The organism is Verruconatronum alginivorum (assembly GCF_056590205.1).
On record NZ_JBWPVQ010000001.1, the window covers coordinates 3,631,662 to 3,688,446 of the forward strand.

51 protein-coding genes and 1 pseudogene (1 of these 52 running past the window's edge) are annotated in these 56,785 nt (G+C 58.8%); 30 read left to right on the forward strand and 22 right to left on the reverse strand.

The window, feature by feature from the left end; translation table 11 throughout:
• The first annotated feature begins 274 nt into the window (after positions 1-274).
• From ACWUI2_RS12865 to ACWUI2_RS12880, 4 genes are all read left to right on the forward strand, one after another.
• A complete protein-coding gene (locus ACWUI2_RS12865) occupies positions 275-1,441 on the forward strand; it encodes a DegT/DnrJ/EryC1/StrS family aminotransferase (protein ID WP_486983255.1) in 1,167 nt (388 codons plus the stop codon).
• 29 nt (positions 1,442-1,470) lie between these two features.
• Positions 1,471-2,673, forward strand: a complete 1,203-nt coding sequence (locus ACWUI2_RS12870) for an RtcB family protein (protein ID WP_486983256.1) — start codon at positions 1,471-1,473, stop codon at positions 2,671-2,673.
• A 118-nt stretch (positions 2,674-2,791) separates the two neighbouring features.
• On the forward strand, positions 2,792-3,427 hold the full coding sequence (locus ACWUI2_RS12875; protein ID WP_486983257.1) for a SatD family protein: 636 nt from the start codon (positions 2,792-2,794) through the stop codon (positions 3,425-3,427).
• Positions 3,428-3,437: 10 nt separating this feature from the next.
• On the forward strand, positions 3,438-3,848 hold the full coding sequence (locus tag ACWUI2_RS12880) for a hypothetical protein (protein ID WP_486983258.1): 411 nt from the start codon (positions 3,438-3,440) through the stop codon (positions 3,846-3,848).
• Positions 3,849-4,265: 417 nt separating this feature from the next.
• Here ACWUI2_RS12880 and ACWUI2_RS12885 read toward each other — a convergent pair whose 3' ends face one another.
• From ACWUI2_RS12885 to ACWUI2_RS12925, 9 genes are all read right to left on the reverse strand, one after another.
• Complete coding sequence (locus ACWUI2_RS12885) at positions 4,266-4,940, reverse strand: hypothetical protein (protein WP_486983259.1); 675 nt, start codon at positions 4,938-4,940, stop codon at positions 4,266-4,268.
• 58 nt (positions 4,941-4,998) lie between these two features.
• Entirely contained in the window at positions 4,999-5,385 is a 387-nt protein-coding gene (locus ACWUI2_RS12890) for a hypothetical protein (RefSeq protein ID WP_486983260.1), read from the reverse strand.
• A 54-nt stretch (positions 5,386-5,439) separates the two neighbouring features.
• Positions 5,440-6,018 (reverse strand): hypothetical protein, encoded by a 579-nt coding sequence (locus ACWUI2_RS12895; protein ID WP_486983261.1) that lies wholly within the window; start codon positions 6,016-6,018, stop codon positions 5,440-5,442.
• A gap of 26 nt (positions 6,019-6,044) precedes the next feature.
• Entirely contained in the window at positions 6,045-7,100 is a 1,056-nt protein-coding gene (locus ACWUI2_RS12900; RefSeq protein WP_486983262.1) for an RHS repeat-associated core domain-containing protein, read from the reverse strand.
• Complete coding sequence (locus tag ACWUI2_RS12905) at positions 7,097-7,741, reverse strand: hypothetical protein (protein WP_486983263.1); 645 nt, start codon at positions 7,739-7,741, stop codon at positions 7,097-7,099. The genes ACWUI2_RS12900 and ACWUI2_RS12905 overlap by 4 nt, the downstream gene beginning before the upstream one ends.
• Entirely contained in the window at positions 7,662-12,374 is a 4,713-nt protein-coding gene (locus tag ACWUI2_RS12910; RefSeq protein ID WP_486983264.1) for an RHS repeat-associated core domain-containing protein, read from the reverse strand. Before ACWUI2_RS12910 ends, ACWUI2_RS12905 begins: the two co-directional genes overlap by 80 nt.
• Positions 12,375-12,398: 24 nt before the next feature.
• Complete coding sequence (locus tag ACWUI2_RS12915; RefSeq protein WP_486983265.1) at positions 12,399-14,111, reverse strand: hypothetical protein; 1,713 nt, start codon at positions 14,109-14,111, stop codon at positions 12,399-12,401.
• 371 nt (positions 14,112-14,482) lie between these two features.
• Complete coding sequence (locus ACWUI2_RS12920) at positions 14,483-15,034, reverse strand: hypothetical protein (RefSeq protein ID WP_486983266.1); 552 nt, start codon at positions 15,032-15,034, stop codon at positions 14,483-14,485.
• 18 nt (positions 15,035-15,052) lie between these two features.
• Entirely contained in the window at positions 15,053-15,529 is a 477-nt protein-coding gene (locus ACWUI2_RS12925) for a hypothetical protein (RefSeq protein WP_486983267.1), read from the reverse strand.
• 501 nt (positions 15,530-16,030) lie between these two features.
• Between ACWUI2_RS12925 and ACWUI2_RS12930 the strand changes: the two genes are divergently transcribed.
• The 6 genes from ACWUI2_RS12930 to ACWUI2_RS12955 all read left to right on the forward strand — a co-directional run bounded on the left by ACWUI2_RS12930 (position 16,031) and on the right by ACWUI2_RS12955 (position 19,796).
• The gene (locus ACWUI2_RS12930) at positions 16,031-16,318 is read left to right on the forward strand and encodes a helix-turn-helix domain-containing protein (protein WP_486983268.1); all 288 of its coding nucleotides are present in this window, start codon (positions 16,031-16,033) and stop codon (positions 16,316-16,318) included.
• A gap of 138 nt (positions 16,319-16,456) precedes the next feature.
• Positions 16,457-16,966, forward strand: a complete 510-nt coding sequence (locus ACWUI2_RS12935; protein WP_486983269.1) for a GbsR/MarR family transcriptional regulator — start codon at positions 16,457-16,459, stop codon at positions 16,964-16,966.
• Positions 16,967-17,054: 88 nt separating this feature from the next.
• On the forward strand, positions 17,055-17,450 hold the full coding sequence (locus tag ACWUI2_RS12940; RefSeq protein ID WP_486983270.1) for a hypothetical protein: 396 nt from the start codon (positions 17,055-17,057) through the stop codon (positions 17,448-17,450).
• A 23-nt stretch (positions 17,451-17,473) separates the two neighbouring features.
• The gene (locus ACWUI2_RS12945) at positions 17,474-17,926 is read left to right on the forward strand and encodes a thiol-disulfide oxidoreductase DCC family protein (RefSeq protein ID WP_486983271.1); all 453 of its coding nucleotides are present in this window, start codon (positions 17,474-17,476) and stop codon (positions 17,924-17,926) included.
• Positions 17,919-18,851: a TIGR01777 family oxidoreductase gene (locus tag ACWUI2_RS12950; RefSeq protein WP_486983272.1), complete on the forward strand. Its 933-nt coding sequence runs from the start codon at positions 17,919-17,921 to the stop codon at positions 18,849-18,851. Before ACWUI2_RS12945 ends, ACWUI2_RS12950 begins: the two co-directional genes overlap by 8 nt.
• Positions 18,852-18,920: 69 nt before the next feature.
• Positions 18,921-19,796, forward strand: coding sequence for an SDR family oxidoreductase (locus ACWUI2_RS12955; RefSeq protein WP_486983273.1), 876 nt, complete (start codon positions 18,921-18,923; stop codon positions 19,794-19,796).
• 81 nt (positions 19,797-19,877) lie between these two features.
• On the opposite strand, the gene ACWUI2_RS12960 is transcribed toward ACWUI2_RS12955, so the two are convergent.
• The 3 genes from ACWUI2_RS12960 to ACWUI2_RS12970 form a co-directional block, all read right to left on the reverse strand.
• Positions 19,878-20,258 (reverse strand): hypothetical protein, encoded by a 381-nt coding sequence (locus tag ACWUI2_RS12960; RefSeq protein WP_486983274.1) that lies wholly within the window; start codon positions 20,256-20,258, stop codon positions 19,878-19,880.
• On the reverse strand, positions 20,258-22,291 hold the full coding sequence (locus ACWUI2_RS12965) for an alpha-ketoacid dehydrogenase subunit alpha/beta (protein WP_486983275.1): 2,034 nt from the start codon (positions 22,289-22,291) through the stop codon (positions 20,258-20,260). Before ACWUI2_RS12965 ends, ACWUI2_RS12960 begins: the two co-directional genes overlap by 1 nt.
• Positions 22,292-22,454: 163 nt before the next feature.
• The gene (locus ACWUI2_RS12970; protein ID WP_486983276.1) at positions 22,455-23,138 is read right to left on the reverse strand and encodes a metal-dependent hydrolase; all 684 of its coding nucleotides are present in this window, start codon (positions 23,136-23,138) and stop codon (positions 22,455-22,457) included.
• A gap of 126 nt (positions 23,139-23,264) precedes the next feature.
• Here ACWUI2_RS12970 and ACWUI2_RS12975 point away from each other — a divergent pair, with 126 nt between their 5' ends.
• The 3 genes from ACWUI2_RS12975 to ACWUI2_RS12985 are packed head-to-tail and all read left to right on the forward strand — an operon-like array spanning position 23,265 to position 25,271.
• Positions 23,265-23,690 carry a hypothetical protein gene (locus ACWUI2_RS12975; protein ID WP_486983277.1) on the forward strand — a complete coding sequence of 142 codons (426 nt, stop codon included), beginning with the start codon at positions 23,265-23,267 and terminating at the stop codon, positions 23,688-23,690.
• A gap of 23 nt (positions 23,691-23,713) precedes the next feature.
• Entirely contained in the window at positions 23,714-24,181 is a 468-nt protein-coding gene (locus tag ACWUI2_RS12980; protein ID WP_486983278.1) for a hypothetical protein, read from the forward strand.
• A gap of 28 nt (positions 24,182-24,209) precedes the next feature.
• Positions 24,210-25,271: a hypothetical protein gene (locus ACWUI2_RS12985; protein ID WP_486983279.1), complete on the forward strand. Its 1,062-nt coding sequence runs from the start codon at positions 24,210-24,212 to the stop codon at positions 25,269-25,271.
• Between the two features lie 67 nt (positions 25,272-25,338).
• Here the strand turns inward: ACWUI2_RS12985 and ACWUI2_RS12990 are convergent, their stop codons facing one another.
• Together ACWUI2_RS12990 and ACWUI2_RS12995 are read right to left on the reverse strand one after the other, a co-directional pair.
• On the reverse strand, positions 25,339-26,007 hold the full coding sequence (locus tag ACWUI2_RS12990; RefSeq protein WP_486983280.1) for a Fic family protein: 669 nt from the start codon (positions 26,005-26,007) through the stop codon (positions 25,339-25,341).
• A 496-nt stretch (positions 26,008-26,503) separates the two neighbouring features.
• Positions 26,504-27,034: pseudogene (locus ACWUI2_RS12995) on the reverse strand (AlbA family DNA-binding domain-containing protein); the annotation flags it as partial.
• Between ACWUI2_RS12995 and ACWUI2_RS13000 the strand changes: the two are divergent.
• Both ACWUI2_RS13000 and ruvC read left to right on the forward strand, forming a co-directional pair.
• Positions 27,003-27,815, forward strand: a complete 813-nt coding sequence (locus tag ACWUI2_RS13000) for a sulfite exporter TauE/SafE family protein (protein WP_486983281.1) — start codon at positions 27,003-27,005, stop codon at positions 27,813-27,815. The pseudogene ACWUI2_RS12995 and the gene ACWUI2_RS13000 sit on opposite strands and share 32 nt — an antisense overlap.
• A gap of 49 nt (positions 27,816-27,864) precedes the next feature.
• Complete coding sequence (gene ruvC / locus ACWUI2_RS13005; RefSeq protein WP_486983282.1) at positions 27,865-28,446, forward strand: crossover junction endodeoxyribonuclease RuvC; 582 nt, start codon at positions 27,865-27,867, stop codon at positions 28,444-28,446.
• Between the two features lie 300 nt (positions 28,447-28,746).
• On the opposite strand, the gene ACWUI2_RS13010 is transcribed toward ruvC, so the two are convergent.
• Positions 28,747-29,535, reverse strand: coding sequence for a helix-turn-helix domain-containing protein (locus tag ACWUI2_RS13010; protein ID WP_486983283.1), 789 nt, complete (start codon positions 29,533-29,535; stop codon positions 28,747-28,749).
• A gap of 120 nt (positions 29,536-29,655) precedes the next feature.
• Positions 29,656-32,211 (reverse strand): DNA translocase FtsK, encoded by a 2,556-nt coding sequence (locus ACWUI2_RS13015; RefSeq protein WP_486983284.1) that lies wholly within the window; start codon positions 32,209-32,211, stop codon positions 29,656-29,658.
• A gap of 69 nt (positions 32,212-32,280) precedes the next feature.
• On the opposite strand from ACWUI2_RS13015, the gene ACWUI2_RS13020 reads away from it, so the two are divergent.
• From ACWUI2_RS13020 to ACWUI2_RS13035, 4 genes are all read left to right on the forward strand, one after another.
• Positions 32,281-33,240, forward strand: a complete 960-nt coding sequence (locus tag ACWUI2_RS13020; RefSeq protein WP_486983285.1) for a type I phosphomannose isomerase catalytic subunit — start codon at positions 32,281-32,283, stop codon at positions 33,238-33,240.
• A 20-nt stretch (positions 33,241-33,260) separates the two neighbouring features.
• A complete protein-coding gene (locus ACWUI2_RS13025; RefSeq protein ID WP_486983286.1) occupies positions 33,261-33,794 on the forward strand; it encodes an NADPH-dependent FMN reductase in 534 nt (177 codons plus the stop codon).
• A 110-nt stretch (positions 33,795-33,904) separates the two neighbouring features.
• On the forward strand, positions 33,905-34,597 hold the full coding sequence (locus ACWUI2_RS13030; protein ID WP_486983287.1) for a hypothetical protein: 693 nt from the start codon (positions 33,905-33,907) through the stop codon (positions 34,595-34,597).
• A gap of 43 nt (positions 34,598-34,640) precedes the next feature.
• Positions 34,641-36,734, forward strand: a complete 2,094-nt coding sequence (locus ACWUI2_RS13035; protein ID WP_486983288.1) for a hypothetical protein — start codon at positions 34,641-34,643, stop codon at positions 36,732-36,734.
• 80 nt (positions 36,735-36,814) lie between these two features.
• Here ACWUI2_RS13035 and nusG read toward each other — a convergent pair whose 3' ends face one another.
• The 5 genes from nusG to ACWUI2_RS13060 all read right to left on the reverse strand — a co-directional run bounded on the left by nusG (position 36,815) and on the right by ACWUI2_RS13060 (position 40,972).
• Positions 36,815-37,321 carry a transcription termination/antitermination protein NusG gene (gene nusG / locus ACWUI2_RS13040; RefSeq protein WP_486983289.1) on the reverse strand — a complete coding sequence of 169 codons (507 nt, stop codon included), beginning with the start codon at positions 37,319-37,321 and terminating at the stop codon, positions 36,815-36,817.
• 5 nt (positions 37,322-37,326) lie between these two features.
• Positions 37,327-37,758, reverse strand: coding sequence for a type II 3-dehydroquinate dehydratase (gene aroQ, locus ACWUI2_RS13045; RefSeq protein WP_486983290.1), 432 nt, complete (start codon positions 37,756-37,758; stop codon positions 37,327-37,329).
• 592 nt (positions 37,759-38,350) lie between these two features.
• The gene (locus ACWUI2_RS13050) at positions 38,351-39,571 is read right to left on the reverse strand and encodes a sialidase family protein (RefSeq protein ID WP_486983291.1); all 1,221 of its coding nucleotides are present in this window, start codon (positions 39,569-39,571) and stop codon (positions 38,351-38,353) included.
• Positions 39,571-40,287, reverse strand: a complete 717-nt coding sequence (locus tag ACWUI2_RS13055) for a type II secretion system protein (RefSeq protein WP_486983292.1) — start codon at positions 40,285-40,287, stop codon at positions 39,571-39,573. The genes ACWUI2_RS13050 and ACWUI2_RS13055 overlap by 1 nt, the downstream gene beginning before the upstream one ends.
• Positions 40,288-40,477: 190 nt before the next feature.
• Positions 40,478-40,972: a hypothetical protein gene (locus tag ACWUI2_RS13060; protein ID WP_486983293.1), complete on the reverse strand. Its 495-nt coding sequence runs from the start codon at positions 40,970-40,972 to the stop codon at positions 40,478-40,480.
• Positions 40,973-41,298: 326 nt separating this feature from the next.
• Here ACWUI2_RS13060 and lnt point away from each other — a divergent pair, with 326 nt between their 5' ends.
• From lnt to prmC, 3 genes are all read left to right on the forward strand, one after another.
• Entirely contained in the window at positions 41,299-42,972 is a 1,674-nt protein-coding gene (gene lnt, locus ACWUI2_RS13065) for an apolipoprotein N-acyltransferase (RefSeq protein ID WP_486983294.1), read from the forward strand.
• Positions 42,973-43,258: 286 nt separating this feature from the next.
• Entirely contained in the window at positions 43,259-44,344 is a 1,086-nt protein-coding gene (gene prfA, locus ACWUI2_RS13070; RefSeq protein ID WP_486983295.1) for a peptide chain release factor 1, read from the forward strand.
• 17 nt (positions 44,345-44,361) lie between these two features.
• Entirely contained in the window at positions 44,362-45,213 is an 852-nt protein-coding gene (prmC, locus tag ACWUI2_RS13075) for a peptide chain release factor N(5)-glutamine methyltransferase (protein WP_486983296.1), read from the forward strand.
• A 942-nt stretch (positions 45,214-46,155) separates the two neighbouring features.
• On the opposite strand, the gene ACWUI2_RS13080 is transcribed toward prmC, so the two are convergent.
• Positions 46,156-49,278: a hypothetical protein gene (locus ACWUI2_RS13080; RefSeq protein WP_486983297.1), complete on the reverse strand. Its 3,123-nt coding sequence runs from the start codon at positions 49,276-49,278 to the stop codon at positions 46,156-46,158.
• 644 nt (positions 49,279-49,922) lie between these two features.
• Between ACWUI2_RS13080 and ACWUI2_RS13085 the strand changes: the two genes are divergently transcribed.
• The 8 genes from ACWUI2_RS13085 to ACWUI2_RS13120 form a co-directional block, all read left to right on the forward strand.
• Complete coding sequence (locus tag ACWUI2_RS13085) at positions 49,923-50,669, forward strand: helix-turn-helix transcriptional regulator (protein ID WP_486983298.1); 747 nt, start codon at positions 49,923-49,925, stop codon at positions 50,667-50,669.
• Between the two features lie 161 nt (positions 50,670-50,830).
• Positions 50,831-51,454 carry a hypothetical protein gene (locus ACWUI2_RS13090; protein ID WP_486983299.1) on the forward strand — a complete coding sequence of 208 codons (624 nt, stop codon included), beginning with the start codon at positions 50,831-50,833 and terminating at the stop codon, positions 51,452-51,454.
• On the forward strand, positions 51,451-52,080 hold the full coding sequence (locus ACWUI2_RS13095) for a penicillin-binding protein activator LpoB (protein ID WP_486983300.1): 630 nt from the start codon (positions 51,451-51,453) through the stop codon (positions 52,078-52,080). The genes ACWUI2_RS13090 and ACWUI2_RS13095 overlap by 4 nt, the downstream gene beginning before the upstream one ends.
• The gene (locus tag ACWUI2_RS13100; RefSeq protein ID WP_486983301.1) at positions 52,043-53,272 is read left to right on the forward strand and encodes a COG3014 family protein; all 1,230 of its coding nucleotides are present in this window, start codon (positions 52,043-52,045) and stop codon (positions 53,270-53,272) included. The genes ACWUI2_RS13095 and ACWUI2_RS13100 overlap by 38 nt, the downstream gene beginning before the upstream one ends.
• Before the next feature lie 14 nt (positions 53,273-53,286).
• Positions 53,287-53,745, forward strand: a complete 459-nt coding sequence (locus tag ACWUI2_RS13105; protein ID WP_486983302.1) for a putative periplasmic lipoprotein — start codon at positions 53,287-53,289, stop codon at positions 53,743-53,745.
• On the forward strand, positions 53,742-54,707 hold the full coding sequence (locus ACWUI2_RS13110; protein ID WP_486983303.1) for a hypothetical protein: 966 nt from the start codon (positions 53,742-53,744) through the stop codon (positions 54,705-54,707). Before ACWUI2_RS13105 ends, ACWUI2_RS13110 begins: the two co-directional genes overlap by 4 nt.
• A gap of 141 nt (positions 54,708-54,848) precedes the next feature.
• Positions 54,849-56,186, forward strand: a complete 1,338-nt coding sequence (locus tag ACWUI2_RS13115) for a glutamate--tRNA ligase (protein ID WP_486983304.1) — start codon at positions 54,849-54,851, stop codon at positions 56,184-56,186.
• A 110-nt stretch (positions 56,187-56,296) separates the two neighbouring features.
• Positions 56,297-56,785: the 5' end (the start) of a hypothetical protein gene (locus ACWUI2_RS13120; protein WP_486983305.1), read on the forward strand. The gene runs 1,263 nt beyond the window's last position; 489 of the gene's 1,752 nt are visible here — the first part of the coding sequence; it begins with the start codon at positions 56,297-56,299; its stop codon lies beyond the right edge, outside the window.

The window sequence follows — 56,785 nt, forward strand, 5'->3', positions numbered from 1 at the left end:
GTTCGGGCTATTTCATCGGGCCGATCTGTTGGAGTCCCGCCTTTAGGCGGTCTCTACTTTAACTCAAATTCCGGTTAAAGCCGGGACTCCAACAGGGCAAATGTCCCACTGCGGGGGAAGGTTGCCGCCAGATAATATAGCCCTGCCCCCCGGGTCGGGGTTCGGCTTGTTTCCTTTTGACTCATTTTAATCCGATTGCCGGGAGCTGGCAAATCGGTGGAGCGGGCTGAATCTGTCCTTGTCACTTGGCGGGCTCCGGCAAAGATGGAGGGCGATGAGTGTTCCATTACTTGATCTGAAGGGGCAAAACGGGGCGTTGGATGCTGAATTGAAGGCGGCTTCTGAGCGGGTGTTGTATTCCGGGCATTATATCCTGGGGCCCGAGGTCGACCAATTGGAGCGGGAATTGATGCCATTGACCGGGACCCGCCACGTTCTGGGGGTTTCTTCCGGCACCGACGCGATCCTCCTGGCTTTGATGGCCTTGGATATCGGGCCGGGGGATGAGGTCATCTGCCCGTCGTTCACCTTTTTCGCCACGGCTGGATGCATTTCGCGGACCGGGGCCAAGCCGGTCTTCGCCGATTCGGTTGAAAACGGATTTTTCCTCGACGCGGAGGATGTCGCCCGTCGGGTCACTCCGAAAACGAAGGCGATTATCCCGGTTCATTTGTTCGGGGAAATGATGGACCTCGAACCGTTGATGGCGGTGGCGGACAAACATGGTTTGGCGGTGATCGAGGATGCCGCCCAAGCTCTCGGCGCCTCCCGAAAGGGACGTCAGGCCGGCGGTGTCGGAACGTTCGGGACTTATAGCTTTTTTCCGTCGAAGAATCTCGGGTGCCTCGGAGACGCCGGGGCGTTGGCCACCAATGACGATCGGCTCGCCGAACGAGCCAGGATCCTGCGGGTCCATGGCATGGAACCGAAATATTTTCACAAATTCATCGGCGGAAACTTCCGGATCGATCCATTGCAGGCGGCGTTTTTGCGGGTCAAACTGTCACGCTACGATGAATACAATCGTAACCGCCAGCGCAACGCCGCTTTTTATCAGGAGCGACTCGGCGCGCTGGATGGCGTGAGTATTGGTCCATCGGATACGGATGGAAACGTCGTTATGCTTCCGGAGTCCACCGAAAATGCGGTGCATATCTGGAACCAGTTCACCCTGCGGGTGCGCGGTGCCGACGGGACTTCCGCCCGGCGCGACGCCCTCCGCTCCTTCCTGACCGCCCGGGGAATCGGTTGCGAGATTTACTACCCGAAGCCGCTCCACACCCAGGATTGCTTCGCTTATACCGGGCAGGGGAGTGAGCGCCTTCCCTGGGCCGAACGTTTGGCCGACGAATGTCTCAGCATTCCGATTTTCCCGGAGTTGACCGACGCGCAAAAGCAGGAAGTCGTCGACGCGATCGCGATGTTTCTGCAAAGCGCGTGAGTTTTCGTTAACCCGGCCGACGCATCGCCATGGATTCGAGCCGATCGTTTCGCCCGCGGGAGAGCCCTGCACCGTGGCGCCAGTGGGGGACTGATCTGGAGGAGTCGTCGGTCCAGCAATTGCGCAACGCCTGTGAATTGCCGGTAGCGGTCGCCGGAGCGTTGATGCCGGACGCGCACGTCGGGTACGGGTTGCCGATCGGGGGCGTGCTCGCTACCGAGAACGCGGTCATTCCCTACGCCGTCGGGGTCGATATCGCCTGCCGGGTCAAAATGACCGTCCTTGATTTGCCGATACGCGAACTCCACGACGACCGCGGGGTGGTTCGGTTGCGGCAGGCGATCGAGCGGGAAACGCGGTTCGGCATTGGGGCGTCTTTCAAGGCACGCCGCCAACATGAGGTGATGGACGCCGATTGGAACGTTTCGCCGGTGACCCGGACCAACAAGGACAAGGCGTGGAGTCAGCTCGGCACCAGCGGCAGCGGCAATCATTTCGTCGAGTTCGGCGTGTTTACCCTCGGAGAACGGCAGTTCGATCTTGAGCCCGGGTTTTATTTGGCATTGCTCAGTCACAGTGGAAGCCGCGGGACCGGGGCGCTCATTGCGGATCATTACAGCAAACGGGCGATGGCCCGGCACCCGGAGTTGCCCCGGGAGTTGAAGCACCTCGCCTGGCTCGAACTCGACTCGGAAGAGGGAATCGAATACTGGAACGCCATGGAGTTGATGGGGCGTTACGCGGCCGCCAATCACGCCTGCATCCACCGCCACATCTCGGAGCATCTCGGCGCGGAGATATTGCTCGATCTGGAAAACCATCACAATTTCGCCTGGAAGGAACGCCATTTTGGACGCGATGTGGTGGTTCATCGGAAAGGGGCGACTCCGGCCGGGAAAGGTGATCTCGGGATCATTCCCGGTTCGATGGCGAGTCCCGCTTTCGTGGTTCGGGGCAAAGGCAATGCCGATTCGCTCCATTCCGCCTCCCACGGCGCGGGACGGGTCATGTCCCGGAAACGGGCCAGGGAAACTCTCGATTGGAAGACCGCCCAAGCCCGCTTGAGCGCTCAAGGGGTCACCCTGATCTCCGCCGGTTTGGATGAGGTTCCGATGGTCTACAAGAACATCGAGGAGGTGATGGCCGCCCAAGCCGATTTGGTCGAGACCGTCGCCCGGTTCGATCCGAAACTGGTGAAAATGGCCCCCGCCGGGGAACGCCCGGAAGATTGATTAACCAAATCGGTTAATTTTAGGAAAAATAACTGGTTTGGTTAATTTTTGTATAAAATAACCGAATCGGTTAATTTTGGGGTTGATTAACCGCATCGGTTATTCAAAGATGGCCCCTATGCCGGACAAAGTGCTAGTGGTGATCGGGGATCTGGTCGCCTCCCGAGCCGCCCTTAAGCGCGGGAAGCTCCAGACCGACTTGAAAAAGGCGCTGGTCGCAGCCAGTCGGCGCAACAAGGAGGGGCTTCTTTCGCCCTATACTTTGACACTCGGCGACGAATTCCAAGCGGTTTACGGCGATCCCGCCGGACTTTTCCGGGACTTGCTGGGAATATCCGCGGCGATTTATCCGCATGCGGTCCGTTATTCGGTCGCGGTCGGATCATTGGTCACGCCGATCAACCGCGTGCGGGCGCTCGAGATGGATGGACCCGCCTTCCACGATGCCCGGGATGAAATGGAACGCTTAAAAACGTCGACCCGGAGCCTGGCTTTCGCCGGGGAGCTTGGACCGTGGCGGGAGCTTCTCAACGGCGCCTTGGGCCTTGCCACCCATGGCATGGCGGCGTGGCGGAAGAACCGTTACCTGATTCTCCTCCATTTGCTGGAAAACCGGAGCCGGCGGGAAATCGCGGAAGCGACCGGGATCAGCGAAGTCGCGGTCCATAAGAACATTCACGCCGCCGCTCTCCACGAAATGGTGACCTTCTTCAGTGAAACCGAAGGCCTGCTGAAAACACTTTTGAAAACGTAGCGATTTTTTTATGACGGCTTACTTCACTGCTTTCTTTATCCTCCTCGCATCCCGATTGCTTTTCTTGAGCGACCGGCGTTTTTCTCCGGCGCGCGCGATTTGGAAGTCGTTCCTGGAGGGGGTTGCCATCCTGTTTTTATTTGAGTGGAGCCCAGGCGTCGTCTTCCTGGTGGTGATGTTCTGGCTGTCCAACGGATTCCTGGCGGAAGCTGAACGGCGGGTGGGGGAAGGGCCGTTGGAGGCGGTTCGCCTGCTTCTTTTGCCGGTCGGCGTCCTGGCGGTTCTTGTCTCGTCCTCCCCGATGTTTAGTCTGTCGCTCGCCCATCGGGTTGCGATTCTCGGTGACCTGATTCGCAGCCTCGTGTTCGTCCCTGTTCCACTGTCGGGACCACTTCGCCCACCATGGAGAAGACCTCTATGACGAACTCAAACACATCCGAAACGCCCTCTACGGTCTCAACATTCAAATAAATATCCAACAACCCGTGCGCGAACACGAAAAAGAAATCGACGCCCTTGCACGCACCCACCGATTCCTCACCCTGAAAGCCCAGGCCCGGAGAAAAACACCAATATCATCCGGAAAACAGCTCGAACTGTTTTAAAAGACAGCGATCACCCGCCTGCCGTTTTTGCAATCATGTAAATGCTACGACAATACCCGCCAACTTTTCGGATCAGACCGTGGAAATCACGCCCAAAACTCTACGACCGCAATCCGACCAAGATACGACGAGAATTTGAGCGGCAACACTTATCAATAACTTGCGGAATAGTGAACGGAAAAGCAGCAAAATTCTTCCTTTTTGGCAAATAAATGACAAATATCTGGCGACCTCTATTCCGATTCACGACTCATCGGGCGTTTCAGGCGTAAGGCTGAAATCAACGCCGTGACCCCCATCAGAAGGGTAATTGTACGTGGTTCGGGGATTTGGCCCGGGATTTCGCCCGCATATATTGGCGCACCTGCTGTTCCGTTCCAAGCCCAGTCATGCACTGTGAAGGTTGCTTGGTCTGCGCTATGTTCCATCCGGATCCAACCGTAATAGGCGTCCAAGCTGTCCATCGAAAACATCCGAATGCCCAGAAATCCGTCGGTGTCAAAGAAACCTCCTTCCTCCCTAATGTAATCGACTAAAGTAATTCCCGCCCGAGGTGAGTTCAGGTCCAGCCAATTTAACGAACCGTCAATTAAAGCGCCACAACCGAGATTCTCAGCCCATGGAAATCCGCCAATCGCTACTTCATAGTAAACTTGAGGGTGGTGGGTGAACTGCTTAACCTTCCACGTCCCGGAGTGTGGCGGCATGCCGCTGCTAAGTTCATCCCACAGGGTGAATTCTGTTTCAATCCCCCCGAGTTGCATGGTTATCGAGGCTTGTGAACCGTCGGATAGCACAAAGCTTTGGTCCGAAACAAGAACGATCCCATGGAGCGAGGCTGTTGTAAGGAGCGTTAGCGATCCGACCAGCAGGAATTGCCTAAGGCTTTCTCTTGAAGTTGAATTCATTTCTTTGAGTGTGGTTTGTCACTGAACAGACTGATTCTACGAGTGGGTGGTGTCTGCGTCAAGGGCTGTCCATTGGCTCCAAAACCAATGAATAGCGATATATGCCATCTTCCCAGCGGATATTCCAATCATCCATCGTGACGCTTCGAACATACGGCACTGGCTCCTGGAAGATGCGACGGGCTCTATACAACGTAATAGAAACTCCGGGTTGGCCTTCGAATTCAATGATCGACGTGCCCGTAACGAAAAACGGAAATCCCACGCTTTCAGTAACAATTTTCCGAGTGAGGCTTCCGTGCTCGAAACGCAACTCTTCGCGCTCATTTTCCTCGTAAAAGTACCCGGAACGAAAGTGCTGGTAGCCTCGTCCACTGATATGCCCTATAATCAGGGCAGCCAGAATGGTAAGTGTGAAATGTAGTTTCTTTGATCCTTTAAGCATATTATTTCACCCTCTAAGGAAATGGTATAGAATACCGTCTACGTTACATGTCCCTCACCTGGGGTTCGGACTAATCTTTGCACCACTAAATAGTCGATCCCCCTGTTGCCAGGAAACTTTAAAAGATTGTGCTCCGTAAACGAGATATTCTCGCGCCATGCCGTGACGGTGATGTAGAGCCATTTCACCATCAGTAACCAATCCTCCACGCGTGTTGCTTCCATAGTCCCAACCATAGAAGTCAGAAACGTGATAGGTAAAGGTCGTAGAGAAACTATTTCTCCAGCATCCAACGTCTTTAATGTCGCCGGCGAACCGGTATCCACCAACAGCAAATCCCCAATCACCGGTAGCTTGAGCATTTGTACACCAATTTTCGGAAACAGCCATTTTATGGGTCGATAATCGTATTGCCGCAAACTGCGTCTTTACGAATGCCATTGCCGAATCAATCTCCTGTCTAAAAAAGATTTCGAAATTTGGACTGTGTTCTCCAAGGAACCCCATCATGTCCAGGGATTTTTTCGCTCCTGAGTTTTCCAGAAAATGAAGCTTAAATTCTGCCGCCCTGACGAATCCGGCAAGGGGTCCGCCCATGACATTGTACCAGGCCCTCTGATAGATTTTTCCCATTTCCCACCGATTGCCCTTTGTACGTATTATAGGTAGAGTAGCCCCGTCTCGGTATCCTGATACTTTGTGCTGAAGCCAAAAGGCATTTCTTTAGCCACACCGGTTTGGACCAGGGGCTCCCCAAACGGCGAGTAGTCCGCCCGGCCCGCGACGGCCAAAGTGGCGGTGTTGATCCAAGCAACCACGTTTCCATTGGCATCACTGCTTGCCGCAAAGGCCTGCTGCGGTCCCTCGGTCCAAAGCAAGCCGCCGCCGCCACCGGCTCCTTGCATTGAACCGCTGAGGTCCGGCCCCCAGACATGCCTGCGAGTAACAGCGTTGCCGTTGAGAGCATCCCGCTCCTCGATCAGCAGCCAGTCATCGTAAACGAAGCGGAGGTCTTTAACGGACTCCCAGTCATTTGCCCCAACATCCCAGTTCTTCACGACCTTCTGGATACGACGCCCCTGGAAATCATAGGCGAACTCCAAGCGTTGTTTCAGACCCGGGAAGGCGCTTGCGACAGTTGCAATCGTTTCTATCGCACTGAGGCGATTTTCCGCGTCCCATTCATATGTCCAGCGGCCGTCATGAGAAAGATTCCCACCGGCATCGTGAACGAGAACCTCAGGGGTCTTCGGGACGAACGCGTAGCGGGTTTCGTCCACAATTTGGCTATCGAACTCGGCTTCCACTTCGACGTTATTGTAAACCGAGCCGCCAGAATTCGCGACCGCGATTTCCCTGTGGAAGTCCCGGCCAGTGCGCTGGGTCGGCTGTCCGCCCACGGTGACAGTCGCCGTGGCGTGAGCCTCGCCGAGTACGTCAAGGTACCCGGGAACTATTCGCTCCTCGTACTGGTTGAGCAGATTTGGCGTGTAGGTTGCCGTCCGGTTATTGCGCGTGGCCGTCTTCCGGTTACCAATGTCGTCGAATTGATAGTCGATGCTGTAGCCAGGGAGGATGGCGGATTGCGGGTCGGCGGAGAGGCGTTTCGCGGCGGATTCCACCTGGCCGAGCGAGTCATAGCCATAATGCCAGGCGCGACCGTCTTCGTGTGCGACGATGGTGCGCTGATTGGCGGCGTTGTGCGTGTAGTTCATCGAGCCCGAGTCCCGTGATTGTCAAATAGTCGGCTGAAGATTAGACCATTCCTCTTAAGCCTGACCCAATCAGAGGGATGAAGTTCAAATTCACCCTCTGTGGAAATCCCCCGAAAGATGTCATCACCCGCGCCATACTCGTTCTTTCCATTTTCCCCAGCAGACCAGACAGCAAATACGAAACGTTCGCTAAGCCGCTCCAAACCTTTTTCAAGCGCTTGGTTGGTATCCTGATCAAAATGGTAAATGTGCAAAGGGGTGCCATGAGAATCTAAAACACCGCGCTCCGGATCTAGAATAAGCGCAGTAAACGAATCTTCATACAGACTGGATGATCTGGATGGCCAGACATCCAGAAGCGACGGACCGTTAAGCTGCGTATTTACCGGTAATTCGTCCTTCTTTAATGTTCGGTATACATCCATGACTAAGCTTACCTCATAAGCCTCAATTGAATTAAAACTGTGCCAGTACTGACGGCAGTAAGTTTCCCATATAAACAGGATGGCAAGCACAGAAAAGCTGACAATAGTAAGAATTCGGAATCCAGATCTCATTTTCTTAGGGGGCTCCAAGTACTCTTCCGTCTCTTCTCCAAATGCGGTCGCAGTCTCGAAGGTCTCGGTTGATTCGCGTTCCATTGAAACTTTCAATTAAGAGCCTCAATGCGTTACTTTGCCGCAGCATCAGCTCATATAATTCGGCGTCCTCATGCCAACCGCGGCTTGGAAGCTCAGCTACGTTATCCCATGTTCTATTAATAACGTGGGTAATTTCATGGAAAAATACCGCTCCTGGCATCCTCCCCGTCAACCCAAAGAAGTAACTTGTTACATAGACGTTCCCCAGATCGGTTACAAGTGCATTCCCTGGGCCAAACGCCTTGCCAACTCTCAATGGAGATGAGCTATGTAATCCTGCAATCGAACGTCTCATCGTTTCTTCCATGTATTGAACCTGACTGACGAGGATGTTCCGACCTCTAGTGGAGCAATAAAGCTCATCGATTTCGACTTGGTATTGTTGGATTTCAATCCATCTTCCAAGTCCTAGGAGCAGTGCTTGATCATGGGCATTCTGAACAAACTGCGTCTGCCACCTAAGCCAAGGCGACGGTTTGGGTGCGTATCCGGAGATCGCCATTTGAAAGGCATCAAAGAGGCCCCCTTGATCATAACGAGGGTGTCCGAATAAAAGTGAATATAAACCAAGCATATCCACCCTATTCACAGGATCATTCTCGACTAAGACATACAGATTGAGAGACCCTTGCTCCTCAATTGGATCTCGCGAGAGCCAATGCCCGGTGCTGGGATCGAGGTAGCGATAACCATAATACAACAATCCGGTCTCGGCGTCTTCGTACTTGCTACTGAAGCCAAACGGCATCTCCTTCGCCACACCGGTTTGAACGACCGGTTCGCCGAAGGGGGTGTAATCCGCCCTTCCGGCGAGCGCCAGAGTTGCCGTGTTAACCCACGCGACGACATTTCCGTTCGCGTCCGCCGATGCAGCAAAGGTTTGTTGCTGTCCCTCGGTCCAAAGTAAGCCGCCAACGCCACCGGCTCCTTGCATTGAACCGCTGAGGTCAGGTCCCCAGACATGTCTGCGGATAACCGCGTTGCCGTTGAGAGCATCCCGCTCCTCAATGAGTAGCCAGTCATCGTAAACGAGCCGGAGATCTTTAACGAGCTGCCAGTCATTTGCCCCTGCATCCCATTCCTTCACTACTTTCTGGATGCGGCGTCCTTGGAAGTCGTAAGCGAATTCAAGGCGTTGCTTGAGATCGGGGAAGGCAGTCGCGACATTTGAACGCGTTACCATGGCGCGGAGCCTATTCTCGCCGTCCCAGAAGTAATCCCAGCGGCCGTCGGATTCGAGGTTGCCATCGGCATCGTGAACGAAAACCTCAGGGTTTTTCGGGACGAACGCGTGGCGGGTTTCATCCACGATTTGGCTTTCGAACTCAGCTTCCACTTCGACGCTATTGTAAACCGGACCGCCAGAATTCGCGACCGCGATCTCTCGGCGGAAGTCACGTCCAGTGCGATCGGTTCCCTGACCGTCCACCGTCACGGTCGCCGAAGCGTGAGCCTCGCCGAGCACCTCCACGTAACCCGGAACCGTGCGCTCGTCATACTGGTTCAGCAGATTGGGCGTGTAGGTAGCTGTGCGGCTGTTGTGGGTGGCGGTTTCGCGGTTTCCGATCTCATCGAAGGTGTAGCCGAAACTGTAGCCGGGGAGGCTACTGGATTGCGGATCACCGGAGAGACGCTTGTGAGCCGCGGTGACCTGCCCGAGCGAGTCATACCCATAATGCCAGGCGCGGCCGTCTTCGTGTTCGACGATGGTGCGCTGGTTGGCGACGTTGTACGTGTAGTCGCGTCGGACCACCGTCGCGCCATCCACGATGGTTTTCATCCACTCGACGCGGCCGAGTCTGTCAGTGGAGCGTTCGTGGCGGAGGCGTGGTGTGCCGACGCGGCGGATGGTGACACTGTCGAGGATCTCCGTGCCGGTCTCGTAGCCGAGATCGGCCCGGTGATGGCTTTCCGCGATCTGGCTGAGCCGTCCGGCAGAATCGAACAAGTAGGTCGCACCGTAGCCGGCTTCAGTGGCAAGGTGGCGGAGGCGGTGTTGCGAGTCGTATCCTCGGTCCACGCTGACGCCGGAGAGGAGGCCGGTCCCGGTGTAATCTTCATACTCCAGCGCACCGGCGGGGGTGTAGCCGCGAGTGAGCAATCCGGCGGCGTCGGTTGTGGTTTTTAGCCGTCCGAGCCGGTTATAAGTGTGCGTGACTGAGGGAGTGCCGTCGCTGTAGACAGTCGTCCAGAGGTCGCCTGCCTCATTGTAGGTGTAGGTCGTGACGAGGTCCTGACCGTTCACCTGTCGTGCCCACGTGCGGGTTTTGAGGCGGCCTGAGGGCCAGTAGGTGTAATTCGGGCCGGTATTGTCGTGGTAGCGCTTGTTCTCCAGCCAACCACGCTGGACATGGTAATTCCAAGTGGTGACGGCCGCTTGGGAGGTGTGATCCCTCCAGGTTGTCATCGTCTTTTTGCGCCCCTGCAAATCGTAGGTGTAGCCCACGCGATAGGTGCGGTCGCCCCAGGTTGTCTTGAGCTGACCGTTCGGCCAATATTCGAAATGCGTCTCGGCGGTGTCCGGGTGAACGACTTTGTTTTGGCGTCCCATTTCGTCGTAGCTGTATTCGGTTGTCTGTGACGATCGTCCATCAGCCGGGGGCGGAGTTGTCACTTTCCAGAGGCGGCTGGCCCCATCGTATTGAAACGTGGTTCGTCCATTTCTCAGGTCGTCCGCGAACTCCAGCCGTCGGTGGGCATCATAGGTAAGAATGTTCTCGTGAAGGAGGGTATCGTCCGCCCCGTAGCGGGCTTCGCGTGCAAGCTCACCATCCACATACCTCGTTATCGAATATCCACCGTCGGGCTGGGTGCTCCGGACTTCGCGGATGGGAATGGAGCCGGAGAAGTCGTTATCCACCACGGTGCTGCTGGTGGCGCCGTCGCGAATCTCCCAGCTGCGCAGGCCGCTGGTTGTGACTTCGTGGCGGGAGAGGACTTCGGCGGCATCGACATTGTTTTGCGTCCACGCCTCCTCGATTGTCACGACGATGTCTTCGCCGCGAGTGTTTTGCGGATGGCCAGCCGAGAGGACGCGCCGGATCGTGCGGCGAATCCGGTCCTCTCCACCGAAGGCAATGGCGGTGGTCCCATCGATGGTTACGGCCGTGATTTCCTGTTCGCCGAGGCTATTGTAGGCGAAACGCCGGGTGACACCGTCGGGATCATGATGGGCGACCAGTTGGCCGAGGCTGTTGTATTCCCAGGTTTCCTCCTCGGAGTCGGCGTATTCGCGGCGGACCGTGCGGCCCAGCATGTCTGTATAAGATTTTACCCATTCGTCGGTCGCGGTTGGACCGTCGCGAAGGAGGATTTCCTTCGTCCATCGTTCGCCGGTCGCGGTGGTTCCATATTCGTATTGGCGGTGCGCGACGGCGGAGCCTTCCACTTTGAAGAGCGTTCCGTCCGGATACGTGAGATCGGTGCGTTTTCCCTCGTCTGGAAACTCGACCTCGCGTTTCCAGAGGCCGTTGTCGGCTTCTTCAGTATAGGTCGTGATTTCTCCGGCGACGTCTTGCGACCACGAAAGTTCACCCGTCAGGTCGAAGTCATTTTCCTGGAGCAGAACGGTGCTCTGGTCAGTGCCGATGCGGGTCACGGTGCGGCGGCGACCATTGCCATCGAGGCTGTATTCCTCGGTGATGCCGTTGCCGGTGGTTCGGTAAATGCGGCCCAGAGCGTCGGGAGTGTTAGACGTCACTGTGCCGTCGCGAGCGGTGTGCGAGGAGATTTCGCCGAAGTCTCCGTAAACAAAGGTTTCAGTTGTGCCGTCAAGCGGATAGGAAACGGTGAGTGGGCGGCCGAAGTCGTCCGCGCTTTGCACCATGCGCTTGCTGATCGTGACACCGGCATCGATCTCGTCGATGCCGACAATCGGTTTTACCGCTGCGATGATAGCGCGCTGCTGGGCGAGCGTGAGGGTCGGTTCGTTCCAGAGACCACCGAGTTGGTCTTTCAGGTCGTCAATGGCGTCGGCCTGGTCGGACAAGTTCGCTTCGGTTTCGTCGACAATTACTTGGCCATCGCGTCCGAAGATGCGGAACTCCAGTTGGCCGAGATCGTCGCGCCCGACATAGACGGTATTCGCGCCGGAAGAGGGCATCGTGACCGGCTCTCCAGGAATGAGACCGCCGCCTCCGCCGGGGCTGAGGGTGATCAGGCCGGCGCCGGTCTCTTCAAGGGATTTCTCGGTTTCGGAAATCACGTTGCCGGCATCGTCGATGACGGTGATGGTCACCCGCCCGGAGTGAATCGCGTCCACTTCTGCATCACCGTTAACCGGCTCGCCATTATACTGGCGAAAAGTGAGATTGGCGCCGTCGAGCGAGTAATCGTAAAGCGTCACCGTGCCGTTCGGGTGCAGCACGCGGCGCGGTCTTCCTTCCCACAGGCCGCTGGTGTAGGTGTGGGTCATGGAGGTGAGATTCGCGGGATCATCCGGATCGGGATCTCCTCCGACCATTCCGATCCGGATGTTGGATACGCTCTTGAGGCGCAGGGGTGGCAGGTAAGGGTCGCCGGGTGACCACTCGGGGTTGGGTTCTTCGAGCCCTTGTCCCCATTCCACACGGTAGCGGCGGGATACTTCCTGTCCCTCGATTTCTTCGATCGTTCGCTGGACCTCTTCGCGCAAGCCATCGCTGTTGAGGTCTTCTTCTCAGTAAGCGACCCGCTGGACGCGATGGAGCGATTCGTTGGCGACATTTGCAAGAGAGGAGCCTTTCCAGGAGGAGATCGTTTTGGTTACCCTGCCGAGTGGATCGTAATCGTAAAACTCCCAGTGCCCCGTGGGATCGAGGCGGGATTTGAGCTTTCCGTAGCGCCAGCCGTCATCCGTGTCATCGGCGTAGAAATCCCAAACGGTCGTCAGGGCGCGTCCATCTGGATCACGGATTTCCTCGATGCGTTCCTCGCCCCAGGAATAAGTGCGGAAGGTCTCGACGGTCTTCATAACATCGCCATATACCGGGTCGCTGACAATGGTGGTGCGAACGCGGTCGGTCCCGGACACCGCCGATTCCCGCGAGAGGGTGCGCAAGCCGTTGCCAGTCTCGTGAGACCATTTGTTGTTGGAGGCATCGTAGGAGAAAAGGCGGGTCGGTCCATTGCTTCCGACCATTTGCCGCATGCGCAGCTTCGTCATATTGGCCGGTTCTGGATTGTCCACCCGCCAGATGGAAAACGCATCGGCATTGGATTTCAGCGTGTAAAGTCCTGATGGCTGATCGAAGCCGTCGACATCGGCCGGGTGATAAAAGCTGATCTCATAGTAATTTGAAGCGGTCACGATATCCGCCAAGGCTTGCGGGGCGAAGACTTGACGGAGATTGCCGCTAGAATCGAAAATGGCGTCGATCTCCGGTTGCCCACCCATGTTGTAAGAAAGCACGGCAGGGGTATATGTGGCGGCGGTCAGGCTTTCCGAGTAAAGCCGAATGGCTCCGGCGGAACGGCCATTATCATAGGCTCCCATGAAAACGGACCAGCTGATACTGTTGGGATTCCCGCCGTCGTCATCCCCGACCTTGCCAGAGTGCTCCAGGCGGGCGACCGCTTTGATCGGAGTCTGGAACTGGTTCGAATCGACTTGACTTTTTGGCCGCTCCCGAACGAAGGTGACCGGCTTGGACACATCAGAGATCTTGACGATCTCCGGCTCGCTTTCCGTCACCGTATTGTCGATGTCGCGATAGGTGAAGATGAGTTCATAGGTTCCGGCCGGGCAAAGATCGAAAGTAGCGCTAAAAGCATTATCGACGATCTGCTTGGTTCCGTTCTCATCCGGCTCCATGAGATTGTAAACCGGAGAGTCCACAGGTCCGGGACCTTCTCCCTGATAGACATAAGTCCTCTCGGTGTCCTCAGGGTCTTTTTCCGGGTCATCCGGATAAAATCGCTCAATCCACATCAGCGTGGTTGTTCCGCTTGGGTCAGGTTCGAATGACCACTTATACTTTGCCCGTTGCAGACCGTAACTTGTTTCGTTGGAAGCAAGATTCCGGAAGGAGGAAGCGGAGTCTCCTTGGCCCGTTTCGGTGTTTGGATTTCCGAAGCCGGCGAACGGCGGGAGTTGGCCAACCGTAACCCCGATAAGCCGCTTCGTGGTGTATTCGTCTTTGAGCGTCTCGGTGCCGCTGCCCGACGTGTGATTGGTTCCGGAACAGCCTGTCCCTGTTATCGTCTTAACGGTTTTCGTGTAACTTACACTCCAGAGAGGTTCCTGCTCCGGCAGGTTGCAGATATCAATGGTGTCCTCGTAGTCGCCACCGCCGCACCCGTCATCGTTGATATACCAGTCATAGAACCCATCTCCGACATATACGACGTATCCATCTTCGTTGATCTCATGTTCGCAGGCGCCTTGGTCCACGTATCGACTGGACGTGGCATCTCCACCACATTCGTCCTCCGAGTACCGGCAATGGGTGAGATCGCTTGAGAGTTCTTTTCTCAGATAATAACGCGGGGGATCGCTTATACCTGCCTGCCAAAACTCAGAAAAGCCGCCCTTTGAGCGGCTGGCCGTAATCGAATCGCCTACCAGGGTCGCATTATTGCCAATAACAATCTTTCCGTGATATTTGAGCTGATCGCACGTCGCGAAGCCCGAAAGGGACGGAGCCAGCACGAGAGTTGACGAAAGAAAAAGGAGTCGTGCTCCGTGACGGTTCATGATAGTCGGCATCATCAAATTCTGTGTCGCTTGAAAGAAACTTTTGTTGTGTTGTCTCATCGTCGGCCTCATGGGGTATAGACAATGAGGCCAGCTACGTTCGCTTCTGCCGGGTCGTTTCCGCCTTCGAGCGAAAGCTGCCAAAGCTCCCAATAGGTTAGCGTGCTCCCATCGGGCGATAGCCCGGAATAATCGGCAAACGGGTCGAGCCCGTTTTCGAGTTTCCAGCCGCTCGGGATGCCATCCCCACCAAAGGATGCCAGGTAAGGATCCGGGGCGGGGATGTCCGTAAACCTAAGACGAAAGAACGCCCGGCCTGGTTCTCCCGCCATATAAAATCCCCATGCAACGGTGTCGCCGAATCCTTGCTCAATCAGCGGCACATACTGCCATCCGGAGGTCAGGTCCGGACTGAACTGTATGAAGTAGGTGTTGCCGGAGGTTCCCCACCAGGACAGACTAAACGCGTCGGTGGCGAGATCACGCGATATCCGCAATTCTTCATTCAGAGGGTTTGTCCCGTGCAAAGCGGTGGCTCCGCCGACCCAGATAAATTCCAGTCCGGCCAGAATGAAGCGCGCGAGAGGCAGTGAGGCAAAGTCGAGAAAGATTCGTTTCATCGTTTTGTCAGAAATGGTTTAGTTGTTGTCCTGAGAGTGAGTTCGGCTCCGGATGGGGAAGAAGTTCACCACGGTCTCTCGAGGAGCTCGCGGGTGGGCTTGACGATAACGGTCATGTGCCGCCCTGAGAGATTCCGCCCGCTGAGCTCGCGCTTCGAAATCCGCCTCGTTCTGAAGGTAGTGGCGATGGAGAGCGTCGATCGCCTCCAGGAGATCGGGAGAGACCTCCGCTTCAGACTCCGAGAAAACGACATATTCCGGGGAAGAGGAAGTAAAGATCGTGGGGTCCGGGCGGTTCATCTCGTTTGTTGAGTCCGATTCGACCCTGTTCACGAAACTGAAAAACGAATAGTAAACATCCTCAGTCAGGCTTTCGATGGCGGGCAGATGGGTAAAGGGCACGTTGCTGAGGACCGTGACGCCGTTGTCTAGCGGCGCCACCCGGATTTCGGTCATTTCATCATCGAAAACCGTCACGAAGAAGGTGAGGTTCATTGACTTTCGCCCTGGATCAAAAGGAGCATCGTCCGTGGCCGCCTCCGTCCCCCCCGTTTCCTCCGTGGCAGTTGAAGCCGTTCTGTCTGGTGGCGCGACCTGCCGAAAGATTGTCCGGTGTCCCGCGTGATCGATTGTCCATTCCTGGACGGCCGGTGTCTCAAGGAGTTCATTCCGCCTATCCGCTTCGCGCTCGGCATGGGCTGCCTGCTCTGCTTCGACAATGGCGTCCGCCTCCTCGTGGGTCAAAGCGGAGAATGAGATGTTGGGGAGGGATAGCACCAGGATTATGGCGACGAAAATTGACGGGTGAAGAAAAGCAGGTTCGGTTTTTCTACTCATTGCATCTGGTCGTTTAAGATTTAGATCAAGGCCACCGGGACTGTTGCATTTCCGTCCCGACGAGGTTCGACTGTCAAGCCATTCGTTTGCGGAATACCGTGACGAGTCGAGACTATTGTCTTATGCAGTCAAAGGATTTGTTTCGCGCAGTATGGATCGATGCGGAACGAACCGATCGGTCTGTCGACGACATTTGCGCGTGTGCTCGAACGGCACCGGAAGGCAAAGCAATTGAGTCGGCAAGGTCTCGCAGAGAACGCAGGCTTGCACCAGACTTACGTGGGCCTAGTTGAGCGCGGCCTCAGAAATCCTTCGCTCGACGTAGCGGAGCGGCTGGCGCGTGCGCTTGGAGAAAAGCTTTCCGATCTCATTTGCGAAGCCGAGCGCCTTCAAAAAAGAGCCGGTAGAAAGAGAGTTTCCAAGCGCGAGGGCGAAAAGGCGCGATAGGATTTTCCCGTTTTTTTGGAACTTCCCTTTCCTTGCCATCGCCATGTTGACCCGCCTTTTCATCGGGATTCGGTGAAGATTGCACTTTCGGGCAGATTTTACTTGATTCCGTATGAACTTTCAGTAACTTCCGAAAGCATGAGTGAAGAGTTTCGCCAAGTCCGGGATCGGTTTATTGCTCAATGGGGAGCGTTGGGGAGCCAATGGGGAATCAATCGGACCATGGCGATGATCCATGCGTTGCTCTTGGTGGCGGTCAAAGAGCTTTCCACCGATGAAATCATGGCCGAACTGAATATCAGCCGCGGGAACGCCAACACCAATTTGCGGGATTTGATCGACTGGGGGTTGGTTCAGCGGGTGGTCAAACCGGGCGAGCGGAAGGAATACTTTGTCGCTGAAAAAGAGGTTTGGAAGATCTTTTGCGTGATCGCGCGGGAGCGGAAACGTCGGGAAACCGAACCCGCCCAGCGAGTGCTTGAAGGGTGCATCGAAGAGACGAAAGGCCTGGGCATGGTGGAGGCCAAGGAGTTCCGGCGTCAGTTGGAGGCATTGGCCGATTTCGTCTCTTTGGCCAACACCGTGATGGAGAAACTCGCCTCATCCGAGCAAAGCCGGATTCTGCCAAAAGTCCTGAAGGTTTTGTGACCTTCGGGAAACGCCGCTTGGAAATAACAATATTTCCGTCGCTAAGTTTCTGTAAATACTGAAAATACAATACAAATAAAATAAAGCTATGAATCCTACAGTGATTACTTACACGATCTATCTGATCATCAGCGTTGCCATGACGGTCTGGGTGGCCCGGACGTTGCATCGAAACGGACGGATCTTTTTGGTTCGGAGTTTCGGGGGCGACGAGGGCTTGGGTGATTCGGTGAACCACCTTCTCGTGGTCGGTTTCTACCTCATCAACATTGGCTTCATCACCCTGTTCATGCGACTGGATATGCGGCCGGAGGCGGTCGAGGGGATCTTCGAGGCGATCAGTGGCAAAATCGGGGTGGTCCTTTTGGTCCTGGGGGCGATGCACTTCTTCAACTTGTATGTCTTCCACCGGCTTCATCAGCGGCAGGAACTCCGGTCGGCACCTCCTCCGATCGAGCCCGATGGCTATCGAATCGAGGAATAAACCGACGTAATGGAGGAGAGGCGATGAACACCTTGTTTGTTTTCTATGATGAAACCTGTTCGTTTTGCCAACGTTGCCGCAGGTGGGTGGAACAAGAGCCGGCCTACGTGAGAATCGAATTCCGGCCGTTGGGGTCGCCGGTCACCCGGAAGGATTTTCCTGATTTGGAGAAGTATGAGCCGGGCAGGGATCTGGTCGTCTTCACCGACGAGGGGGCGGTTTACCGAGGGACGAACGCGTGGATCCTGATCCTTTGGGCGCTTCGAAGATGGAGGCCATGGAGTATTCGCCTTGCGGAACCGAAGTGGCGGCCCCACGTCGGACGGTTCTGGAATTGGATCAGCCGCAATCGACGGGATCTTCTGTCGACTGACGCCGGGTTCACCGATGAAGTCCGGCTCAGACGTCAGCTTGAAAGCGCCCCGCAACCCGGATGTGGCATCGAACCTCAATCTGGAGAGACTAAACATGAATAAAAGGAAGAACTTATTGATTGCGGGAAGCGGATTCCTGAGTGCTGCGGTGGCCCGGCATTTTTTGGCGAAGGGCTGGGAAGTGGGTGTGTTGAGTCGGAATCCCGATCGCGTTTACTCTGGCGCGCGGGCGGTGCAATGGGACGGACGGTCGCGGGGTCCGTGGGAGAGCGCGTTGGCTGAGGCCGACGTACTTTTGAACTTGTGCGGACGGTCGGTCGATTGCCGTTATCATGCGGAAAACCGGAGGGCGATTCGGGAAAGCCGGGTGGAGCCGACCCGCCTCCTGGGGGAGGCCTTGACGGATTGCCCGACGCCGCCGCGGGTTTGGGTGAATGCGGCGAGCGCCACCATCTACCGTTACGCGGAGGATCGGGCGATGGACGAGGAAACCGAGGAGTTCGGTTCGGGGTTTTCGGTGGACGTTTGCCGGGCGTGGGAGGCGGAAGCGACACGGTGGCGGGAGGCGGTCGAGCGTCAGGTGATTCTTCGGACCAGCATGGTGTTGGGTCATGGGGAGAACAGTGTCTATCCGGTTCTGGCCCGGTTGAGCCGGTGGGGGTTGGGCGGGAAGATGGGAACCGGGACGCAATTCGTTTCCTGGATACATGTGGAAGATTTTTGTCGGGCGATCGAATTCATTGTCAAAGGAGATTTGGCGGGCCCGGTGAACGTGACCGCTCCGGAACCGATCACCAACCGTTTCTTCATGGCCGCCCTGAGGAAGAGTCTCGGAATTTCGATCGGATTGCCCGCTTCGAAATGGATGCTCGAATGTGGCGCGGTGATTCTTCGGACCGAGACCGAGTTGATCTTGAAGAGCCGCCGGATTCGTCCGGGAAAACTGCGGGACGCGGGTTTCGATTGGGAATTTCCGATGATTCCGGAGGCACTAAAGGATTTGGCCGCCAAGGCCTCGGCAGGTTAGGAGGGGAGCCAATCGGGACTTGGTTTCGGCGGTGTTGAGAAAACGGTCGGGCGGCGGTAGGGTTGCGGAATGCGAACGGTTTTGGTGGCGGGGGCGAGCGGATCGGTGGGGCGGACGGCGCTGGTTCGATTGAGGGGAATGGGGGTGCGGACGCGGGCGCTGGTTTCCAGCGACCGGCGGGCCAGAGCGGTCGAGGAGCTGGCGGACGAAGTGTTCGTGGGAGACGCGCGGGATCGGGCGGCGTTGGACGGGTGTTGTCGCGGGGTCGATGCGGTCTTTTCGGGGTTGGGCAAGAGCATGAGTCCGTTTCGCAGTGATCCGCGCTCGTTTCGGGAAGTCGATTACGAGTGCAACGTGAATCTCCTGCTTCAAGCGGTCCGGCATCGGGTTCGGCGCTTTCTCTATGTTTCCATGTTCGGGGACGAGCGTTTCTCCGGATTCGAGCCGGTGCGGGTCCACCGGGACTTCGAGGACGCGTTGGAGGTGTCCGGAATCAGCCACACCATTGTGCGGCCGGTCGCTTTTTTCAATGTGTTCGACGACCTGTTGCGGATGGCGTTCAAGGGGGTGGCGATCACTCTTGGCCGGGGCGAATCCCGGACGAATCCGATCCATCATGAGGAAGTGGCAGGGATGTTGCTGGATCGGATAGAAGGCGGGGAACGGGTGTTGGAAGCGGGCGGTCCGGAGGTGTTCACCCGTTATGAAATTGGAGAGCTGATTTGCCGTCACACCGGTTGCGGCCAGCACTTGCGGGTGCCGGGGCTCCTGGCGGCGGCGGCGCATCCGGTGTTCGGCCTGTATGACGCCGGGTTTCGGGCGAAGTTCGCCTTCTTCCAGGAGTTGTTCAAAGCGGATGCGATCGCGCCGTCCGTGGGGGAACGTCGGTTGGGGGATTACTTGCGGGTCCGGACCGCGGAAATGGCGTTGGAGCGTGCGGCGTGAAGACCGGATGGACAAGAACAGACAGGAATGTCTGTGTCACGCTCCTGTTCGGACAGACAGGAATGTCTGTTTCACGTTCTTTTACGGTTGGATGTAAACTTCGTCACCGACGTTGGGGAGGCCGGAGAGGATGCGGGCGCCGAGGGTCCGGCCGCGTTGGAAACGGGTCGGTTCGAGGCGGGCGGTTTCTTCGAGGGTTTCGTTGCGGGAGACCATTTGTGGGGCGAGCCGGGTCGAGGCCGAGCGGACCTGGATCAATGCGATCTCTTCTTCCGGATCGACCAGGGTGATGGTCCCGATCAGCTGAAAACCGGGGGCGGCGAGCGGATCGTCTTCGCCGGTGAGGCGTTCGGGTCGCTCGGTTTCCCCCGGAGTGACGCAGCCCGCGAGAAACAGGCCGAGGAGGAGAAGGACCGCCCAAAACGGGCGGAGATAATGAGTGATTTCGGTGGTCGGTCTCATCAGGCGGAGGCTTCGGTCCAGGCGACGATGGCTTCGATGATTTTATCGCGCGAGGGACGATAGGCCGCTTCGAGCTCCGGTGCAAACGGCACCGGGATATCGGCGGAGGCGATGCGGAGGGGCGGGGCCTCCATTTCGAAAAACAATTCCTCGGTGAGTCGGCTCACCAATTCCGCTCCGAACCCGGCGTTGCGCCGTCCTTCGTGCACCACCACCAGGCGGCGGGTTTTGCGGAGGGATTCCCGGATCGGATCGAGATCGAGGGGGGAGAGCGCCCGCAGGTCGAACAGGTCGAAACTGTATTCGTATTCGGTTTTCAAATACTCCGCGGCGGCGGTCGCTTCGAACAGCATTTCGCCGTAGCTGACGATGGTGGCGGTTTCGCCGGTGAGCACCTGGCGCGGCTGCCAGACCGAGCGGTAATCGGGATCGAAACCAACCTCCTGTTTCAGGCGGCGGTAGAGGCCTTTGTGTTCGAACAAAATGACCGGGTTGTCGTCCTCGTAGGCGGCGAGGAGGGCGTTGTAGGCGTCCTGCGGGGTGCTTGGATAGAGGGCTTTCAACCCGGGCATGTGGAGGAAAAGGGTTTCGAGCTCCTGGGAATGGAACGACCCGAAGGTGAGTCCGCCGCCGCACGGGAGGCGGAAAACGAGGGGGACTTTGGCGCCGGAGCGGAAATGGTAGGTGGCGGCGTTGAGGATGATCTGGGTGGTGGCGTCGGTGGCGAAGTCGGCGAATTGAAACTCCAGGATCGGGCGGTGGCCGTTGAGGGCGAGTCCGATGGTGTAACCGGTGGTGGCGGATTCGGCCACCGGGGTGTTGACTACGCGTTGACGGCCGAATTCCTTGTAGAGTCCGTCGGTGACCTTGAAGGCGCCGCCGTAGGTGGCGATGTCCTGGCCGAAAACGATCGACTCCGGGCATTCGCGGAGAATCTTGCGGTGGGCGCGTTGCAAAGCTTGGGCGGCGGTCAACTTCTCCCGGGGACCGTCGGTTTTCCAAGCGACTTCCCGGCGGGTCGGGGCGAAGGCGTCGTCGAACATGCCGTTTGGTTTCGCCGGTGGATGGCGGAAGGCGGTTTCGACCGATTCTTCGAGGAAATCGGCCAAGGTCGATTCGCGTTGTTTCAACTCATCTTCGAAACCGGCGTCGACCAGGCGGGCCCGCAGTTTGGGCAGGGCGTCGCGGGACTCCCATTCCGCGACCAATTCCGGGGAGACGTAGTCGCAGGTGTCGTAGGCGGCGTGGCCCCGTAGGCGGAGGGAGCGGGCTTCGATCAACATCGGAAAGCAATCTTCGCGGACCCGGTCGATCGCTTCGGACAAAGTGCGGAGGACATGTTCGGTGTCGGCGATGTCGAGGGAGATTCCCTCCATGCCGTAGGCGGCGGCCCGCCGGACCAGGTCGGTGGTGGCGTATTGTTCGCAGACGGGGGTGGAGTAGGCGAATTCGTTGTTTTCGATGACGAACAGGACCGGCAGGCGGAACAAAGTGGCGATGTTCATGCATTCGTGGATGTCGCCGGTGCTGCTGGCTCCGTCGCCGAAGAAGGTGAAACCGACGGCCTTGCGGTCGAACCGCCGCTGGGAATCGGTGCCGCCGAGGACGTTGGAGGGCATCACCCCGAGGTGGCTGATCATCGGGTAAGAGCGGGCCGAAGGATCGCCGTAGTGGACGTTTCCTTCGCGGGCGTGGGTGGGGCTGCCGCTGTTGGCGAGGTAGTGGCTGAGGTGGTCGCCCAGCTCCATGCTCCAGATCAGTTTGCCGCCGAGGCCGCGGTGGCTGAAGGAGACGGTGTCGATTTCCTTGTCGGCCAGCAAGGCGATGGGGACGACCAAGCCTTCGTTGCCTTGGCCGCCGGCGACGGTCCCGCGGATGCGCCCTTGGCGGAAAAGTTCGAGAATCCGGTTGTCGGCGATGCGGGCGAGGTGCATCCAGCTGTAACAGCGGAGGAGCGCTTGCCCGGAATCGGCGAGGTCGGCCCGGTCGATTGTTTTCTCGGTCAGAAACGAAGGTGGCGATGGATAGCCCATGCGACCGGATTTTGAGTCCCTAAAGCCAGATTTCAAACCACTAATCGAGGAAGGGCGATTTGGGCGGGATTTTTCGACCATTCAAGCCGTCGGCGGGGATCGAGGGGGGCGGCTTTGCCGGGGCGGAGCCAACCCCGCTACCTCTTGCGACGGCGAAGATGACTCAGAGCTCGAGGGACTCTCCGGGTTTGAGGCATTTGCCGGTCGCTCCGGCGGCGGTCGCGAGGCGGGCGAACTCTTCGCCGTCGGCGGCGATGATCGGCCAGGTGTCGTAGTGGACCGGGACGGCGATGCGGGGTTTCAGGAACTCGACCGCTTTGACGGCGTCGGCGATTCCCATGGTGAAATTATCTCCGATCGGAAGGAGGGCGACGTCGATGCGGTCGAGTTCGCCGATCAGCTTCATGTCGAGGAAGAGTCCGGTGTCGCCCGCGTGGTAAATGGTTTTTCCATCGATGGTGATGAGGAGTCCGGCGGGGTTGCCGAGGGCGATTCGGCCGGCGTCGGAGCCGAGGCTGGAGCCATGATGGGCGATGGTGAATTTGACCCGTCCGAAGGGGAATTGATGGGCGCCGCCGTGGTACATGCCATGGGTTTTCAGGCCTTGGGAGCCGAAGTATTGGGCGATTTCGAAGTTGGCGACGATGGTGGCATCGTTGCGGCGGGCGATGTCGGGGGTGTCGCCGACATGGTCGTCGTGCCCATGGGTGAGGAGCACGAAGTCGCATTTGACCTCCTCCGCCGAGACGGTGGCGGAGTCGTTGCCGGTGAGAAACGGATCGACGATCAACCGATGGTCGCCGCTTTCGATGAAGACGCAGGAATGTCCAAGGTAAGTCAGTTTCATGATTCTTTTTCGCTGTCGGTGTTGCTGATTGGTTTCCGGGCGGGCAACTTATTCCGCCCGCGAGTGTCCAAGATACCGGTTTGGCCGCGGGTCAACAAGTGTCCAATCGCAACTGAAGTTCATTCTATGGTTATTAAATTGATTTTTTCGATGTTGGTGGTCGCTCTCCTGGCCGCCTGTTCCACTCCGCAAACCCGGGCGAGGAGTCACGCCGACCTGATGGAGAGCCTGACTCCCGAGGAGCGGGCGCAAGTCGAGGCGGGGGAGGTCGATCTCGGGTTTACCGAGGAGATGGTGCTGGTTGCCCTCGGGAAACCGGACCGCCGTTTCACCGAGCGGACCGCCGAGGGGGAGCGTCTGGTTTGGTCGTATCACGCCCGGGGCGGCATGTCGGGTTTGTCGGTCGGTGTCGGCACCAGTGTCGGCGGCCGCGGATCGGCCATGGGCGGCGGCGTATCGGTCGGTTCCGGCGGCCGGGGCCGGGCGGAGGAACGGATGCGGGTAACCTTTTCGCAAGGACGGGTGATCGGCATTGAAAGTTCCGCCAGGTAGTATTCAATGCAATCGTGATCACCATGAAAATATCCCACGAAAAGACCGGCTTTCGCCGGACGGCGCGCGGTTTGGCCGGAGTGTTGCTGGTCGCCCTGTTGGCGGTCGGCCTGAGCGGTTGCGCGACGGCTACCCCCGAACGACGGATCCAACAGAACCAGAGTTTCTTCGAAACCCTCTCGCCCGATGAGCAGGAGACGATCCGGGCCGGGCGGGTTGAGATCGGTTATTCGCCGGAGATGGTCTTTCTGGCCTTGGGCGCGCCCGACCGGAAAGTGACCCGGAGGACGGCCGATTCGGAAGGGGAGGTGTGGATTTACCAAGGACGGTTTCTGACGACGGAAACCGTCCGGGTGCATGACCAATACGGACGGTTTCGCCCCGTCCGTCCGGCCATGTATCTCGACCGGACGGTGGAAAACGTCTATACCCGGGCCCGTCTGGAGTTCGTCCGGGGGAAATTGGTGTCCGTCGAAGAGACGAGCCGCTGAGAGAGCCCACCAACCGGAGCGAAAAGGGATGAGAGTTTTAGTCACGGGAATGGCGGCGGGCATGGACGATGCCACCTACATCGATCAAGTCGTTCAGCTCGGCGTGCAGAACGGCCGACAAATCAAGGTCTTCGACGCGATCAAGGAGTTTACCAAGGACGGAAAGAAGCCGTTGGAACGTTTGTTGGGGACGACCGATTACGTCTTCGAGCTGACCCGGGAGCGGGAATATGAGAAGATCGGATTCGAAATCGCCACCCACGGATACGAGCATGTGATCGTCCGGGCGCCGGCCACCATCGAGTGGAACCGGATCAACCGCAAGTTCAAGGACCATCGGATCATCCGCGACTTCATCCGGCCCGATTTGATCGTCACGTTGATCGACGCGGAATGGGTGATCAAAAAGAAGCTGGAAACTCTGGCCGGGGCCGACCGGTTCCTGAAGGCGTTGAAGGAACGGAACCACACCATTTACGAGATTCTGTCGTGGATGAACGAGGAAGTTTCCCTCTCGGAGGATTGGGCGAAATACATGGGGATTCCCCACTATGTCGTGGCGATCGGGGAGCCGCCGGAATGCCTTTATAAACTGGCGACCGAGAAGAATCCGTGGGTGGTTTACGTCAGTTATTCAATGACGTATGGCACGCCAGAAATGCGGGCGGTGGTCGACCAAGTGATCAGCCGCCTCCGGGAATACGCGGTGGTGGTCGATCCGCAGACGGTGGAAATCGGCAAGGAATTCAAAACCGTGGCCGACAAGGAGGCGATTTACGCCTACACGGTTCATCGGGACCTTCATTGGTATGTCGGCAAAGTGCATGCCGTGGTGGCGATCCATCCGTATCCGGAGCGCCCCCCGTTGTCCGCCGGGATGATGGACGAACTCGGTCATGCCCGGGATTACATGAAAACCCGCTACATGATTTTCCCCCGCGGGTTTTCACCCTTCACGACCGACAGTTACATCGAGAAGGGGCATCTTTTCGAAACCCCCGACGACTTTTTCAATTATCTCGACCAAGTCGAAAAGCGCCCGAAATTGACCGACACCTACGTTTTGCAAAGCGAAATCGTTTTGAACTGAATCCGGCCGCGAACGGTGGCGGGCGCGGTGTGGCGAGGGATAGTCGCTATGGGTTAGTCTAATGAGGCTAGAGTGGTCGTGGTTGTTCGAGTGTCTTTCTCCCGGCTGCTGTCAGGCGGTATTTTTGCAGGCGGCTGGTCGGTTTCCCGGGAAGGGTGCGCTCGATGAGGCCGGCATCGAGTAGGGGCAGAATGTGACGCTTGTAATTCACATAGACCGAGGCGAGGCCCGCCGCTTTAAGAAGCTCGGTTTTCGTGCGCGGCGATTGAGCTGCGGCATGGAGTATCACCATTACTTGCTCACCGACTTGCTCACCGACTTGCTCACTGACTTGCTCATCGCTTCGTGTTGGCGACTCTAGTCCCGACTGAGCCCTGGCTTTCATGGCTGGTCTTAGCGGCAAGGTAAGCCGGAAACCTTCCCGGGTATCTTCGAAGAGGGGGTGGGCCCCGCTGGTGTAGGCGGGGAGGTATTTGTGGATGTTGATCACGCCGGAGCCCAGTTCGTCGAAGCGGCCGAGCTGGATCATAAATTTGCAAAGGGAAGGGTTTTTCGGGTGGGAGGCGAGGTTGTCGGGCGTGATGGGGCGGTGGAAATATTGCGTTGCGGGGTTGTCGAGGACGACGCGGTCCTCGTAGATCAGCAGGCGGCCGGGCGTGGCGTTGCGGTAGTCGCGGTGGGCGATGATGTTGGAGATGGCTTCGCGAAAGATGCGCTCTCGCAGGCTGATGCTCATGTCCCCTTCGAGATGAAAGGGGTCGTTGAGGCTCCACGAAGCCCATCATGAGGTCGTAGGCGTCGATGAGGTTGGTGCGGATCATAAGCCGGTCGTCGTAGCGGTCGAGGTTGCGGCGGCGAAGGAGACAGTCGAATTTGTAGGCGGGGGCGGCGCGCTGGATGGCGAGGTCGTTGCCGAAGAGAAGAATGGCGGCGAGGGTGAGAACGGGCGTGTGCGCGGTGGAGGACTCGGCAAGGAGGCCGGCGACATGGAGCAGTTCGGTGTCGCCGAGGGCCAGCCAAGGATGCTTTTGGTTCCGGGCGCGCATCAGTTCGCGGGCCCGGTCGAAGAGCTCGGGACGCAGATCATCCAGCGAAAACGAGGGCAAGGGGGTTTGCTCGGGGAAGATGCCGAGTTTGCGATTCAAGAGTCCGGCCAGTTGATGGGTGCCTTTGACCCGGTAGTCGCCATCCTCGCTGCGAAGGAAAATTTCCCCTTTGTGACGGTGAATCTGCGAGCTGAGAGGAACATGAAGGACGATGATGATTTTGCCGTCCAATGGCTCAGCCCGCGGGAAAAGCAGGAAAGGGGGATCGAGTTTTTGGGGATTGTTGGAGCAGTCGGCGATTTCGCGTTTGAGCCGAGCCACGGAGCGTTCGTCGACACCCGTGACGTTGCCGTCGTCCTCGATGCCGAGATAGATCGTGCCGCCGTCGGTGTTGAGGAAGGCGCAAACGGTGTCGAAAAGGTTTCCCGGCAGTGCGTCCCGGGCCGCTTTGAACTCGACCCGCAAGCCTTCCTGGAGCGGTCTTGCGCCTGCGGATGTTGATACGGCGGGTGCATTGCGCTCCATGCGGCGGGGGCGGGCCCTGGGGGGGGCCGTTGTTTTGGGGTTGGCGGTTTTCATCTGGTTGAAAAGGGGAAGTGAGCGGGCGACGTTGGCTGTCCGAACCTCACAGTCTGTGAGATAATGATGGAAATTGGTTAAAACGTCAACTCGATGCCTGGGTTTGATGAAGAATCCGGGAGACTTCGCCGTTGCCATCGTCGGCGGGCGGTGGCAAATGTTGCCGGTGGAGTATTGGCAATGGGGTTTGGCCTTACTGGGGGCTGCTTGTATCGGTTTTTCCAAGACGGGAATCGGCGGCGTCGGGATTCTGGCGGTGGCGATTTTCGCGAACATTTTGCCGCCGAAACAGGCGGTCGGGGTGGTGCTGCCGATGTTGATTTGCGCCGATGTGGTGGCGGTGCTTTACTACCGGCGGCACGCCCAATGGCGTTATCTGTGGCGGCTGTTTCCGTGGACGGCGGCGGGGGTGGTTGCGGGATTCCTGGTTCTCGGCCGGGTGGGGGACCGGGAGACCGGGGCGATCACCGGTTTTTTGTTGGTGGCGTTGGCGGGATTGCACATCTGGCGGGTTTGGATTTACAAGGCCCGGCACGGCGGAGAGCCGCCGGTTCCGGAGCATCCGGCCTTCGCGGCCGGGGTCGGCATCGCGGCCGGATTTACCACCATGGTTTCCAACGCGGCGGGGCCGATCATGGTTCTCTATTTGTTGGCGATGCGGTTGCCGAAGATGGAATTCATGGGGACCGGGGCGATTTTTTTCCTGGTGATCAATCTCTTCAAGGTGCCGTTTGGGGTGAATCTCGACATCATCAACACCGGGTCGTTGTTCTTCAATTTGCAGTTGCTTCCGTTCGTCCTCGGGGGCGCCTTGGCCGGACGGTTCGTGCTCGGTTACATCGAGCAACGTTTGTTCGAGCGGTTGGCCTTTTTGTTCACCGTGGTGGCGGCGGCCCGGTTGTTGGCGGTCTCGCTGTGAGCTCCGGCGCCTTGACCCTCCGGCGGAAGTTTGCTCTTTAAGTGGGGCAATGGCCCGCACATCCGTCCGCGATCTCTGGAAAGCCAAAATCGAAGGCAAACTGCAACCCTCCGCCGGTTCGTTTCAGATGGACGGGCGGCGGAAGCCGTTTCGCGGGCAGGTGCTCGGGATCGATCCGAGTTTGCGGGGAACCGGGTTGGCGCTGATCGAGTTTATGCCGGGAAAGCCGGCGGTCTTGTTGCATAGTCGGACCCTTCGTCTGAAGTCGACCGCCACGATGGCCGATTGTTTGGGAGAGATATTCCGGAGCGTGGATCGGATCGTGCGCGATTATCTGGTCGATCACGTGGCGTTGGAGCAGACCATCTACGTCCAGAATTTCCAGACCGCCCAGATCCTCGGGGCGGCCCGGGGAGCGGCGATCGCGGCGGCGGCAGTCGGGGAAAAACCGGTTTTCGAATACGCCCCGTTGCGGGTCAAGCAGGCGGTGGTGGGGGTCGGCCGGGCGAGCAAGGAGCAGATGGCCAAGACGGTGATGGGGATGCTCGGCCATGGCCGAACCTTGGCGCTCGACGAAGCCGACGCGGCCGGGGTGGCCTTGTGTCACGCGATGACCTACCGCGGGGAGTAGGTAGGTCCAGTCCGAAAAGGGTTTGCAGTGACCGGACCGGCCCGGAAACAAACCCCACCGCTCTAGCGAGCGGTCCCCCCCCTCTCAAGAGGGGATCTTTTTGTAAGCAGTTCCCCTCTTGAGAGGGGGGGACCATGCGCGAGCATGGTGGGGTGTGTCACCGCTGTTTCAGCCAAGCAGAACGCCCGAAACCCTTTTCGGATACCCTCTAGGTAGCAAGAGCCCGCGAACCCGGCCTCCCTGATCGTCTATCGTCTATCCGCTATCGTCTATGCGCTTGGCGCCACGCGCCACGCGCCCTCAGTTCTGCGGATAAATGATCCGGCCGGGGCCGCGGCGGGCGCCGAGGGGAACCCGTTCGCCGTTGTGTTCGAGGTCGAGGAATTCGGAGTTGGAAATCCGCACTTCGGTCTGTTGCTCGAATGGGATCCGTTGCCGTTGGCCCGACGGAAGAGGGCCGCGGAAAAGTTCCTGGCGGGTGGAGACCTCGGTGACGGTCACGGAAAGGATGTCGCCGCCGTTGGCGATCAAGGTCAGTTCCTCGCCGACGCGGGTCGGTTCGGCGGCGGTCACGGGTTCGTCCGAACCCGAGCGAAGCACGGCGAGGACGACGAAGATGATGACGGCGACCAAGACACCGGCGCCGGCCAGGGCGGCACCTCCTTTGATCAGGGAAGCCCGGTCGAAATTGTTGTATTCCAGTCCGCTTTCAGTGGCGCTCGCCGGGGCGGGGGGCTGCCGCGGGGTGAAGGCCGCCGGGGCGTCGGCTGGTTTCCCCGACTCGCCGCCGGATTCGGGGGCGAGATCCATTCGGCCGAGGAATTCGCGGCTTTCCGTGCGGGCGACCTTGCTTTCGCCCATCTTGTAGGCGTTGTAGTCGGTGATGATTTTATCGCCGTTCAGCTTGAGGAACTTGGCGTAGGAGCGCAAAAAACCCCGGATGTAGACCTCCGGGATGTTCAGGTCGAAAGAATTGGTCTCGAATCCGCCGAGGTATTCGCTGCGGATTTTGGTTACCTCGGAAGCTTCGCGGAGGGAAATGCCGCGCCGCTTGCGGGCCTCTTCGAGTTTTTCGCCGATGGATTGCATAAAGAGCTGATTAAAGGATTTGCTTCTGGAAGATCAATCGGGAAAGCGAATGAAAATCGAAGAAGGTGTTGATCTTGGTTGGTTGACAGGTTCGACGGACAGGGACTGCGTTGGCGCCGATCATAAAGATTCGAGATCGACGAGAATTTCGCGCGGACTCGATCCGTTTTCGGGTCCAACGACACCGCGTTGTTCCATCAGTTCCATTATTCGTGCGGCGCGGTTGTAACCGATGCGCAAACGCCGTTGGAGCATCGAGGTCGAGGCCCGTTTGGTGGTGCGCAGGACTTCGAGGGCGTCCTGGAACAATTCGTCGCTTTCCTCGCCGCCCCCCATGCCATCCTCGTCCTCTTCTCCGCCGGAATCGACCTGGCGCTGGACCTCTTCGGCGAATTGAGGCGGACCGTTTCGTTTAAGGAATTCGACGATGTCGGTGATTTCGTCGTCGGAGACGAAGGCGCCTTGGGAGCGGATCAGGCGCGAGGATCCCGGGGGGAGAAACAACATGTCTCCCCGGCCGATCAAGGTGTCGGCGCCGCCGGTGTCGAGAATGGTGCGGCTGTCGACTTTGGAGGCGACTTTAAAGGAGATCCGGGAGGGGAGGTTGGCCTTGATGACGCCGGTGATGACGTTTACCGACGGACGCTGCGTCGCGAGGATCAAGTGGATGCCGGCGGCCCGGGCGAGCTGGGCGAGGCGGGCGATCCCGGTTTCTATTTCGGCCGGAGCGACCATCATCAAGTCGGCCAACTCGTCGATGATGCAGACGATGTAGGGAAGGGTTTTCGGGATTTCCATTCCCTCCTCGGGTTCGACTTCCGGGGCGATCGCCTCGGGGAGGTTGCCGTCGATCTCGTTCGGCTCCGCGGCGGCGGCTTCCTGGGCGGCCTTCTCGCGTTCCGCCTTTTTTTTCTGATAGGCGTGGAATCCGGCGATGTTGCGGACGCCGATTGTGGCGAAACATTGGTAGCGGCGCTCCATTTCGGTGAGGAGCCATTTGAGGGCGCCGGGAACCTTTTTCGGTTCGGTCACCACCGGGATCAGCATGTGGGGAAGGTCGTTGAAGACCTTCATTTCCACGATCTTCGGATCGACCATGATAAACCGCAGTTGCTCCGGACTGGCGTGATAAAGCAGGGAAGCGATGATGCTGTTGATACAGACCGTCTTTCCCGAACCGGTGGATCCGGCGATCAGGAGGTGGGGCATCTTGGTGAGGTCGGCGACCAGCGGCTTGCCGCTGACGTCTTTGCCGAGTCCGATCGGAATCTCGGCTCGGGAGCTGCTCCAATCCTCAGATTCGATGATCTCGCGGAGGCAGACCGGTTGCGGTTGGCGGTTGGGGATTTCGACCCCGACGCAGCCTTTGCCCGGGACCGGGGCGAGGATGCGGACCGCGAGGGCCTTCAAGCCCATGGCAATGTCGTTCTCGAGGCCCTGGATCTTGGAAACCTTGGTGCCGGGGGCGGGCAGGATGTCGAAACGGGTGATGACCGGTCCGACGTGGATCTCGTCGACGGTCGCCTCCACGCCGAAGGTGGCGAGGGTGTGGATGAGCGCCTTGGCCCGGTCCTCGTGGTTTTCGCGGTCGTCGGTGGCGACCGGCTCCGGTTTGGCCAACAAATCGAGGGTCGGGAAATGGTAATCGCCCTGGCGCTCCGGGAGTTTCACCGGTGCTTTGCGGGGAGCTTCGCTCTTGATGATTTTTGGCTTCGGCAACTCGCGGGCGGGCGGTTCCACCTGGGGCGGAGGGATCGCTTTCGGATTCGGGCGGGGCAACGGCGGGGAAATATCGGCCGGTTCCTCGGCGGTTTCGAGGGTGGTGGCAGGTGGAACTGCCGGGGAGCGGGCGGAAGCCGCCCGGGCGGCCCGGGCCGACGGTTTGGGCTTGGCGGCGGGGATGGGTGCTGCCACTTCGATCGGGTTGTCGCCTTCGAGTTCCCGTTCCAACTTCTCTTTGGCGGAGAGTTTGGCTCGCTCCTCCTTCTCTTTGCGCTTCCGCTCCCGTTCCTTTTCCTTCTCCACCCGCTTCAATTCCCGCTCCTTTTCGCGGGCCTCACGACGCTCGGCTTTCCGGGCGGCCCGCTCGGTTTTCCATTCGCCGTAATGGAAAAAAAATTTCCGGGCGGCTTCCCCGATGTTGTTGGTGAAAAGGAGAACCAGGGAAAGAATGTTGACGATGGAGGTGGCGAGAAGGGAACCGAAGACCCCGAAGTTGTAGCGGAGGAGGTTTTCGTAAACGAGGCTGCCGACCGCGCCGCCGGAACCCCGGCGGTAGATTTCCGCGTCCTGGAACAGGGTCGGCTGCATGCTCAACAGAACCGAGGTGGCGAGTGCGGTGGTCAAGAGGGCCACTACCTTGAGCACCCCGAGTTGCCGGGGGAAGATGAGGAACATATAGCTCAGGTAGAAACTGCCGGCGGCGACCAGCCATCCGGCGCCGCCGAGGAGGAAAAAGCTCCAATAGGCTAATTCGGCGCCGAAACGGCCCCCGAGATTTTCAGCCGTCGGGTCGGTGGTAAGACGGGTGCTTTGTTCCGGGTCGAAATGCCACAACGAGACTAGGGCCCAGAGCGCCAGGACGAAGAACACGCACGCCCAGACAGGCCGGCAGCCGCTGTGCGGTTTGTCGAAACTCGGTGTTGAAGATTTTTCCTTTGCTTTAGCTTTTGCCATGAACCTCAGTTGGGGCAGCCTTTTGTCAATTGACGGCTTTGCCAAGAACAATGTAAAAACCGAACGCTGATGAGATCGCCACTGTTTTTCGAGCCAATTTATCAGGAACGTGTCTGGGGAGGGGAAGGACTCGCCTCCTCTCTCGGACGCAAGCTACCGGCTGGCAAAAAGATCGGGGAGAGTTGGGAAATCGTCGATCGCCCCGAGGCGCAATCGATCATCGCCCGGGGACCGGCCCGGGGAAAATCGTTGCGGCAGGTCATCGAAGAGGCACCGGCAGAGGTGATGGGACCGAATTTTTCCCCTGACCGACCGTTCCCCGTATTGGTCAAGTGGCTCGATTGCCAGGACCGGCTGAGTCTCCAAGTCCATCCTCCGGCGGAGATCGCCCCGCGACTCGGGGGCGAGCCGAAAACGGAAAACTGGTATATCGCCGAAGCCGTGCCGGGAGCCCACCTGATCGTCGGTCTGGAACGGGGCGCCACGCGGGAACGGTTCGAACAAGCCATTCGGGAAAACACCGTGGAGGAATTGTCCCATCGATTCCCGGTGCGGGCGGGGCATTCGATCCTGGTGCGCAGCGGGCAGATCCACGCGATCGACGCCGGAAACCTGATTCTTGAGATCCAGCAGAATTCCGACACCACCTACCGGGTTTATGATTGGGGGCGGACCGGTCTGGATGGCAAACCGCGCGAATTGCACGTGGAGGCGTCGCTCGCTTCGATCGATTTCGACGATATTGAGCCGCGACCGGAGGAACCGGTGGAAGGAGACGCGGTTTTGGCCGAGTGCCGGGAGTTCGTCATTCGCAAGTATCGGATGCCGCCGGGTCGGAGCTTGAGCTATCCCGGAGGAGGCGAACCGCGTTTGGTGCATCTGGTGTCAGGGCGGATTTCGATTCGCGGGAAAGATCAGGAACCCGCGGAGGCCCGACGGGGCGACAATTTCCTGCTGCCCTTCGCGGGGGATTTCGAACTGGTGGCGGACGAGGAGACGGTTTTGCTCGTGACCAGTGATTTCGTCTGATCTCGCGGCGCTATTTTACCATGAAGTATTTGATCATCAGTTGCAGTTTGCATCCCCGGAGTTTAAGTCGGTTGTTGGCGCGTCGATTGGAGGAAAAACTCCCCGGAGCTGAAACCGCTTTCGTCGATCTGGCCGATTTCGAATTGCCGTTGTGCGACGGCACCACGGCGTATTCGCATCCTTCGGCCAAGGCGCTGGCGGAGAAAGTGAACGCAGCCCGTGGAATCGTGTTGGCGTCACCGATTTATAACTACGACCTGAGTGCCGCCGCCAAAAATGTGGTGGAGCTGACCGGTCGGGCCTGGACCGGAAAAGTGGTCGGTTTGTTGTGCGCGGCCGGCGGTCGGAGCAGCTATATGGGCGGGATGTCGTTCTTGAACAGCTTGATGCTCGATTTCCGCAGTTTCGTGCTGCCCCGTTTCGTTTATGCGCCCGGGTTGGTTTTTGGGGCTGAAAATGTCATCGACGAGGAACTCGACAAGCGGATCAAACAATTGGCCGACGAATTGGTTCGAGTCACCGAAGCGCTGTTCCCGGACGAGTCGTCGGATTGATCTGTCGAGATTTTCCGGTTTTTTGATTTTTTCTTTTTTTTGGAGTTGACGGGGATCGTTTTCCCGCGCATCAAGGGGTTTTAACGTATTGAAAAAACGAATATACCCCTATGAACCCCGCGAAGAAGATCTTCCCGTTTCTCCTGCTGGTTGCCGGTTCTCCGGCCTTGACGCTAATCGCCTCCGAACCCCCGGCGCCGTTCTTGATCGCCTCCTGGACGTTCGAAGAGAATTACCTCGGGGAAAACGTCACCGGGTCGTCGGTCGGCCCGATCTCTCCTGATATTGGATATGGCGCGGCGACTGGTTTTCATGCGGATTCTTTGACCTCCTGGAGCAGTCCCGTCGGAAACGGATCGGCAAAGTCGCTCAACTCGAACCGCTGGTCGGCCGGTGACTTTTATCAGTTCGAAGTGAGCACCCTCGGCTATTCGGGGCTTTCGTTGAGTTGGGCGATGATTCGGAGCAGTACGTCCTCCCCCGGAGAATGGGAACTCCAATACAGCATAGATGGAGACGAGTTTTTGGTGGCGGGCGAATCTTTTACGATTCCGTCCGGCTCCTGGGGAAGCACCTCCACCCATGCGGGAAGCCTCCGGAGCGCCGACCTTACCCAGCTGACTGGCTTGGATAATCAGGAAAGCGTCTTTTTCCGTTTAGTGGCGTTGTCGGACGGAACCAATAACGGGAGCACGGTCCGCATCGATGATTTTTCCGTGATGGCGATTCCGGAACCGAGCGCTTATGCGTTCGGTCTCGGGTTGCTGACCTTGGTCGCGGCCGTTTACCGTCGTCGGCGGTAAACGGTAGCTCTTTAGTATCCAAAATAGATTACAAATACCCCTTATGAACCGAATGATCCTGTGTTTGGTGATGGCCGCGTGGGCTGTTCCCTTTTTAAACGGTGCGGAGGTGGCGGTTTTCACCGGACAGCCGACGATTGGCGGAAAGACCTACCTCCTGGCCGGGTGGAACTTCAACGAGGCGACCGCGGGGCGGGAAAGCCAGTTGGCGGTCAGTCATGGGCTGGGGGAATTGACCACGAATTGGGACGAGGCAAACGTAACGGATTTCGCGGGAACGTTGGTCGGCCGGTTCGATGCCGATCCCGCCGGCCGTGATCTCGGTTTGCGAAACGGGGTCGATTCGGTCAATGAAGGCCGATATCTCCAGTTCACCTTGGACATGACCGATTTCGGTGGATTAGCGGTTTCGTATGCGACCCAGCGATCGAACAGTGGATTCACCACCCACGAATGGTGGTGGAGTCTCGATGGCGAGGTGTTTCTTCCAGCGGGATCGTTGGAGCCGGGTGGTAGCTACGCTCTGCGAACCGTTGATTTTTCGGGAATGCCCGAATTGGATGATGCTGGAGTCGTCTATTTTCGATTAGTTCTGACCGGCTTGCCGGCATCCCCGGCCTCGACCGGAAATAATCGATTCGATAATATTCAATTTCGCGCAACGGCGATCAATGGTACGGTTTCGCCCGGCAGGGCGGCCGTGGTCAATGCGACCCCTGGAAGTCCCTTTTTCGGCCGCCCGTTATTCATGCCGGGGGAGACGCAGTCGGTGGCGGTGGTTCTATCGGGCAACGAGACGGGGACGGCGGTGATTGAGTCGTTTGAGTTGGCGATGCCCGCTGGTTGGAGCGCGGCGGACGAGGTAGTGCTCTCGGGGCCCGGTTTGGCGGAAGCCCATGTTGAGGCGGCGGGAACGGTGGTGGTCATAACGGGTGCTGGTATCGGCCCCGGGGATTCGGCAATCGTGGAGTTGAGGGGAGTGTTCATCTCGGCGCCATTCGGGCTACCGGAGAGTTTCGGTGAGTTTGAAATCACGGTCGAAACGGCGGAAGCCGGGAAAGAACGGGGACCGATCGCCGCCAAGCCTGCCGGGTGGACCTTGATCCCCTTGGAGGCGATCCGGGCGGTGGATGAGGGCGGGCAGGCGTCGGCGTTGGGGAAAACCGTCCTGGTCGGCGGGGTGGCAACGGTCAATTCGGGTGTTTTCCACAACGAGGAATTTTCCTTTTTCATGCAGGACGAGACCGCGGGTGTGGCCGTTTTTCATCCGTCGATGATCGAAATGGGGATCGAAGCGTCGGCCGGGAACCGATATGGCGTCGTCGGACGGGTGGGTCAGGAACGCGGTCTGACTCGGATTGAATTGTCGGGCCCGAGCGATTTGCTTTTCCTCGGAGCAGTGGGCATGCCTGAACCGCGGGTGAAGACGATCGCCCAACTATTGGCCGCACCGGAAACGTTGGAAGGGAGTTTGGTCCGGATTGTCGGTATCACGAAAACCGGAGGTTCGTGGGCGATGCCCGGGGCCAACGGTACGGTGACGGTTACAGATGGGGCCGGAATCCTCGGGCTCGACCTGTATCTAAATCGGTTCACCGATCTTTCATGGATGGCCGAACCGGCCTACCCGGTCGATGTGGTGGGGATTTTCAGTCAATTCAAGACCGCGGCCCCTTTCATCGGAGGGTATCAATTGTGGCCGAGGGGGGCGGTCGATATCTTGCCGGCGAGTGAGATACCGGCTGGATTCGATGGTTGGCGGCAATTCTTTTTCCCAGATGAGTTGGAAAACTCGGCGATCAGCGGAGCTGCAGCCGATCCCGACGGGGACGGGGTGGTGAACCTCCTGGAATATGCGTTCGGCGGCACTCCCGACGAGAATTCGCGGAGCTTGCTCCCCCGGGCGACTCAGGTCGACGGAATGCTGGCGATCACCTTTTGGAGGTCGCGCGACGCGGAGGATTTGATTTATACAGTGGAGTCGTCGGTGGACCTGGAGAATTGGACATCCTTGTGGAGCAGCGTGGATCATCCCTACAATTCGCTCGATGACGTGATTGAGGAAACGGTTTTGGATTCCAGCGCGACCGAAGGGGATGCCCGACGTTTCCTGAGATTGGTGGTCGAGCTGGATTGAGAAGGCTCCGGCTGTCGAATGGTTGTCGAGCGTGCAGCCGTCGCTGGCCAGTCGAAGGTGGTGCGGGGACGCACCCGCCTTTAAACTTCGACGGTTTTCAAGTGGTCGGGCGAGAGGCGGACATGCACTCCTTGTTGGAGGATGTCGACAGATACGACGATTCCGCGAGGGCTACTGGGATCGTCGACGATGCCTTCCACGCCCCAAAGGGGGCCCGCGGTGACGATGACCCGCATCCCTTTTTCCAGTGGCGGGCAGAGGGACAACTCTAAGCCGGATCCGATGAGGGTCTTGACCGCTTCGATTTGGCGAAGAAACGTGGCTTCGTTTTCCACGGGCAACATCCGGACCAGGTGGTCCTGTTGGTGGGCCCTCGGTTTTTCGACCGGGGGTATTTTGGCGAAGACGTAGCCGGGGAAGAGTGGTTTGGTGAATTTCTTGGTATGGGTGCCGTAGCGGCGGACGCTCAATGCAAGGGGAAGGTAATATTCATACCCTTCCATCTCCATGAGGTTGGAAAAGCGCTTTTCGCATCGGGGTTTTGTGTGGCAGACGTACCACTGCGGTTCGGTCGGTGAATCGGGCATGCGGGTCAATTCGAAGTCAGGAAGCGGAGGGCGGCCGCGTAACCGAAAAAGCCGAGACCGGAGATGACACCGCGGCAAGAGGGGGCGGTTAATGAACGGTGACGGAATTCTTCGCGTTGGTAAATATTGGAAATATGCACTTCGATCGCCGGAATGCCGGTCGCGGCCAACGCGTCGCGTAAGGCGACGCTGGTGTGGGTGAGTCCGCCCGGATTGATGATGATTCCGTCGTAACCTCCATCCGCCAACTCGCCGAGTTTGTCGATCAAAGCGCCTTCGTGATTCGATTGGAAAAAAAACAGTTCGCTTTGGTCGGAGCCGGGAGCTTGGCGGAGCATCTGTTCGAGGTCGGCCAAGGTTTGCCGGCCGTAAATGTCCGGTTCGCGCTTTCCGAGGCGGTCGAGGTTCGGCCCGTTGATGACGGCTATTTTTTTCATAAGTCTGAAGCGGAATCGCCTGAACGGTTGGTTGCGAGTCCGAATGGAGGCTGTTGCAGGCGACTACGCACTAATGCAGCCGACTTTAGGTGGAGATGGCGGATTCTTCAAGGGCATTTACGGGTGGGTGACAAATAAAGGAAATGTTGAAAAAGAAGCAGCCGCCCTGGCGTTATACGCCGGGGCGGCTGCCCTTCTTCACTCCGTCTCTCTCTCCCAACGACTCAACCTTCGGCCGTATAGCGGCGACCGTCGGTGGCCTCCTGCCGTCTTTCCTACGGTTTGTTTTTCTCCTCCCGGATGAGGGGAAAGGATGAAACGATTGGTTCTTGTTCGTCTGTCCATTTCCTCCTCATCACGCTGGCAATATAGCGTCCGTCATCCACCTCTGCCATCAGGGGGCGCCCCGATAGGGGGCACGGTAAAATTAAGCATTGGTCGGTCCAAAAGAAAAGTAGGGTGAATCAGGGCGGTAAAAACAGCTCGGAGCTCGGGTTTGACCTCTGATTTGGGGAACGAGCGCAAGCGTATCGATCCCCGGGAGGTCCGTCCGTTAAGGGAATTTGATGGGCGGCGAGCGGAAGCCTCGGTGTTACGGAGTTACGTTCCTCATTTGAAGGCGGGCGGGGCCGTCGGTGGGAGATTCGGTCCAGAATACCAGGACGCGCCCGTCGAGAGGAACGACGCGGGGATGGCTGGCGTATTCGGTTTCCGGCGACAACTGGCGGAGATGGTTCCATGATTGCCCGGCGTCTTCGCTGATTGCGACCTTGATGATCCGATTGCCGTTCTCTTCGGGAGAATCCCAAACGACCGCCGCCCGTTCTCCGGAGAGGAAGGCGATGTCGGTATTGCAGGGACCGGCGAAAGGTTTTCCCGGCATCGGCGTCCGCCGCCAGTTTTCGCCGCCGTCCAAGCTGCGGAGGATGTAGGCTCCGGCATGGTCGGGGTGGCCCGTCCAGACCGTGGCTAGCAGGACGTCGTTTCCGTTTGCGTCGTTTCCAAAGGCTAAGCCGGCGCCGACATGGGGACAACCAGGAAAATCCCAGCCGAAATCGCCCGCGTGGCCGAGCAAACGCCAGTCCGTTCCTCGGGGGTCATTCGCGATCGCGACTCCCATGTCGCTCGGATCTTGATCGCGGTAGAGGACCATCAGGTTGCCGTCCGGCATGAATTGCAGGTTGTTCCAACAGCAGGCGCAAATATGGGGATCGATGGTGGAGCTGACTGACCAGCGCCCGCCTGCCAGCGGCAGGCTGGCATGACGGAGGGACCGGCTGTCGCCGTCGGCGTGAATCCAGACCGCATGGAAACCGTCGCCGTTGGCGTTGACCGCCGGGAAGCGGAAACCTTCGTCCGGTCGGCCGCCGACCCCGGGGCCGGCCGTCCAGGTTTCGCCGCCGTCGTTCGATCGGGCGGTGGCTAAGGGCCCGCTTCCCCACGGACCTTTCCCTTGGGCGGTCCAGAGCACCATCAAATGGTCTCCCGAAACCGCCAGGCGCGGGTCGTGTCCCCGTTGGTGACGCCCGGGGGAGGCGTGATCGGTGGGAATCCGGATCGGCAAAGACCACGTTGCGCCGCCGTCGCCCGAGCGGGTGTGGAACAAGTTCAGGTTCGCCCGGCCGTCTCCATGACCCGGTTGGGCGAAGAGCAGGTGGACATGGCCGTCGGCGACGACCACGTCGAAGGCGTTGCCGGCGGAGAAATCGCGCGGTTGGTCGACCGGATCGTTCGCGGCGAGGACGGAGGTGACGAGCCCGACGGCGAGCGCGACGCCGAGGAGTCGGCGGGCTGAGAGGATGGATCGGTTCATCAGTTCAGGTCCCACATTTCGTCCTTGTAGGCGGGATCCTCCGGGTCGGTGATCCCGTTGCCGAACCATTCTCCCGGGAGTCCCGGATAGAAGGGAGCTTCCATCCGCATTGAGCGGGCGTGGCCGTCCATGAACGCGACGCTGACGGTCGGCTGGCCCTGGCGGTTGTGCCGCGGATTGGGTCGGCCGATATTGGAGGTGGTGGTGGCGGAGGGGGGCATCAAGTGGGTCGCCAACGTCGGTTGCAACGCGTCGGTGATCCCGGCGTCGGCCACCGCGACGGTGGAGGAGGGGTGGCGGACCCGTTCGATCGGTTGCCAATTCAGGTAAGTGTTGAGGCCGTAACTCGCCTCGCGGTCGAGTTGGTCGTTGCTCGGGCAATGCCAGATTTGGTCGCCGGCCGTGTCGTGGTTGGAGGCTCCGGAGTGGAGATACGGATAGAGCAGCTCCTTGCGGTCGGTGCCGGATTTCCATCCCGGATAGACCCCGTGGTCCTGGGCGTAAAGGTAGCCGGCGAGGGCGATTTGGCGGACGTTGCTGACGCAACGGGCGGTTTTGGCCTTTTCCCGGACCGATGAGACCACCGGGATGAGGATGCTGGCGAGGATCCCGATGATGGCGATCACCGTCAGGAGTTCGATGAGGGTGAAGGCTCGATTGGAGCGCGCTTGGCGGCGGATCCGGCGGTTGGCCGGGAATGAAATTGGAAAATGCATGGAAAAAGATGGCCGCGGAGGGCCGTGGAAAAGTTATGGATCGATTGCCCCCGGTTGAGGGGGAGTTGTCAGTGGATTCGTGCTTCGTCATCGGCTCTCATCGGGCGAAAGCCCGATGCTACAAGGAAAGGCCGATGCTGGGCGGAAGGCCCGGTCCTGGGCGGGAAGCCCGATGCTACACGGGAAAGAGCTAGGCTCTTACTGACTTCGGGGGCGGGGAGGGGAGGGAAGGCGGGGCGTCGGCCGGAATTGTTTCCGCGGCCAAGCTGAAGGAAATCGGAGTGGGCGGGGAGGGGAGTTGGAGATCGTTGCTCTTCAGGAAAACGAGCAGCCAGGAGAAAAAGGAGAAGGCGCCGGCGAACTTCGCGCCGGAACCGGAGGATTCGGAGGCGAGGATGGCGTTTTCGACTTGGCGGCAGACGCCGCAGGGGGATTCGCCGCTGATCGTTTGTTGCGCGGCGGCGGTCCAGGAACGGGTGGCTTCGTGTTGCTGGATCAACATGCCCGACCAGCCGTAAGCTTGGAAAAGGACCAGGTGGAAGTTCAAGCCGAGCACCATGACGGCCAAGAGGGCGAAGGCGGCCAGCCTCACCAGCGGCGATTCGCCCGGCCGCGCCCGTCCAGATGATTCGATCGAAATCGTCATCCGGTGGTCTTTCGATGGCAGTCGCGTCTCTCCGGTCATGGTTTCAGTTTAGAGGAGACTTCGAACAGAAGCCTTGCCCTAAGTCAAGTTAGCCGGAAAAAGCGCGGCTGCCGACGTGTTTTTTACGGATTTTTAGCGGCGTTCATCCGGGCGAAGGTGCGTCCTTGTTGGAGTCCCGCATTTATGCGGTCTTCGCGTCGTGAGAAGTTTGGTCTAGGGCCGAATGTTGCTCCGGCAAGGGAGACGTTCCTTTTCTCACGGGGGCGCCGGTATTCGTGCGTTGCCTGATTCTTCCATCGTTCCGTTTGCCTTGAGTTTGGGCGGTTTTGGGTAAACTCTGTGGGGTTTGGGCAAGATGGATCTTGATGGATATTGAACAACGAAAAGTTCCGGAGTCGGTTTGGACGTGGGGAGCGGTGGGATTATCGGTCCTGCTTTATGTCGTCGCGTTTCCCCCGTTCGACGTGGCGGAGGCGGCGTATGTCTTTGCGGTGCCGTTGCTCGCTTGGCTGTTCCGGCCGCGACCGTTGAAGTTGGCGGCGGCGGCGATTTTCGTTTGGGGATTGCTGTCGTGGTTGATCCTGATCGTCTGGCTCCGGCATGTCACCTTCGGGGGGTATTTTCTCTTGTCGGTGGTGTTGGCGCTTTATTTCAGCGTTTGGTTTCTCGCGGCGTGGTGGACGTTGCCCCGGGTCCGGAACGGAGGGTTCGGATTGCGGTTGGCGGCGATCACCGGCTTGGCGGCTCTCTGGGTGGTGCATGAGTATGTGCGGTCGTTCATCCTGACCGGTTTTCCGTGGTTGCCGTTGGCGGCGAGTCATTGGCAGCGACCGCTCTTGTTGCAGGTGTCCGGCTGGACGGGGGCTTACGGGGTGTCGTTTCTGTTGATCTTCTTCAACCTCGGTTTGGCCTTTTACGTGGATCGGCTGGTCCGCTTCCGCGGGATCGGTTGGCGGCGGGTCTGTCCGGAGTTTTTTGTCGGACTGGCTTTGTTGTTTTTGGGGAGCTTCGGAGTGTTTTACGCGGTTCGTCCGGCGGCGGGGGAGGGGCGTGAGGAGATGTTCCATGCGGCGGTCGTCCAGCCGTATATCCCGCAGACCTTGAAATGGGATCCGACCCAGACCGAAGAAATTCTCCGGACGATCGAGCGGACCACGTTGCGGACCAAAGAATTTCCCCGGCGCCCGGACCTGGTGATTTGGCCGGAGGCAGTGACTCCGCTGCCGGTGGTCGGCAGTCCGGGAATGCGTCGGTGGACCGAGGCGATCGCCGCCGAGATGGAAGCGCCGATGATCATCGGATCGGTCGGGGTGTTGCCCAACGACGATTGGTTCAACGGCATCGTGGCGGTCGATCCGGCGGAGGGGGTGTTGCCGCATCATTACTACAAGCGGAAATTGGTTCCCTTCGGGGAGTATGTGCCGTTTGCGGCGCTGTTCGGATGGATCTCGAAAATCGTGCCGTTGGAGGGAAGTTTCATCCACGGACAGTCGCCGGAAGCGATCACGGTCGGGATCGCCGGACGGGATTTCCGGGCCGGACCGTTGGTTTGTTACGAAGATGTCTTTCCCCGGTTGGCCCGGACCACGGTCGCGGGAGGAGCGGATTTCCTCGTGGTGGTCACCAACAACGGTTGGTATGGCGAGGAAGGAATGCCGTTCCAGCATGCCGCGCATTCGGTGTTGCGGGCGGTGGAGACGCGGCGTCCGGTCTTGCGGAGCGGCAACGGAGGGTGGAGCGGATGGATCGACGAATACGGGGGTATCCATGATGTGTTGGTCGATGACGGGGGCTCGATCTACTTCCGGGGGGCGAGTGTTTTCCCGGTAACCCGGGATCCCGCCTGGGTCGACCGCGCCTCTGTTTACGTGCGTTACGGCGATTGGTTCGTCGCCCTGTGCGTCCTGCTCGTCGGAGCCGGATGGATCGGGCGCCATACGGTGTGGCGCGGGCATTTCAAGTCGGGACGCGAATCGGACGACGGCGGGCTTTCGCGAAACCCAAGAGAGGGAAACGCGTTGGGAACATTACGGGGGTGACTTGCGGGAAGGAGACGCTCACACACCCCACCGCTCTGGCGAGCGGTCCCCCCCTCTCAAGAGGGGATCCGGCAAGACGGTCTCCTCTTTTCATCGCCATTCTGATCATGCATCAACCCAAGAGCGTGCTTCAGTAAGTCCCTCGTGCGTGTGAATTCGTGTTCATTCGTGGTTGAAATCGGTGCCTACTGTCCATCCAGGATGAATGGTTCGCGCCTTCTCGGTTGAAAATCGGCCGAGAACCGTTCAACTTCTAGCCTTTCCCGGAATCCGTATCGCTCAGCTCATGAAAGGCCTTCCCGACATTTTTCCCATCCGCCAACGCTTCGAGGAACTCGACGCGCAAATGGCGTCGTCCGATTTTTACTCCGACCAGCGCAAGGCGGCGGCGGTTTCGCGCGAGCACCAGAAGTTGCAGGAGGTCCTGGCGGCCTACGACGAACTCGATCGCCTGGTCCTTGAAATTGCCGAGCACGAGGAGATGGTCGCCGACGCGGGCGGGGATTCCGAGCTCAAGGAATTGGCGGAAATGGAGTTACCCGGAATGAAAGAGCGCCAGGAGTCGTTGAAACAGCAGATTCTGATCGGAATGATCCCGCCGGAGGAAACCGACTCGCGCAACACCATCGTCGAAATCCGGGCCGGAGCGGGCGGGGACGAAGCTTCGCTCTTCGCCGCCGAACTTTACCGGATGTATTCCCGCTTCGCCGAAACCCAAGGGTGGCGCAACGAACAGATGCACGCCAGCTACAGCGAGCGCGGCGGGATGAAGGAAGTGGTTTTCCACCTCACCGGACAAGATGTTTACAAGACGATGAAATTCGAGAGCGGGGTTCACCGGGTGCAACGCGTCCCCGACACCGAAGCGAACGGACGGATCCACACCTCGACGGTGACGGTGGCGGTTTTACCGGAGGCGGAGGAGGTCGATGTCGCAATCAATCCCGACGATCTCGAAATCTCCGTCTGCCGGGCGAGTGGCCCGGGAGGACAAGGGGTGAACACCACCGACTCCGCCGTGCAGATCCTTCACAAACCGACCGGGATCATCGTCAATTGCTCGGACGAGCGGTCGCAGTTGAAGAACAAAGCGAAGGCGATGACCGTCTTGCGCTCCCGCCTGTTGAAAGCGAAGGAAGAGGAAGAACGGGCTAAATACGCCGCCAACCGCAAAAGCCAGATCGGCACCGGCGACCGCAGCGAACGGATTCGCACTTACAATTTCCCGCAAAGTCGCCTGACCGACCACCGGATCGGCCTCACCCTCCACAGCTTGAACCAAGTGATGGAAGGAGAACTCGACGAAGTGGTCGAAGCCCTGCAGAAAGCGGAATACGAGGAGAAGATCGAGACGCTGCTGACCCAAAGTTAACTCCGTCGATTCCCTGAATGATCACCCTCCTCGAGGTCTTGCAACGGTCGGCCGGTTTTTTTGAAAAGGCCGGGATCGACACCCCGCGCCTCGACGCCGAATGGATTCTGGCCGACGTGCTCGGTCTGAGCCGGATGGGACTTTACCAGCAATTTGAGCGACCCTTGACCGAAGCCGAACTGGAGAAAATCCGTCCCCTGGTGAAACGCCGGTCCCGGCGCGAACCCTTGCAACACATCCTGGGGTGGGTCGAGTTCTACGGACTCCGGATCCAAGTCGATCGCCGGGCGTTGATCCCGCGTCCCGAAACCGAAGAACTGGCCGACCTATTGGCCCGCCTGCCGCCGCCTCCCCCCGGATCGATTCTCGACCTCGGCGCCGGAAGCGGGGCGTTGACGCTGGCCCTTGCCCGGGCGTTTCCCCAAGCCGTCGTGACCGGGATCGAACGCAGCCCGGAGGCGCTGGCCTTGGCCCGGGAAAACGCCCGGGCCAACGGCTTGGACGAACGGGTCGCATTCGAGCCAGGCGACTGGTTCAAACCGTTGGAAGAGGGGAGACGCTTCGATTGGATTGTATCCAATCCGCCTTACCTGACCGAAGAAGAATGGCGGACCGCCGAGCCGGAAGTCCGGGATTTCGAACCCCGTGAAGCCCTGGTCGCGCCCGACGACGGATGCGCCGACCTGGAACGCATCATTCGAGAAGCCCCCCGCCACCTGGCCCCCGGCGGCCTGCTGGCCCTGGAAACCGGCATCGACCAACATCGCCGCCTCACCGCCGCCGCCCACGCGGCCGGTTTCGCGGAGATCGAGTCGAAACAAGACCTCTCCCGCCGCGACCGCTATCTCCTCGCCCGTTTGCCATCGTAAAGGATCCCGACTTTCCAATCCGGATTTTCCTCTCGGAGGGGCCGTGCCGTGGACGCATGTGATTGAATACAGTTTCCGCGCGGTCCAAAGCCCCGAGGGGATATTTCGGTGGAGGCAACGTTTGCTTTTTTTAAACATGGGTTGACTCTCGTTCCGCTGTCCGGTGTTATCACGCCTAATACAACCCATCTACATTATGGCCCACCGCATTTCATCCCCTTCGGATTTCGCTACCCGCTTCATTCTTCCTTTGGATGGTAATTTAATATTCGCGGACCTCGGGCGCGCTGGATTTGCGGCTGCTGGAGTCTGCGGAGGGTGGTGAAAGTGTTCAACTTCTTTTTGTTTTTGCTTTATAGATTCGATTCTTGGGCGGTTAGGAGTCGTCAAGCTTCACGTAGATTCGGAGCCTGTGCTACCATGGGGATTGTCCTGCTTGCGAACTTTGCGTCTCTTAAGTTTTTGGCAGAATTGATGTTGCGGCGTCGGCTTGAGTGGAATTTAGTTCCGGAAATGGAAAGGGAACCCAAGCTATTTGCGTTTGCTCTTGGATATTGTTTTTTTAGCTACATAGTATTTCGATTTTCAGGTGTATACAAGAAGGCTATTGAGCCATCCTCGATTGAGTTATATGAGAAATATAAATTTTGTAATTGGCATGCCTTGGTTTATGCAATTACGTCAATTTTAATACTGTTTTTCTTGCTTTTTTATCTGGTCTACTTCTTTAAGTTCTGCTTAGTTAACTCTTTTCAGCCCGCCCCTGCGTGAATCTAGTTGATCCCAAGCCACTGGCTGGCAAAACGCTTGAGAATGGGTATGGCGAAGTCGGCGAACAGTCGGATCAGCCCCCCATCGGAAAATAGTCGATAGTTCTGATAAGACAGAGGAAAACTTCAAATGTTAGAATGCGTGGCCTGACTCCTTCCGCGGCACCCAGAATCAGTCGCTTTTCAGATGCATCAGCAGGCGCATGAAACCATGAGATTCGCCGCTCTGCCTGATGGCCACGCGGAGTAAGTCGTCAGTATCCACCAGGACGACTACTCGTCCATCCGCCTCGTTCCAGTTCAGAAGATCGTCGGAGAACAGGACGTTAATGACCCCGGAAATCGCTTCGGGATTTCTCTTTTGTTCGAGGATAAGATAATGTTCTCCGTCGATGATTTCGGTTTGAAGCGAGGGGCGTTGCGAGGGGACGATAGGGTCCAGCGGAGCCTGACCGACGATGTATTTGACCAAATTTGCGACTCCGTCACGGGCCGGGGTGTCAAGCGGATCCGATTGATCGGCATCGACGAGTTGGCGGGAGATCCAACCGTCGAAGGTAATGCCGCGATAGGTCAGGCTGATCGCCCCCGCATCGGCATAGCTGACGGAAAACACGTGTCCGTCGCCTTCAATGTTTTCTCCTTCCTGAAGGTCGTGAAATAATCCCGAACGCTGCCCCGAGTAGGCGATGATCTGAACGGATTCTCCCAGAGCGAAATCCCGATTCGGAGGGATTGAAATCTCCAAGCGGGTCTCGGCTTCGAGCGTCACATTTCCCGAAACCGACAACGGGATTTCGCCACCGTCAAGGCTCACTGTGACAACCGGGGCGCCATCGCCGCCTATGAAGTCGCCGTCCACGATTAGACGGCCGTCGTTTATGTCCACCCGACCGCCGCCGCCGAGGGTTAGGTCGCCCGCGATCTGCACCGTGGCATCGTCGTCGAGGCCGATGCCGGCCCCGCCGTCCAACTCGACGGCGGGCAGATGAACGGTTCCGGCACCCCGCACGTCCATTTTGTTGCCGTAGAGTTTCGGGGCCTCGCCAAAGATCAGGGATGTGTGATTTGCCAAGTGGACATCGAGGTCACCGTCCAAGCGCACCGGCAGGTCAATGGCATGGTTTCCAAGCGTTACCTCGATAGCCGGCATACTCTCAGCCGGGACGAGCTTCAATTTACCGGTGCCGACAAGGGTGTATCCATTCACGTTGTCAAAGCGCATTCCCGACAATACGCGATATCGGTTTTCGTCCTTCTGCGAATCCTCGACGATGATCGAATCGATTTCAAACAACCGATCCACGAAAGCGCTTGAGTTAAGCGGATCAACGCGAATTCGGCTAATCATCTTTCCGCTCCAGTCGGTGTTGCCGGCCATGTTGAAAACAACCTCCTGGAAGGCTCCGTTGCCGGTGTAGTTGGCGCTCACCCTGCGGGTTCCCGAAAAGGAATCGGCGTCCGCCGTGCCCCAGAAAAAATCGACTCGCGCGGTGCCGGTGACGTCCGCGCGCATGCGGACCCGGATCGTGTGGAAACGGTCTCCCGAAAAGTTGCCCACGGTCCGGTGCAGCCACGGATCACTGGTGGCCGCCGTGCCACGGAAGAGACCGCCGGTTATTTCCACGTCGTTGATGTTCGCGGTCGCCCACCCTTGGGCGTCGCCTTCTCTTTCGAAAAACCAGGAGCGGTCGGTGGACTTCACGTTTACCATCGCCGGAGCCGTGATGGCGCTGCCGAAAACGGCGACTTCCCCCGCGACGTCCGGGCGGTTCCAATAATACCAATTCAACGGTTCGCTCCAGGTCCCCGATCCGCTTCGCACCCACGATGCTTCCTCGGCAGGTGGCTGAAACACTTCCAGCGGCCCGTTTTGCAAGGCAATCGGAGCGGACGGCACAACACTTATGAAATTGCCGGCCGCGTCGAATTCCAGAACCCTGCCGCCCTCCTCCTCGATATAGATCCGGCCGGTCGGTGCCTGCGCCATGCGCCCCGGACGGTTCAGGGGCTGACCGTCGAACGTGGCGCCGAGGGCGAATTTTCCGAGCGGCGCGTCCAAGTGTTGGGTCCGCTCAAAGCGCAACACCCGGTCGTTGGCCGTGTCCGCGACCAGGACGTGCTCCGGCGTCAGATTACGAAAATCCTCCAGCATGTGGAACGTGAGCAAGTTCGAATCGTGACCGCGTGGCGGTTTATTGCCGCCGACGTCGAATGCGGTGCGGGAGGCGATGACCATGTCGTCGCCGTCGTAGTCGAAGTTCATGTATTGAAATCCCTCATACTCCAGGTTCGGGCTGTAGAGAAAGATTTTCTCCACTTTCCAATTGTACAGATCGCGCGACGTCAGAACGGCCGCCGCATTGCGGATCAACTCCGGCGTGCTTCTCAGGGAGGGGTGATCGGCATGGGCGGGCAGAACGGGATTGCTCAAAACGAAGTACTTTCCGGACGTCGGATCGTAGCCCGCGCCGAACTTTTTCTCCCCTCCGGGTAATTCGACGAAGTCGTGCTCCGGGTCGAAGGTCAGGTTTCCGGGCTGGCTCGGATTCACTCGCAACAAGGCGGTGTAGGGGAGAGCGCGAACTTTGGGCATGACCACGACCCCGTGTTGCTCCGAGGCGACCACCTGCCCCTCGGTCATGTCGATGAAGGTTCCTCCCAGCCAGGCGCCATCGGCTCCCGCGGAATTACTCAGGGACCATGACGAAGCCCGCATCAGATCGGATGCCTGGGACGCCGACAGCGCGCGACGTGTCGCGCCGCTCCAGATACGGCCGTGGAAGTGAACCGGATTGTTCGGCGTCCCGAGTCCTCCCGTTCCCAATCGGCCGGTTGTCGAACTCGTGGCCGTAGTCCAGGTTTCGCCGTTGTCGGTCGAGCGACGGATAACATTGGGTTTTCCCTCGGCCTCCGCGCCCATCAGGTAAAGGACACCTTCGTGCAAAAACAGACTGGCGCGAAGGATGTCGTTTAGAACCGCGGTTTCCTCCCAGCTTCCGCCCCGGTCGGAAGAGCGAAACACCCTCGTGAGGCCGGACTCGGTGGCGCCTGAGGCACTGCCGAAATGAGCGTGCGTGGCGATGTAATCGCCGTTGGGCATGACGACGATCGAGGGGTCGGAGACATAGACCGGATCGCGCGGGTTGCCCGATACCGGGAAGCGGTCAGGAGCCGGGACGTGGCTTATGACCGTGCCGGGCACATCATCGAGACTCTGTCCGGGCATCGACGGAGCGACGAAGGCTCCGGCGAGGCCCAGCGTCACGCCCGTGATAAAGTTTCGAGTTTTCAAAAAATGTGCGATTTGTGCAATCATATCAATCTTCCGTTGTGAGGCGCATCCCGCGGGTGATGAGGCCCTCGTTTGAGCGAACGCAAGCCGGGCCGGTCAACATCCGGGCTGCGCCCGGGGAGCAACATGGAATGCACGTTGGCTTTTCGAGACGGAGTCTCTTTGGAGTGCTCCGCGTCCCCGCGGAGCTTTCGAGCGTGCGGAGGACGTTCGACCGTCGAATGGCTGCCGGGAGTGCGGCTATCGCTGACCGTTCGAAAGCGGTGCGGGGACGCGCCGCACTCCAAAGCGCTTCGCGCGAAAACCGGAACGACCTCCAACCCGTATGAACAGTGAAGTTAATAAGTGGCTGTAAAGATTGGGGCATTTCTGCAGGGCATTACATCGTGTTATGCATGCCTAAAACAACGGGTTTATTGTGTTATGAAAACATGGTTTTTGGGGGTGACCCGGTCTTTCCAGTCCGGGTAGGATGCCCCGGATTTTACACGCATCACCCATGAAGCGCGCCCGGATGAGGTGGCGCTCGGAGGCTTGAGGGACCAATCGGTTTGAATCGGTTTGCCTGGGTTGAATTCGAGGGTTGACAGCATGGAAAGGGTATCCGTTTTTAGAGGCGTTCTGCTCACTTCGTTCTCTTTCCCATGGCTAGTCAATCCCTTGAGTTGTCCGAAAGCGATCTGCGATCATTGGTCCGGGTGGGGGTGGGGAAATGGCCGCCGGAAGAGAGGCGCAGCGTGGTGCGGGAGGTTTTGCTGGAAAGACTTTGTCAATTGGTCGCGGCGCGACGGTGGTTGTGGCTCGCCGGACATTGCCCTCAACCGGGCCAGGTGGAATGGACCGCGTTCCATTCAGGCGGATCATCCTCTGTTCGTCGTCCGGGTGTTCCTCGCAACCTTTGTTTCGAGGCGTTCTTCGGGCCTGGGGTGGCGGCGTTGGACGGCCAATGTGCAACCTACCTTCAAGCACCGTGGCAGTCGACTGGCGAGAGGGCACTCTCCCCGCTTCTTCGTGAGGCGAATCAAAGCCCGTTTATTCTATCCTGTCGATTCGCCCTTGGCGGTTGGAGCGCGATCGGTCTTTATCGGGGAACGGACCAGGACCCGTTCACGGAGCGTGAACGGACCATCGTGGACGTAGTGCTGGGGGAGTTGCCGGCCTTCAATGAACCCGCGGGAACTCTTTCGCGGAAGCAGGTCTATCTGAACCTGTCTCCGCAGAAGCGGACCGTCTATCGTCTGTTGGTCGAGGGGCGGCACCGGAAGAGGATCGCGGCCGAACTCGGGATCACGCTGAATACGCTCGGCGGCTATGTGAAGGAGATTTACCGGAAATTTGGAGTGAGGTCGCAGGCGGAATTGATGCGAGGGGCGCGCCGGGAATCAACCTGACAATCAGGGAAACCCCGTCCTTACCATCAGAATACCCCCTATTTAGGGGGTATTCATATATGCTTATTTGTGGTAAAAGTTTCGCTAATTCGAAGCCGGTTCCGCTCTGCGGGCCGGAATCGGGTCAATCCAATAACCAAAAACAAAACGTAATATCTTCTATGAAACGAATCCATTCCTTTGGCATTCTTGTTGCGACGGTCCTTCTTTTCGGCGCCTGTTCCTCCGGTCCCGGTCTGTTGCCTCCTGAGGCTCTCGAATCCCCGACTCCGATCGAAGGGAGCGCGGGAGAATATGTCGCTCCTTATACCTCGGACGGTGTGGTCGCCGAATGGGTGGAGAAAGCGGTGAATGCGAAGATGGGTGCCGCGGTCGGCGGGGCCGTAGGTGCATATGCCGGACAAATGGCAATGGAGCAGATTCCGTTTGTCGGAGGTTTGCTGGGACAACGCGCCGGGTCGGCGGTGGGGCGGCGAATCGCCGTGGAAGCGTCCGGGGGATGGGAATTCATCCGCGAGACCTCCGACCTGTCGTTCAACAATCCCGCCGATCTCTCGGTCTGGCTCTATGTCAACCACTCCCACAATGAACATTATAACGATGTGGTTTCCGCGACCATGGAGATTTACCCCGTGTTGAAGGATACTTTCCATCAGCATATCGCCAACGCTTCCCGCGAGGCGCGGGCGCGCGGGGTGGTGGCTCCGGCGATGGGAACGGGAGAGGATGTTGAAACGGAGGCGAAACCCGAAAGCGGTTCGGAGGAACGGACCATCACTCTATGAAACATGCGACATTGGCAGTCTTGGCGCTGGCAATCGGTTTGACCGGTTGCCAGACCGGCAACGTAAATAATGCCCCCGGTCGTCCGACCACCTACTATTCGCCCGACACTCCGGGACCGGTGCAAGGGGTTGGGATGGAGTCCCAGGACATCGTTTCGATGGCGGACCGGATGGTGCGGGATCTTTTGCAACATGCCGCGCTCATCGATCGTCCGACTCCGCCGCGGATCATCATCGATTCGGAGTATTTCCGCAACGAGGGATCAACGCGGGTCAACCGCAATCTGATCACCGACCGGTTGCGGGTCGATTTGAACCGGGCCTCCAACGGGCGCTTGATTTTCGTCGGCCGCGAGTATGCCGACATGGTCGAGCACGAACGGCTGTTGAAGCGCGAAGGCGTGACCGATGGCGGAACGATCCGGACGACCCAGGCCACCGCCGGGGCCGATTTCCGTTTGGCGGGGCGGATCGCCACCCGCGATTCGGTCGATTCGCGGTCGGGTACGACGCAACGTTGGACGCAGATCACCTTCGAAATGGTCGACCTGGAATACGGCACCATCATCTGGAGCAACATCTACGATTATGCGCGCGCCTCGCAGGACGACATTATCTACCGTTAAGAACGCCGGGCTGGCGGGCCTCCTGATCATCGGGGGTGCCTGCCAGAGCGGTCCGGGGCCCGGGGCCGTCAGCCGGGAACTCGCCTCCCATGAGGCGGATTACCTGGCGACGGTTCCCCCGGAGTTGCGGGAGCACCTTCGCGCGGCCATAACCTCCTCGCGGGAGAACCGGGTTTTGCGGGAAATGGAATTGGGCACGCACGCGCTCGTCCTCGGTGACTATGACCGGGCGGCGGCCAGTTTCGATTACGCGCTCGACCGAATTGAAATCACCCATGCCGGGAGCGAGGAAGCGGCGCGGGCGCGGAGTCTTTGGTACGAGGAAGAGAACAAGGAGTTCAAGGGGGAACCGTATGAACGGGCGATGGCCTATTATTACCGGGGCATCCTGTTCCTCAAGGAAGGGGATTATGACAATGCCCGCGCGGTCTTCAACGGGGCGATCCTCCAGGACGCGTTCGCGGAGGAGCACCAGTATCGTTGCGACTTCGCCCTGATGTATTTGATGGCGGCCTACGCCTCGCATCTGATGGGGGACTTCCAAACCCGCGACGAAGAATTCGCCGCCCTGCGGGAATTTCGTCCCGATTATCCGGAACCGGCCTGGGGCGATGTTTTGTTGGTGGTGGCCGAGACGGGAAAGTCTCCCCGAAAACTCGGCGACGGGATCGGGCATTATCAGATGCGGTTGTTTCGAGGGCGGGGATTTACCGACACCGGAGCGATGTTGTATCTGGACGGGAACGAATTGCCGTTTTATCCGACCGAAGATATTGCGTTCCAAGCGATGACCCGGGGAGCTCGACCGATTGACGCCATTCTCGAAGGGCAGGTTCAATTCAGGAGGAGCGCCGAGCGAATCGGGACCACGTTGACCGAGAGCGCGCAAACCGTGATGGTCGTCGCTCCGCTGATGGACGGGGCGTCGAGCACGTTGGGGGCGGTGGCCGGGGGCCTTGGAGTGATCGGTGTCGCCTCGGCGATGGTCGCGCAAAACGCCAAACCGCGGGCCGATACTCGTTTTTGGTCCTCGTTGCCGGATACGGTCCACACCATTTTCGTGCCAAAAACGGCCCGCGGGAGTGAGGCGACGATCCGATTTTTGGCCGACGACGGGTCGGTCGTTTCCGAAGTCACCCAAACCATCCCGGAGGATGCGGTCATCCTTTGGGCGAAATCAACCCAGCATTGAGAGACGAAATCCTTATGTTCAGACCTACCGTAGTTGTTTGTATTTTCAGTCTTTGCCTGCTCCCGTGGTTCGCCGGGTGTCAGCATCGCGAAGGGGCGGCCGTCGGCCAGCGGATCGATTCGCCGCGGGCACCCGACGCCACGATCCACCTCAATCAAGTCGTTCTCCTCGACCGTTCGCTGCAGGACAATACCCGGGGCAGGCCTGGCCGGATCGCGGTGGAACGTCATGGGGCGACCCGGACCGCAAGCGGCGGCCTGGAGCCCTTCGCCACGTTCCGGAATCGGACCGATTATCCGCAGCAACTCGAATGTCGCGTGCAATTTTTCGGTGGACAACAGGAGCCGGTGGAAAACCCATCGGCCTGGCAGCGGGTGATCTTGCCCCCTTTGGGCGTGGCCACTTACCGGGAGAGTTCGCTCGCCTCCAACAACGTGGAATACTACTACATTGAAGTGAGGGAGGGACGATGAAAAGCACAACGACTTGGTTGACGGCGACAGTGGCGGTGGCCTTACTTTCCGGCGGGTGTACCCGTCCGTTGGAGACGCGGACGGACCCCGGTCAAGTGAGTCCGGCCCGGGCGACCGCCATCGGCCCCGCGACATCGGCGGATGCGGAACCGGTCGCCCGACATCCGGACGCTCCGGAGCGGCGGGACCGGACTGACCGCCTGGCCTCGACGCCGTCCGATGTTTCGCTTGCGGGATTTTCGACGCGGTATCGCGAGGCGGGGTCGCCCCGGGTCGCGATTCTCTTCAATCGCCAGTTCGGGACGCAGTTGACCTCCTGGACGATGGATTCGGCGGAGATTTTCCAGGAAGTGAGGGCCGACCATGCCGCGGGTGAAATCCGGGGCGAGCATTTTCCGACCGGGGAAGTGACCCGGGCTTCAGTTCAAGGGGAGGGAGTTGAAATCACCCGATCCGAATCCTTCCGTCAATATCAGGATGGCGGGGCGCGCGCCGGTTTTTCATCCGAATACGTCGAATGGAAGTTTCGCGAAGGTTTCGCCCGGCCCTTCGGGGCGGCCGGGGTCAGATTGATCGATTCCGATTTGGTGGTGCAGGCCGCGGGCCGGGGCACGGAAGGTGGCGGGAACCAGCGCATCCTCGATGTGAACGCGAATCTGGAGGCGATGCGGGAAAAGACCGATTGGATCGTGGAAGTTTTGATGGTGGCAGACTCCCGGGCGGCGACTGGATATGTTTTCCGGGCGGAAGCGAAGGAGTTGGCGACCGGCCGGGTCATGGGTTCGGCGATGACCAACATCGACGACTTCCGGGAACGTCCGGTCCGGCGGACGATCACCGCGGCGCCCGGAGGTTACCGGGTGGTCGAGGAAGAGTTGCCCGGTCCGACCCTTGAAGAATATGCCGAAGACCTTGCGATCCGGTTGCTCAGTTCGCTGACCAAGCGGATGGCGGACGAATAATGTGATTCGGGGGCGACGTCGGAACCAGCACCTCGATTCCGATGGCATTGGATCGGTTTCGAGGAAATGGCGGGGCGCTGACCTGATTTTGATGCGACGTGGTGCTTGCGCTTCGGCGGGTTCGACTTAGAAATTGAGGGAATGTCCGACGTACGCGTTCGTTTCGCTCCCAGTCCAACCGGCTTCTTCCATATCGGAAGCGCCCGCACCGCATTGTTTAACTGGCTTTACGCCAGGCATACCGGAGGGACGTTTGTTCTCCGGATCGAAGATACCGACAAGGAGCGGAATACGGAGGAGGCGTTGCAGGTCATTTTCGATGGCATGCGCTGGCTCGGCATGCAATGGGACGAAGGTCCGGACGCCGGCGGAGATTACGGACCGTATTTCCAGAGCCAACGCTCGGAGATTTATCAGGAATACATTGACAAGCTTCGGGCGGCCGATCGTATCTATGAAAAAGACGGGGCCGGTTACTTCCGGATTTCCGGCGAACCGCAGGTGATCGAGGACGCGGTGCGGGGGCGGGTGGAGCGGACCGAAGAAAAAGATTTTGTTGTCGTCCGTTCCGACGGCTCTCCCGTCTTCCATTTGGTCAACGTGGTCGACGACATCACGATGAAGATCACCCATGTGATCCGCGGGGAAGACCACCTGTCCAACACCAGCAAACACACCGAACTCTTCAAGGCCTTAGGGGCGCCGCTCCCGACCTTCGCTCACATTCCCCTCATTTTGAAGGAGAATGGGCCGGGGAAAATGAGCAAGCGGGACAAAGGGGCGCTGATCGAGGATTATCGAAAACGGTGGTTTCTCCCGGAAGCCGTCCGGAATTATCTTTGCCTGCTCGGTTGGTCGCCGAAGGACGACCGGGAGGTTTTGCCGATTGACGAGATCATCCGGATTTTCGATTTGCCGCAGATCAATCAGAACAACGCCCGTTTCGACGAAAAGAAACTCTCCTTCATCAACAGTCGTTATCTCCATGAGTTGAGCCGCGAGGATTTTCTGGGGATGGGTCGGAGCGCGCTCCAGGAGGCGAACCTGTTGGCCGGGGCCGACGCGGGTTACGTCGACGAAGTGTTGACGTTGTGTCAGGAAAAACTCCGGTCGGTGGAGGATCTCGCGGAGTTCTGCGATTACTTTTTCCGGGAAGATTACGCGTTCGACGAAAAGGCCGCCGCGAAAATTTTCCGCAAGGGCGATCCGCGGAGCCGGGTGACCGAATTGCGGGCGGCGTTGGAGGGGACCTATGATTTTACCGAGGATCACCTCGAATCGGTGGTTCAATCGCTGGCTGAAACGCACGGGGTCTCGACCGGCGAATACATCCATGCCTGCCGCCTGGCGGTTTCCGGGCGAAGCATGGGCCCGAGCTTCTACGGCCTGTTGCGGGTTCTCGGAAAGGAACGGGTTTTGGCGCGCATCGACCGCTTCATGGTCGACCCTGCGCTCGAGGGCATCCCTCAGGCCCAATGACGGCCCCGGCGAAACGGGGTCGGCGGTCGCTAAAAATCGCTTGCCTCATTTCGCGGAATTTCGCACGTTGAGCGTTCTGCTGATCAATTCCCTTTCTCTGCCAAGCACCCATGGACAAATCCACCGACAACAGCGGCCCAGCCGAGGACGATAGCTCGAAGAAGGTCGACCTGAGCGCGCTCCAGAATTTCAATTTCGCGACGAACTGGAGCGAATCGTCCGCCAAGCCGTCGACCCGGCCCGAACGAGGGGATCGCCCCCGGGGCGGGGATCGTCGTGGGGGCGGGGATCGTCGTCCCGACCGGCGGCCGCCGGAATCGCGGGAAGGCCGTCCGGCGAGGGATCGAGGCGAGCGCCGCGGTCCCCCCGATCGCCGCGAAGGTGGGCGTCCGGCCCGCGGTGGACCTCCGCCTCGTGGCGGACGGAGGGAGGAGCCGACCGCTCAAGCGTTGCTCCGGGAGTCTCCCTTTGAGGTGCAGATTTTCCCCGAAGAGCCGATTTTGGTGAAGCTGACCCAAGCGATGCGCCATTCGTTGCGCACCTACGAGTTGTTCGAGGTCAGTCGGTTGGTTTTGGAGAAGCCCGACCGGTATCAAATC

Bases quoted from the DNA above. Each gene is read 5' to 3' on its own strand.
- ACWUI2_RS12955 (WP_486983273.1), top strand. From the start codon at position 18,921: ATGCGAACGGTTTTGGTGGCGGGGGCGAGCGGATCGGTGGGGCGGACG.
- ACWUI2_RS13050 (WP_486983291.1), bottom strand. From the start codon at position 39,571: ATGAACCGATCCATCCTCTCAGCCCGCCGACTCCTCGGCGTCGCGCTC.
- ACWUI2_RS13010 (WP_486983283.1), bottom strand. From the start codon at position 29,535: ATGCAATCCATCGGCGAAAAACTCGAAGAGGCCCGCAAGCGGCGCGGC.
- ACWUI2_RS12970 (WP_486983276.1), bottom strand. From the start codon at position 23,138: ATGAAACTGACTTACCTTGGACATTCCTGCGTCTTCATCGAAAGCGGC.
- ACWUI2_RS12865 (WP_486983255.1), top strand. From the start codon at position 275: ATGAGTGTTCCATTACTTGATCTGAAGGGGCAAAACGGGGCGTTGGAT.
- ACWUI2_RS12905 (WP_486983263.1), bottom strand. From the start codon at position 7,741: ATGGAACGCGAATCAACCGAGACCTTCGAGACTGCGACCGCATTTGGA.
- ACWUI2_RS12930 (WP_486983268.1), top strand. From the start codon at position 16,031: ATGCGGAACGAACCGATCGGTCTGTCGACGACATTTGCGCGTGTGCTC.
- ACWUI2_RS12895 (WP_486983261.1), bottom strand. From the start codon at position 6,018: ATGGGAAAAATCTATCAGAGGGCCTGGTACAATGTCATGGGCGGACCC.
- ACWUI2_RS12875 (WP_486983257.1), top strand. From the start codon at position 2,792: ATGCCGGACAAAGTGCTAGTGGTGATCGGGGATCTGGTCGCCTCCCGA.
- ACWUI2_RS13035 (WP_486983288.1), top strand. From the start codon at position 34,641: ATGAACCGAATGATCCTGTGTTTGGTGATGGCCGCGTGGGCTGTTCCC.
- ACWUI2_RS12885 (WP_486983259.1), bottom strand. From the start codon at position 4,940: ATGAATTCAACTTCAAGAGAAAGCCTTAGGCAATTCCTGCTGGTCGGA.
- ruvC (WP_486983282.1), top strand. From the start codon at position 27,865: ATGGCCCGCACATCCGTCCGCGATCTCTGGAAAGCCAAAATCGAAGGC.
- ACWUI2_RS12940 (WP_486983270.1), top strand. From the start codon at position 17,055: ATGAATCCTACAGTGATTACTTACACGATCTATCTGATCATCAGCGTT.
- prfA (WP_486983295.1), top strand. From the start codon at position 43,259: ATGAAAGGCCTTCCCGACATTTTTCCCATCCGCCAACGCTTCGAGGAA.
- ACWUI2_RS13090 (WP_486983299.1), top strand. From the start codon at position 50,831: ATGAAACGAATCCATTCCTTTGGCATTCTTGTTGCGACGGTCCTTCTT.
- ACWUI2_RS13060 (WP_486983293.1), bottom strand. From the start codon at position 40,972: ATGACCGGAGAGACGCGACTGCCATCGAAAGACCACCGGATGACGATT.
- ACWUI2_RS13100 (WP_486983301.1), top strand. From the start codon at position 52,043: ATGCGCGCGCCTCGCAGGACGACATTATCTACCGTTAAGAACGCCGGG.
- ACWUI2_RS12980 (WP_486983278.1), top strand. From the start codon at position 23,714: ATGAAAATATCCCACGAAAAGACCGGCTTTCGCCGGACGGCGCGCGGT.
- ACWUI2_RS12880 (WP_486983258.1), top strand. From the start codon at position 3,438: ATGACGGCTTACTTCACTGCTTTCTTTATCCTCCTCGCATCCCGATTG.
- ACWUI2_RS12925 (WP_486983267.1), bottom strand. From the start codon at position 15,529: ATGAACCTCACCTTCTTCGTGACGGTTTTCGATGATGAAATGACCGAA.
- ACWUI2_RS12935 (WP_486983269.1), top strand. From the start codon at position 16,457: ATGAGTGAAGAGTTTCGCCAAGTCCGGGATCGGTTTATTGCTCAATGG.
- ACWUI2_RS12900 (WP_486983262.1), bottom strand. From the start codon at position 7,100: ATGAACTACACGCACAACGCCGCCAATCAGCGCACCATCGTCGCACAC.
- ACWUI2_RS13085 (WP_486983298.1), top strand. From the start codon at position 49,923: ATGGCTAGTCAATCCCTTGAGTTGTCCGAAAGCGATCTGCGATCATTG.
- ACWUI2_RS13115 (WP_486983304.1), top strand. From the start codon at position 54,849: ATGTCCGACGTACGCGTTCGTTTCGCTCCCAGTCCAACCGGCTTCTTC.
- ACWUI2_RS12975 (WP_486983277.1), top strand. From the start codon at position 23,265: ATGGTTATTAAATTGATTTTTTCGATGTTGGTGGTCGCTCTCCTGGCC.
- ACWUI2_RS13105 (WP_486983302.1), top strand. From the start codon at position 53,287: ATGTTCAGACCTACCGTAGTTGTTTGTATTTTCAGTCTTTGCCTGCTC.
- ACWUI2_RS13000 (WP_486983281.1), top strand. From the start codon at position 27,003: ATGAAGAATCCGGGAGACTTCGCCGTTGCCATCGTCGGCGGGCGGTGG.
- ACWUI2_RS12965 (WP_486983275.1), bottom strand. From the start codon at position 22,291: ATGGGCTATCCATCGCCACCTTCGTTTCTGACCGAGAAAACAATCGAC.
- ACWUI2_RS13020 (WP_486983285.1), top strand. From the start codon at position 32,281: ATGAGATCGCCACTGTTTTTCGAGCCAATTTATCAGGAACGTGTCTGG.
- ACWUI2_RS12950 (WP_486983272.1), top strand. From the start codon at position 17,919: ATGAATAAAAGGAAGAACTTATTGATTGCGGGAAGCGGATTCCTGAGT.
- prmC (WP_486983296.1), top strand. From the start codon at position 44,362: ATGATCACCCTCCTCGAGGTCTTGCAACGGTCGGCCGGTTTTTTTGAA.
- ACWUI2_RS13015 (WP_486983284.1), bottom strand. From the start codon at position 32,211: ATGGCAAAAGCTAAAGCAAAGGAAAAATCTTCAACACCGAGTTTCGAC.
- lnt (WP_486983294.1), top strand. From the start codon at position 41,299: ATGGATATTGAACAACGAAAAGTTCCGGAGTCGGTTTGGACGTGGGGA.
- ACWUI2_RS12960 (WP_486983274.1), bottom strand. From the start codon at position 20,258: ATGAGACCGACCACCGAAATCACTCATTATCTCCGCCCGTTTTGGGCG.
- ACWUI2_RS12990 (WP_486983280.1), bottom strand. From the start codon at position 26,007: ATGAGCATCAGCCTGCGAGAGCGCATCTTTCGCGAAGCCATCTCCAAC.
- ACWUI2_RS12890 (WP_486983260.1), bottom strand. From the start codon at position 5,385: ATGCTTAAAGGATCAAAGAAACTACATTTCACACTTACCATTCTGGCT.
- nusG (WP_486983289.1), bottom strand. From the start codon at position 37,321: ATGCCCGATTCACCGACCGAACCGCAGTGGTACGTCTGCCACACAAAA.
- ACWUI2_RS13055 (WP_486983292.1), bottom strand. From the start codon at position 40,287: ATGCATTTTCCAATTTCATTCCCGGCCAACCGCCGGATCCGCCGCCAA.
- ACWUI2_RS13095 (WP_486983300.1), top strand. From the start codon at position 51,451: ATGAAACATGCGACATTGGCAGTCTTGGCGCTGGCAATCGGTTTGACC.
- ACWUI2_RS13025 (WP_486983286.1), top strand. From the start codon at position 33,261: ATGAAGTATTTGATCATCAGTTGCAGTTTGCATCCCCGGAGTTTAAGT.
- ACWUI2_RS12870 (WP_486983256.1), top strand. From the start codon at position 1,471: ATGGATTCGAGCCGATCGTTTCGCCCGCGGGAGAGCCCTGCACCGTGG.
- ACWUI2_RS13030 (WP_486983287.1), top strand. From the start codon at position 33,905: ATGAACCCCGCGAAGAAGATCTTCCCGTTTCTCCTGCTGGTTGCCGGT.
- ACWUI2_RS12945 (WP_486983271.1), top strand. From the start codon at position 17,474: ATGAACACCTTGTTTGTTTTCTATGATGAAACCTGTTCGTTTTGCCAA.
- ACWUI2_RS12985 (WP_486983279.1), top strand. From the start codon at position 24,210: ATGAGAGTTTTAGTCACGGGAATGGCGGCGGGCATGGACGATGCCACC.
- aroQ (WP_486983290.1), bottom strand. From the start codon at position 37,758: ATGAAAAAAATAGCCGTCATCAACGGGCCGAACCTCGACCGCCTCGGA.
- ACWUI2_RS12920 (WP_486983266.1), bottom strand. From the start codon at position 15,034: ATGAAACGAATCTTTCTCGACTTTGCCTCACTGCCTCTCGCGCGCTTC.
- ACWUI2_RS13110 (WP_486983303.1), top strand. From the start codon at position 53,742: ATGAAAAGCACAACGACTTGGTTGACGGCGACAGTGGCGGTGGCCTTA.